Genomic DNA, 53,072 nt, shown 5'->3' with positions numbered 1-53,072 from the left:
GGAATGTGGGTCGGCTGATACCGGCAATCGAGCCGGCATCACCACGTGTCAAACGGCGCCTCAGGCGGCCTGCGCCAGTTCGGCAACCTTTGCTTCGGCTGCCGCAACGGCCTTTTCAACGGCTTCCGGTCCAAATGCCAGACCTTCGACATAGATCACTTCAACATCCGTCATGCCAATGAAGCCAAGAACAGTCTTGAGGTAAGGAACGGCGTGGTTCATCGACACAGCCGGGCCTTCGGAATAAACGCCGGCGGCGGCCAGCACGATGTAGACCTTCTTGCCGGTGGCAAGACCAACCGGGCCGGTTTCGGTGTACTTGAAGGTCTGGCCAGCGCGGGCGACGTTGTCGATCCACGACTTCAGGCCGGAATAGATATTGAAGTTGATGAGGCCGGTGCCGATGACGACAGTGTCGGCGGCCATAAGCTCTGCAACCAGCTTGTCGGAATAATCGGCTGCAACCGCTTCTTCAGCCGTGCGCTGGTCTGGAGCCTTGCGGATCGCAGCGGTCTTGACGGTGTCGAGATGCGGAATGGGGTCGGCAGCAAGATCGCGGTGGACAAGGGTGTTGGAAGCCGACTTGGCCTTCAGCTTGTTTGCGAGTTCGCCGGAAAACTTGTTGGAAACCGACTCGTCGCCACGCGGGCTGGAGGTGATGAGCAGAATGTTGGACATGGTCTTTCCTTGCATAAGCGATGAATTGACGGGCGCCTTGGGAGGGCGGGAGAGCACGATGCCCTTCCTTTGCCCCCTATATGACCAATTGATGCCATCAAGAAAACTGTGATAATGTGGAAGCGACCTATCGATGAAATGGATGGAACATGGACGCGAACCCGACGCTCGACCAATTGCAGGTGTTTTTGACGGTTGCCGAAACCGGAAGTTTCTCTGCCGCGTCACGGGCGCTCAATCGCGCCCAGTCCGTTGTCAGCTACACCATCGCCAATCTCGAGGCGCAGCTTGAAGTCAGCCTGTTCGAGCGCAATGGCGTACGCCAGCCTCGATTGACGGACGAGGGTCGCGCCATGCTGGAAGATGCAAGGCGCATCGTGGCCGGTCTGCAGGAAATGCGTGCGCGCGCCAAGGGTTTGAAGCAGGGGCTGGAGGCCGAGCTTTCTGTCGCCATCAGCACCATGGTGCCGGCGGAAGCCGTCGTTGCGGTGCTTCGCGATTTTCGCAAGGAATTCCCCACCGTTACCCTCAGCCTCAATGTGGGTGAGTTGGGCATGGTGATGGATATGGTGCTCTCCCGCAAGGCTGGCATTGGCATCGGCGGGGCGCTGTTGCGCCAGGATGACGAACTCGTCGTCGAAAAGGTCGGCCATTCCTTCATGCTGCCGGTCGTCGCCGCCGATCATCCACTGGCACAGATCCAGAGGCCGCTGGTTCTGGGCGATGTCCGCGAGGAGGTCCAACTCGTCGTCACCGATGCGTCGGGGCTGACCAAGGGGCGTGATTTCAACGTGCTGTCCTACAAGACATGGCGGGTCAGCGACATCGCCACGAAATACCAGCTCATCAAGGGCGGTCTCGGCTGGGGCGGTCTGCCCGCATCGATCGTGCGCAACGACCTGACCAATGGCAGCCTGAAGGCACTTGATCTTGAAGCTTATGAGCAGGGCGAATATCCAATCTTTGCGCTGCGCCGGGTGGATTCACCCGCCGGTCCCGCTGGCCAGTGGCTTGCCACGGCCTTTCAGCAGCGTCTGTCGGCATGCCCGAACCAGAAGGATTTCAACAGGATAATTGCCGGAGGCAAACAGCGGACTATTTCTGTCGCCGCCGAGTGATATGGGTTGACTGAGTGACCAATTGACGAAGGTGAATGGCCTGCCTTATACAGGAAACACGGTCAGCAGTTCACCGAGGCATCGCCGTCCCGCAAGGGAAGCTAAACCTGCATTTTGAAAGATTGACAGCACTTATCCCGTGCCTAGTCGGAAGCCGGCGATCAGCGACACCTCTTCGGAATGGCACTCGAGGGTAAGTCATGCCACGTTCGATCTTTTCCATTGATATCGCCGACCTCTCCACATTTGCCAAATCGCTACGCGAACAAATCGGCAGGCTGGACCGCCAGCCAAGCCATGTGGAGATGCTCAATCTCCTAAGCCGGGCTGCCGGGTTTCGCAACTTTCAGCATCTGCGCGCCGCGCGCACGCCACCCGTAGCAAGTGGCTCGCCGCCACCGCAGAGAGGACCGGAGACAATGCCTGTCAATGAGGGCAGGGTGCTGAAGACCGCGCGGACTTTCGATGCTGCCGGTAGATTGGTGCAGTGGCCGGCCCGCCGCTCCCAGCAGGAACTGTGCCTCTGGTATCTTTGGGCAAGAATACCAGCCGGTCGCAGTTTCTCAGAGCGCGAATTCAGCAGCTTTCTCGATGGTCTGCATCTGTTTGGAGATGCCGCGATGCTGCGGCGTGACATGGCGGGTCTCCGGCTCATCCGCCGTAACCGCGATGGCAGCGACTATCAACGCATCGAGCAGAAGCCACCGCCGGAACTGCCACTGCTGTTGCGTATCGTGAGTGACCGCAATTGAGTAAATGCCCTCCCGGCCGATGAAACGCCGGGAGGGCTGCAAGCTCTAGAGAACGAGGCGGAACTTTGCGAAACCTTCGGCGCCGTCGCCGGCATCCTCGATTTTTGCGCCCTTGATGTCAGCCGCGTAATTGCGACCCTTCGGGCCAGTCTCAAAGATGGCGGTCGTATTGGCAACTGGGGCGAAGGACCAGTTCGCATCCGCCGACGGGTTAATGGTGCCCTGATCGATGATATAGCGCACGATCACGTCACGGTTGGTGTCGGGCGCCACGAAGATCACCTTGTCGGCGGCGATATCGGGGAATTTTCCGCCGCCGCTTGCTCGGTAATTGTTGGTCGCCACCACAAATTTCTGCTCGGGGTCGATCGGCTTGCCGTCGAATTGCAGATTGACGATGCGGTTGCTGTCGGGATTGACGGCCTTGCCGTCCTTGTCGAACTTTGCCGGTTTGGAAATGTCGATCTGGTAGGTGACACCGTCGATGACGTCGAAATTATAGGACGGGAAATCCGCGTTTAGGAGCGGCGCATCCTTTGCGCCGGCCTCGACCGTGTTGAACATGCCGGCGGACATTTCCAGCCAGTTCTTCACCTGCGCACCGTTGATCAGCACCGCCTGCACCGTGTTGGGGTAGAGGTAGAGATCGGCGACGTTCTTGATGGCGATGTCACCGGCAGGGACATCGGTGTAATAATCCGCACCACCGCGACCGCCAGACTTGAAGGGCGCTGCTGCCGAAAGCACGGGCAGATCCTTATATTGCCCTTCCTTCAGCATGTCCTTGATGTACCACGTCTGGGCATTGGAGACGATCTGCACGGACGGGTCGTCGGCCACCAGCGCGAAGTAGGAATAGAGTGGCGCCGACGTCTTGCCGACCGGGCGACGCACATAGGCGAGCGCCGCTTCGTGATCTGCCTTGGCGGCTGCTATGACCTCCGGTTTGTCCGTGACATCTGCAACGACCTTGCGATTGTCGTCGCGGTGGTAGATCGGCCGGGCCTCGGAGGTGAAATCGACGATCTTCCAGCTTTTGCCGTCCTTTTCGAGCAGAAGGTCAATGAGGCCCATATGCGAGCCCCAGAAACCGGCCATCACGGCCGGCTTGCCCATCAGCGTACCCTTGACCGCATCCGCACCCTCGATGCCGTCCCATGTCTTCGGACCGGGGAAGACCAGATGCTGGTGACCAGTGAAGATGGCGTCAATGCCTTCCACGCCCGCCAGATAAAGCGAGGCGTTTTCCATGCGATCGGTCTGGCCCTTGCCATCGATGCCGGAATGGGAAAGCGCGATGACGATATCGGCACCTTCTTCCTTCATGACCGGAACCCAGGCTTTAGCCGCCTCGACGATATCGCGCGTCTGGGCCTTGCCCTCCAGATTCTTGGAATCCCACATCATGATCTGCGGCGGCACGAAACCGATGATACCGACCTTGACCGGGCTGGTTACGCCTGCACCATCGCGGATCTGTTTCTCAAGGATGACGTAAGGCTTGAAGAACAGCTCATCCTGCTTGGGATCGGAAGCCAGCTGACCCTTGGTGAGGTTGGCGCAGACATAAGGGAAACCGGCGCCCGCCAGCGTATTGGACATATAGTCGAGGCCGTAATTGAATTCGTGGTTGCCAAGCGTGCCACAATCATAGCCAAGGACATTCATGGCGTTGATGACGGGATGCTTGTCGCCGGCCTTCATGCCGCGCTCATAGGCGATGTAATCGCCGAGCGGATTGCCCTGCAGGAAGTCGCCATTATCCACCAGCATCGAGTTTCCGGCCTCGGCACGGATGGCGCCGATGATCGAAGCGGTGCGCGCCAGACCCATCGTGTCGTTCGGTTTGTCGGCGTAATAATCATAGGGAAAGACGTGAACGTGGATGTCAGTCGTTTCCATGATGCGCAGATGCGCCTGGTTGGCTGCGGCGCGCGCGGCGAAGGGATGCAACAGCACCAGAGCCGAAGAGGCGGCGATGCCACCCAGAAGCGAACGGCGAGTGATGGGGTGGAGAGCGAGAAGCGACGACATGGGAACTCCTTCGTATGAAGCTTGCTCTGTCAGGAAAACGACAAGGTAGAAGCAATCCCCGAGGAGTCCATCATCAAAATGACAAGCCCGTGACGGACGGGCCAGTTTTCAACCGTTTGATAAATTTTTTGTCACAAGGTGGCCGCGCGCGCATGGTGCGCTTCGGGAATGCGCTTTGTCCGGCCTGCGCATTCCCCTTGTCGGAAACGTCTGCTTAGCGGGCGAGAGTCGGTTTTACTTCTTCGTGGAAGAAGCGGAAATAAGACGACAGCTGTGCCAGCGTGTTGGTGGAAAGTTTGAGTTGCAGGCCGAGCCGGTTCATGTGCTGCCATTGCACGACACCCTCGATGAAACCCAGATCTTCACTCTGCACCTTCACCCGGCTTCCCTTGGCGGCAGCGAAAGGTCCGTCCAGTTCGAGCGCCATGCCGGTGGCGGACAGGTCCACCACGCGGCCTCGGGTCGACTGGCTGAAATAGTGCACGGTCGCGTAGATCCGGGTCTTGCTACGGGTCGCAGTGCGGGTCGCCATATTGAGGTTGTTTGTCATTTCGCTACTCAAATCAATTGTTTCCGATGCTTGCATCATGACGTAGAAAGTTTGAGAGCCGTTTAGCCGTTTGCTTAAAATTGCAAGTAATCGCGCGATTATGCTGTGTCGATACGGCACTGGTAGCAATTGTTGCGGGCGGAGCGCACATGCACATAAGCGACGTCTGCCCGCTCCAGAAGATGTGCTACGCGTGAAAGGATTTCGTCCGTCGCCGTCACCGCGCCGGTGCCGTAGACGATGCGGTCGTCAGTGCCATAACCGCGAACGATATAATCGGGGCTGTTGAGCATCGGGGGAAGGGCATCCGTCTGCGGATAGTGCTCACAGGCCTCAGCGTGAAGAAAGACTGGCCCCGTTTCCGCATAGGGCTGGAGCGAAGGGAAGGGCCGGTAGGCGAGGATCAGCATTCCTTCGCCTTCATTAATCTGGGAAAGGCAATGGCGGCACGGCATGCCGCCTGGAGAAACGGCCTTTTCCGGCGGGTTGCCATAGGCGTCGGCGGCTCCCGCCCGGAAAGCCTCAGCTTCCTTAGCCGGCATTGCTGTAAAGACGAGATCGGTCATGGCGAGGTCCTTCTGTTGGGATCGGCGTTGCTTCTTTGCAGCTATGATCCCGAAACAGACCTCTATCCACCCGATTCTTGACGGGTGATGCAACCAGCCCATTGCGTGACTCGTTAGCATCGGGAATCAGTGGCGCTCCTCGATCCCGGAAGGTCTGATTTTATGTTCCGTCGTTTTCTGGCCGCCGTTCCGCTGGCTTTCGTTTCTTTGACGGTTCCGATCGACACGCAGGCGCAGGTCGCCTCCGGTCTCGATGGCCTGTCCGACGATCAGCTCCAGCAGGCGGTCAATTTCGTCATCGGCAATGCGATCTTCTCGCTTTATCACGAGGGTGCACGCATGCTGATCTCGGATTTCGGCGCGCCGGAGACCGGCAGCGCGCAAGCACCTGCCGATCAGCTGGCGGGCACGCTCATCCTTCAGGCCAACGAGGAATGGCTTGATACCGCACTCGTCAATGCTACCGACAGCTGGTATCTGGCGCGCGAAACGGAGGCTTTGCCCCAGCACGACGCACCGGTGTTTTCGGCGCTTGTTCCCGACAGGAGCCGCGATCGCAACATGGCCTGCCTGATGGTCGGCCGCGACAAGGACGGCTATGGCGATCTCGCCACCATGATGGGGCTTGCCAATGATGAATTTGCCAAATGTGGCGCCGCCTATCCGCGTATCGCATCGGCATGGGAAGATTTTCTGACGCCCCACCGCGCGCAGACACCATCCAGATTTACCGTGAGCTACGTGCCGCCGCGCGATCCGGAGCTGGAACCTTACGCCATCATGGTCAAGGAATCGAAGGTTCTCGATCTTATCAGCCGCAGTTTCGGCGTTTACGGCTTGAAAGGCGAGGTCAAGTTGACGGCGAAGTCCTGCGGGCGTCCCGATGTCTACTGGTCGGCCGAAAAACGTGAGATCACCTATTGCTACGAGCTGGGTAAATTCCAGGCGGAGCTGATTGCCGATCATCTCCTCAACAGCGTTACCGAAGACAAAGGTTCCGCCGGCGGGCATACCCCGACGGCCGTTACTCTGGAAAGAGAAATCTGAGGCCAGTTACCGGATGCACGGCAACCTGTCCTCTTGAAACGGGAGGATATTGCCATGCCGAAGGTTGTCGTTCGAAATTTCGCCATTTCGATTGACGGATACGGTGCTGGGCCGGATCAAAGTCTTCAGAACCCGCTGGGTGTGAATGGCGAAATGCTGCATCAATGGGCGTTCAAGACCCGCACCTTTCACCGCATGTTCGGCAAGCAAGGCGGCTCGACCGGCACGGACGAGCAGTTTTCCGAGAAGAGTTTCGAAAATATCGGCGCCTGGATCTTGGGCCGCAACATGTTCGGCCCTATCCGCGGTGCTTGGCGGGATGAACACTGGAAGGGCTGGTGGGGGGAAGAGCCGCCTTATCACGTGCCGGTTTTCGTGCTGACGCACCATGCGCGCGCCTCCTTTGCGATGAAGGGCGGCACCGTGTTTCATTTCGTCAACACGGGCATCAAGGCCGCCCTTGACATGGCGTTGGAGGCGGCAAACGGCAGGGATGTCCGGATCGGCGGCGGCGTTTCGACCATTCGGCAATATATGGCCGGAAGCATGATCGACGAACTGCATCTGGCGCTGGCCCCGGTCTTTCTCGGCAAGGGCGAAAACCTCTTCCAGGGGCTGGATTTGCCTGCGCTTGGTTATCGCTGCACCGGGACCTCGGCGGGTGAGGGCGCGACCCATTTGATTATCGATAAAGCCTGAGTCGCAAACTACACAATGGTTTCATGTGCGGTTGCCTCCCACTCCCTCATTCCTGTGACAAGCAAAGGAATGAGGGAGGAGTAGTCGGATGTGCTCTACAGTCGGGGAATAGCGCGGGCCATCCCCGACGTGACGAACTCAGTTGCGCAACGAGATTTCCAGAAGCTCGGTATCGGACAGCGGCTCTACCCAGGCCTCATAGGTACCAACAGGCGAAAATCCCATCATCTGGTAGAGTTGCAGCGCGCGGGGATGGTCAAGCGTGTTGGTGGTCACCGTCACGCGCTTGGGATTGTCCTGCCAGGCGGCGTAGAGCGCCTGCAACAGGAACCACTTGCCGACGCCAGCACCGATTGCCTCTTCGAGAAGCCCGAAATAGGAAAGCTCGGTTACCTCGTCGCTTGCCTTGTTCAGCTCGAAGAAACCGGCGGGTGCACCGTTCATATAAAGGACGGTAACGCTGTTCTTCGGGTCCTTGAGGACGGCGGACAGTTCCGCATCGCTCATGCGCATGCGTTTCTGCCAGTGCCAACGTTTTCCCACCCGCCAGTACATGTAACGGTAGAAGTGCAGGGGAATATCGGTGACCCGCATCAGTGCCGTCTGGATGTTGACGGGGATAGCAAGGCTGACCTTCGGCGGCGCCGTCATTTCAAGCTGCGTCACATGCGCCTTCAACGGCCCATGTGACACCACGGGAAGAGGTTCGGCAGGGCCGGTGACAACAGGCGTGTCTTCCAGTCCACCCCATTCCGACCACGAACCGTCATAGAGCGAATTATCCTGGTGGCCGAGCGATTCCAGCGCCAGCGTAATGACGGCGGCGGTAACGCCCGAGCCGCAGCTCGTCACCACCGGCTTGCCAAGATCGATACCGGCATCCGCCACCATCTTGCGGATGGCGGTGAGGTCCTTGAAGTGGCCGTTCTCGGAAAATGCGGTGGCGGGCAGGCTGCGAGCACCAGGCATATGGCCTGAACGCATGCCGGCACGCGGCTCGGCCTCGTCGCCGGTGAAACGTCCCGCGCCGCGGGCATCGGCAATCTGCTTTTCGCCACTGTCAACGATGCCGCGCATGGTCGATAGCGAGGTCACGCGCTTTTCGTTGAAATCGGGTGTGAAGGTGGCAGGCTCGATTTCCGGCGTGCCGGTTTCTAGCGGCCGGCCTTCGCGCTTCCAGCCGTCAAGACCGCCATCCAGCACGTAGGCCTTGCGGACGCCCATCACCCGCAGCATCCACCACACGCGCGGTGCGGAAAAGAAACCGGGGCCGTCATAGACCACGATGGTATCGGTGTCGCTGAGGCCAAGCTCTCCCGCCTGTTCCGCAAAGAACTCTGGCGAGGGCAGGGAATGCGGCAATCCGGTTGCATGATCGGCGATCTTGTCCTGATCGAAGAACACGGCACCGGGCAGGTGACCCGCCGCAAATTCTTCCGCACCGTTGCGTTTATGCGCCGGCAGATACCACGAGGCATCAACGAGACGAAACCCGGCCGTGCCGAGCTGCTTTTCTACCCAGTCCGCCGAAACGACGAAACGGCTCTTATCCGTGCTCACGATGTCTCTCCTGATTTCAGGCAGCAGCTTCAGGCGTGCCGAAACGAATGCGGAACCGCCTGTTCTCCTTGCCCTTCTTTTCTATCTTGGCAATGTGAATATCGCCCACTTCCTGCGTTTCGGAAACATGGGTGCCGCCGCAGGGCTGGCTGTCGATGGTAGAATTTTCGCCGATGCAGACAAGGCTGACCCGGCCAAGGCCGATTGGCGGGCGCACATTCTTGGATTTGACGATGCCCGGATTGGCCTGAAGTTCTTCGTCGGTAATCCATTGCAGGAAAACGGGATGGTTGGCTTTCACCAGTTCCATCAGCTTTGCCGTCACTTCGTCTTTGTCGATGGTTTCCGACATGTCGAAATCGACGCGCGATTCGTCTTCGCCGACGGCAGCACCGGTGATTGGCCACTGGCAGACGACTGATAGCAGATGGCAGGCCGTGTGCATGCGCATCAGCTTGTAACGGCGCGGCCAGTCTACGTGCAGGGTCAGTTTTTCACCGACCTCGGGGGAAGGCTGACCTTCCAGCGGCACATGGATGATAACGCTCTTGTCGGCGCCATTTTTGGTAATGCCGAGTTCTATGCGCGAACCATCGGCCCGCTCGAGAAAGCCGCTGTCGCCCGGCTGGCCGCCGGACGTGGCGTAAAGGCAGGTCTGGTCGAGCTCGATGCCGCCATCCTCATGCACCGCCGTGACGATCGCTTCTGCGGTGGAAAGATAAAAATCGTCACGGAACAGGGCATTCACAGGCATTTCGGCATGTCCTCAAACGGTTTCGTACGGAACCGCAATCTCGCTTTTCGTTGCCAGCCACTGCGGAACCGGAAGCCCCTTGGAGCGCAGGAAATCCGGATTGAACAGCTTCGACTGATAACGATTACCGTAGTCGCAAAGTATCGTCACGATTGTATGCCCCGGACCAAGCTCGCGGGCAAGGCGGATTGCGCCGGCAATGTTGATGCCGGAGGAGCCACCGAGGCAAAGACCCTCTTTCGTGACCAGATCGAACAGCACCGGCAGGGCTTCCGCATCCGAAATACGATAGGAGAAATCCGGCGCGAAGCCTTCCAGATTGGCGGTGATGCGCCCCTGTCCGATGCCCTCGGTGATAGAGGAGCCTTCCGACTTCAGGACGCCATGCTTGTAAAATTCGTAGAGGGCGGCCCCCTCAGGGTCGGCAAGGCCGATCTTTATATCGGGATTGAAATCGCGCAGGCCGTCAGCTACGCCCGCAAGCGTTCCGCCGGAACCGACGGAGCAAATGAAACCATCGACCTTGCCGTCCGTCTGGTCCCATATTTCCGGTGCCGTTGTCTCAATATGGGCCTGACGGTTGGCGATATTGTCGAACTGGTTGGCCCAGATCGCGCCGTTTTCATCCGTCGCGGCCAGCTGTTTTGCCAGGCGGCCGGAAACCTTCACGTAATTGTTCGGGTTGGAATAGGGTGCCGCCGGAACCTCGACCAGCTTTGCGCCGAGAAGCTTCAGCGCATCCTTCTTTTCCTGGCTTTGCGTCTCGGGAATGACGATGACAGTCTTGTAGCCAAGCGCATTGGCCACCAGCGACAGGCCGATGCCGGTATTGCCTGCCGTGCCTTCCACGATGGTGCCGCCCGGCCGCAGCTGTCCGCGCCGTTCCGCATCGCGGATGATGTAAAGCGCGGCGCGATCCTTCACCGATTGGCCGGGATTGAGAAACTCCGCCTTGCCGAGGATTTCACACCCCGTCGCTTCAGAGGCAGCTTTCAGACGGATAAGCGGCGTGTTGCCGATAGCACTGAGCGCAGAGGGATGAATGGTCATGATTGAGCCTTCTTGTCTGAGCGGAAATTAGGTGCCGTTATGTCCCGTTACAACCGCCTCAAGGCAAGAAATTATCTTCCCGCCTCAGGCTTCGCCACGCAAAATTTTGCCGATACCCAATTTTATGCGTTGTTCTTCACTGCGGCATAGGCTGCAAGTGCTCTTTCCCGTGCCTTCCCATGGTCAACGATCGGCAGGGGATAGGTCTTGCCGAGCTCGATACCCGCCTTTTTAAGCACCTCTTTCGGTGCTTCAAACGGCTTGTGGATGTATTTTCGCTCAAGCTTTTCAAGCTCCGGCACGAAGCGGCGCACGTAGTCTCCCTCGGCATCGAATTTCTCCCCCTGCAATATGGGGTTGAAAATGCGGAAGAACGGCGAGGCGTCCGCGCCCGAACCCGCCACCCACTGCCAGTTGGCGGCGTTGGAGGCCGGATCGGCATCAACAAGCGTATCGCGAAACCACTTCTCTCCTTTGCGCCAGTCGATAAGTAGATGTTTGATGAGGAAGGATGCCACGATCATGCGCACCCGGTTGTGCATGGTGCCATGTTTCCACAATTGCCGCATGCCGGCATCCACGATCGGATAACCCGTCATGCCACGCGTCCAGGCGTTGAAGGATGTGTCATCGTCCCGCCAGCCGAAGGCGTCGAAACTGTCGTTCCAGTTTTTCTCGTCCAGCTCGGGAAAGTGGAACAGCAGATGGTAGCAGAATTCCCGCCAGACGAGTTCCTTGCGGAAACGGCTGATATCGTTGGACGCGATATGGCGTGATAGCCCCTTCGTCGCATGCCACACGGCGGCGGGCGATATTTCGCCGAGCGCCAGATGCGGCGCAAGAAGCGACGTGGCGTCCTTCGCCGGAAAATCGCGGCCTTCCTCATAACCCTTCAAGGCACCATCGATGAAATCATCGAGTTTTTCCCGCGCGGCATTTTCACCGGGTGTCCATATCTCGCTGAAACCCCTGGCCCAGTCCGGTTTGACCGGCAGAAGCTTCCAATCATCGAGTTTCTCCGATTTTGGCCATGTCTCAGGTGCCTTCAGGCTCTGCGGTGCATCCGCCGGCGTATGTGGCTCCTCGCCGCCCTCCAGAGCCCGCCAGAAGGGCGTATAGACCCGGTAGGGGCCGCCGGATTTGGTCTGCACCCGGGATGGTTCATGCAGGAGGTGTCCGGCAAAGCTGCGAACTGTCAGGCCGTCGTCCCCAAGCGCCTCTTTTAGTGTCTTGTCCGTTGCCATGCCGGTCGGCTCATAACGACGGTTCCAGAGGACTGCATCCGCGCCGGTCTCGGCTATAAGCCGGCGCAGCGTCTCCTCTGCGTTGCCGCTCCTGAGAAGTAGACGGCTGCCGCATTTTTCCAGCGCCGCGGAAAGAGAGGCAAGCGAATGGTGAACCCACCATTCCTGCGCGCCGCCCAGCGGGCCGCTGGATGTCTCACGGATATAGAGCGGTATGACGGGGCCGCCATGCTCCACCGCTGCGAGAAGGGCGAGATTGTCCGCAAGGCGCAAGTCCTTGCGGAACCAGACGATAACAGGAGAGGATTTTGTTGGCATGAAGGGATCCGGTTCACTTCCGCTTGAACGAGTGTTGAAACGCTTTGTTCCTCAAATCGCGTAGAATGGAAAGCTGGAGGCACATGGTTTTTCGAGGGCTATTTTTTCGACCTTGAAACCGAAAGTGAAGGGAACCAACTGGAGGAGCCAGCGTTTTTCGCTGGTTAATAGAGCATGGAAGTACAATCAATGTTGCTGAAAGACGTTAAGTGGGAAAAGCCTGTTACCATATCCTTGGAAAACGGTGCTCCCCGGATTTTCAACGGCGTTTACGAGGCCTTCGATTTTCTCCAGCACGAATGGCCACAACGCGGTGACAAGGCGCATGAGCAGGCCCTGCGTCTGTGCCGCGCCTCGCTGATGGGGGACGTGGCGGGAGAGATTGCGCGCGCCGCCTTCGTTACCGCGAGCCGCCAGGCGCAATGCCTCTTGGAGGCCGGAAACAAGGTGGAAGATCAGGGTAAACTTGCATCCTGACAGCGTTCCGGGATTAAGATGTGAAAGGCCACCCGTAAAGCCGGGTGGCCTTGTTTTATCCGCCGCCAGAAACGGGTTGTGTCGAACGCAGGATATGGCATCGTGCGCGTGCAAAGCGGATGAATACGGCAATGACCAACCACTACGGCTATATTGTTTTCCCGACAGCTCTCGGCCATTGCGGCCTCGCATGGGCAGAGCGCGGTATCGCCCGTCTGCAATTGCCCAGCGCAGATGCCGGTGAAACCGAAAAACTAATCCAGAAACGCCTGCCGTCATCTTCCGTTGCTGTACCCGACACACGCGCCCGTGAGGCGATTGCGATGGTTAGCCGCTATTTCGATGGTGAAGAGATTGATTTTACGCCCGTGGAACTCGATCTTTCCGGGCAGGAGCGGTTCTTTCTAGATGTCTATGAGGTGGCACGGCATATCGGCTGGGGCCGCACGACGACCTATGGCGGTATCGTAAAAACGCTGGGCCTCTCCATGGAAAAGGCCCGCGACGTCGGGCAGGCCATGGCGAAAAATCCCGTGCCGCTGATCATTCCCTGCCACCGTGTTCTGGCGGCTGGCGGCCGGCTGGGTGGCTTTTCCGCGCCGGGCGGAACGAACACCAAATTACGCATGCTGGATCTCGAAAATGCCGGCCGCAGCCGCGCTGACGATGCACAGGGCAGCCTGTTTTAAAGCAATGACAGATCAGTCCGCATGAATATCCGTCTGATTTCTGCCCTTTTCTCGTCAAATTGTCGCTAAATTGTCACAATACACGGACGCCCTCTAACATAAGGGCGAGACGTTTGAGAGTATCCGCGTTAATTCTATCCGCTGCCTTGGCTTTTACAGTCGTGGCACCCGCGTCGGCTGGCATGCTGAACCAAGCTGAAAAATACACCGGACTGCATGAATCCAAAAACAACAAGAGCCTGAAGAATATTCTTGGGGCAAATCCCCGCAGCACACCGTGGTGTGGCCTGTTCCTTCATGCCGTTGCCAGCAAGGCCGGGCGCGCATCGCCCAAATCCTACGGATTTGCAAAATCCTGGACGTCATTCGGTTATGCCGTTCCCGTCGCCGCCGCCAAACCGGGCGATGTTGTCGTCATTCGCAACGGCCGCGGTTATCACGCCGGAATATTGAAGAGCATGAGCGGCAAGACAGCGCAAATTCTCGGCGGCAATCAGTCCGGCCGGGTGCAGGTGTCGAACTTCAACCGCAAGGCCATCGTTTCCGTGCGTCGCTGAAGACCGGACCAACTTACTACGATCCTTATAAAGGCGGGCTGTGGCCCGCCTTATGCGTTTTAAGGCCCCTATGGCTGTTCCCTTGTGCCGGGTGCCGCATCGCGCTGGTCATCGTCCTCAAGGTCTGTGGCGACGATGAAGGCATCCTCGTGTTGCCGCGCTGCCTGCCGGCGTGCGCGCAGGCTTATCGATTCATCGGGGTAAATCTCACTTTCTTTCGATTTGAGTTCGCTGTCGGTTTCAAAACGCGGCAAATCTTCGTCTTCGATATCGAGAGGTTCGTTTTTCTTCTGTTTCGGATCGCTCATGGATGGTCCTCCTGCGGGTTCCTGCCGGACAAACGATCCTGCAGTGAGTAGGGTTCCCTTTTTTCAGGGAAATGCGCATGCGCAATCTCCGGACGCGGAACAATTTCCGGCCATTTCTGTTTTTCAATTGGCGCAGTCAAAGCCGATGCGACGCAAAGAGGAGGACGTTATGAACCATGATCGCGAAGCAGCAATCCGCGAAAAAGCCCGCGCAATATGGGAGAGGGAAGGCAGGCCGGAGGGACATCACGAACGCCACTGGATGGAGGCGGAACTGGAGGTCTCGGCAAGCACAGAAACCGGAAAGACCAATGGCAAAAATGGCGCGAAGAAACCCGCTGCCGCCAAGTCCTTGGTCCAGAAGAAGGTGACTGCGGATAAGGCTTCGGCAAAAAATGCCAAATCACCAGCGGTAAAATCTCTTCAGAAAGAGCAAAAAGCTGAGACCAGCCGAAAAGACGACGACCTGACCGAAAGCCTGGAGGAAAGTTTCCCGGCAAGCGATCCGCCGGCACTCACCAACGCATCCACTTCGACGAAGCGTGTGGCGAAGAAGACCTGAGGTCAATAGCGCCCAGCTACGCGCCTATGCCAAGATCGATATAGAGCGAATGCTGCGGCATCTCGCTCATCATGCCATATTTTGGAAAAAATGGCTCCCCGGGCCGGTGGCAAAAGCTGCGGTATATTGCATCTGAATCTGATCGCGCAGTGCAGAGGTATAGCCGTTTGAAGAAAACTTTGCCTGATCTAGGGCCGAGGGATTACTATAGATAGCGGCGTTGGCGTTTGTGGTTGCGGTATCGGTAGCGTTGGCACCGTCGATGAGCAGGCACAGTGCAGCAGAAGCCTCCCAGCGATCAAACCAATGGGACCGAGAGCGACAGCAAGGCCGCCAGTAACCAGAGTACCTGTGCGGACAGCAGCAATAAACGCGCTCTAGCCAGTAGAAGTATTCGGCATCGCGATCATATGATTGAAAATACATGTTGCTCTTTCTCGATTGAGGTCTCAAGCATTTATGCCCTGTTGAGGTGAGCAGGAGTAAGTAGTCTAATCGATAAAGAAACGTATTTTGTTTTTGTCTATAATTAAAATCTCCAATACTTTAGGAGAATTGATTATGGAAAGATAGAAACTGATCTATATCGAGGACCACTTGAAGGTTTCGCTGTTTTTGGCGGAGCAAGCGAATATTGGCCTTCTAATATAATTGTTGAATATGATCCTTATGGACGTACAAAACCGGTTAGCCGGCAGGATAAAAAAACTAGTCCGCACATTACCCCCAACCAATGGCCAAGGCATTCAACCCGCCTGCCGAGAGGTGGGCGGGTTTTTATTTGCTTGTGAGGATAGTGAGCAGAAAGCGCCAAGTCGATGGTTCGCCCTTCGATCTGCAGCACCTGGCGGCGTGCATTTAGTTGCCCTACTGGACGTCTTTCCCCGTCCTGTAAATGACCTGCCCGTTGACGACGGCTCGCTCGTACCCTCTGCCACCGCCTTGATCGATCCATTCTCTGCTGTTTCCGGAAGGATCTCTTTGCGGTTCCCTCTCTGGTCGAACATAATCATGGCGGTCACGGTCACGACGCACATAGTCGCGACGATTGTAATTGCGCCGGTCATAGTCGCGGTAGTATCGTTCACGCTCATTGGAACGATACTGAACGCTCGACGCGTAGTAACCGCCCGATTGATATCCGCTGTCATCCACGCATCCAGAGAGGATACCGACGGACAACATACCAATTGCTACGCTTAATAGTCTCATGATTTCGACTCCCGATGAGTGATTTAACGTCGACAAAGCGTCGCAGTTCCATGGACAATGACGCTTGCGATCTTAACCAGGGGTGAATGCTCAATTGTGGCTCGCGACGGTCGAGGACATTTCTAGTACGCACGACGATTGTAGGACGAGTTGCCTCGGTAGCGATGGTGGCAAGCGGCGCTCCAGCTCCACGATATCGATCTGGGAGACGTCGCCGGCCGGCGTGTAGGTGAAGCCGTGCGGCTCATCCACATCAAGACCGCGCGCCACATTCTCAAGCGCTATTACCAGAAGCATGGCAACGCGCGCGCCAGTGTTAGTTTCTTGCAGCAAGCCACCGGCCTAACAAGGGGCAGCGTCGCAAGCGCAACAGAGGATCTTGTAGCGTGGGGCTATTTCACCCGCGTGATGGGTTCTGGCAAACGGCCCTCCGAATACCACCCGAATTTTAGCGTCCTACAGTCGCCGGACACTACTAGTGTCCTACCGTCACAGGACGATACAAAATCAAGCGTCCTACAGCCACAGGACGAAATCGTCCTAGGGTCACAGGACGCTAAATCGGGTAGCGTCCTACAGCCGCAGGAGCAAACTCATTTACTTGTCTCGGCTAGCTGATTTGGCGACATTCCGGTCCGCCCGGCCTCTTTGTGATGTGTGTAGAGCTTCCACACGTCACTTATGTGTGGTCTAGGTTCGGGGGCGGTTCCAAGGACGCCGTCGGCAATGGTCCGCGATATGTCGAAATTCTGCTCGGCAATTTTGAAACGGCGCTCCAGTTCGGCAATGTCAATCTGGGAAACTTCGCCCACCGGCTTGTATGTGAAGCCCATTGACTGTGCAGCTCGCACAGCCGCATCATATTCCTCGACTGCACCAACGGCGCTTTTGCCCTCAAGTAGGGCACGCCAGAAAGCTTCCGAGGCCTTGTGAACAGACTCGGCTCGTTCAAGCGCGTCTTTATGATTTTTCGTCTTCAGGCTTTTCTTCACATGCGCGCGTTTGTCGAGGTGAGAAACCTCCGTAGGGACGCGCCGGTAATACCGATAGATGCCACTCGATGGATCTCTCAGCACATATTTTGAAACATCTTCTGACTTCATTCGTTTACCCGCCTGCAGACGGAAATGTAGCCAAAAAGTATCCGAAATAGCAAGAATGGGAGTAGGCGCTGGCGCCCATGAAAGCAGCGGTCAATTGTAAGCAATTGTTTTTGCATGGTTGTTTTGCGGTATGTTACTTTTCTCCTCTAGAGAAAAATGGCTCCCCGGGCCGGAGATTTTTGCATAGCTTTTCCGCCCATAGCGCAAACCTATGTGACGGAAAGCTGTTTATTTTCATGTGTATACTTGACCATAACGCCCACAACACGGAATATTAGCGCGTACCCCAATAGCGGGGAAATTGTGGGGAAAGATAATGGGGAGCCATACTCGCAACGTCCTGACAGTTAAGGCGATCACGGCAAGTAAGGCTGCGAAGCTACGTGATGGTGGTGGTCTGTATCTAATCTCAAAAGGAACTGGTCGCTATTGGATTTTCAATTACACATTTGCTGGCCTACGTCGCGAGATGGGTCTTGGACCATTGCACACTGTCGGGCTAGCCGACGCAAGAGGCAAGGCTGAGGCAGCCCGCAAGCTGGTTCGTTCAGGTGTAGATCCACTCGCAGCCAAACGAGAAGCCGAGGAACAATCACCTAAGGCGACGACGTTCGGAGCTTATGCTGACGCATTCATCGATTCAGCTGTGAAGGCAGGTCGCTGGCGAGGCGCCAAGACCGAGGCACGGTGGCGCAACCTTCTAACCAACCACGCGAAGCCTATCCGCGCTAAAACGCTTCCCAGCATCCGCGTTCGTGATGTCGTACAGGTGCTTGAACCGATATGGGGTGATAAGCAGGAGACAGCCGAAAAGCTTCGTGAGGCGATTGAGCGGGTACTGGACTCGGCGAAGGTTGAGGGTCACAGGTCTGGCGATAACCCCGCGGCATGGAAGGGCGCACTGGAGCACGTACTTCACAAGCCGAACGAGCTTTCAAATCGCAATCATCATGCCGCCATGCCGCATGCCGACGCGTCTGCATTCTGGAAGAAGCTGGCTCAGGTGAGGGGTGTCGGCGCCCGAGCTCTGGAGTTTACAATTCTTACGGCAGCGCGATCTGGGGAGACTCGCGGAGCGGTATGGGATGAGTTCGACCTCGCTGCGAAGATCTGGACTGTGCCCGCCGTGCGAATGAAGGGTGGCAAGCTGCATCGCGTGCCTCTTTCAGAAAAAGCCGTTACGCTTCTCAAGGCGATGAAAGCCCAAGCTGTGAACGATCTCGTCTTTCCTGGTGTTCGAGACAAGCGGCCGCTTTCAGACATGTCTCTCACCAAAGCTCTTAAGGCGGCGGGAGCAGGGGCGTTCACCGTTCACGGGTTTAGATCCTCATTCCGAGACTGGGCAACTGAGATCGCGCACGCGCCCCGAGAGATCGCGGAAGCGTGCCTTGCGCACGCAGTCGGTGATGCGGTGGAGCGGTCTTATGCGAGATCGGATGCTCTTGAGCGACGACGCGCATTGATGGGGCAGTGGGCAGATTATCTTTACAAATCTTCGGCTATCGCTTCCCCTACGAACCCGACCGTAATCTGACTGAATTCCACTGTCCGACGGAGATCTGTGGCACCAGGAGCTGTGGGGCCGAACTCAAACGTGTTGGCTCTACCTACCTTCACCAGAGTTATGGTCGCCCGAGGTTCTGGGCCAAACATTTTCACGCGCAGAGACAGGTGCCCCGGCGCATCCTCGTGCGAGCTAAATGATATTCGGTCCTTTGGGACCGATTCCAACATGTTGGCTAACGCTTCTCCGAATGTGGAGCCCAACGCATCTTTAGCTATATGCGCTGTTTCCGCGACGCGGTTAGGCGGAAGGCCGCGGTAAGCTTTAACTATGCTTACCGCGTCTTTTGGATTGGCATCCCACGCTGTAGCGATGATCATGTTCGCAGCGTCCTGATACGTCATGGGCGTGCTTCCTCGCCCTCGAAGAGCCCTGGTGCGAAACCCTGCCTCCGCGAGATAGCGGTCGATGACGGTCACCGTCTCAACCGGCGCACCCATAGTTTCAGCCACGAGTTCGATTAATTGTTTTTGCGATACCATCCGATGTCTCCTTCACATCGTACTGGCATATTTAATTAATGCGCACAATACCGTATTGACTTTTTTGTCAATAATGCGCATATTACATTAATAGATGTTTTTAACCGAGAAGGAGGAACCGTGAAGCACCAAAATGATAATACCCCCGCGCTCATTTCCCTAAATGATGCGTGCAAAATGACATCGATGTCGCGGACAATGCTCAATCGATATCGCTCCGAGGGACGCTTCCCTGTCGCCGTAGAACTTGGGGATCGCCGCGTGGCGTTCGTTCGCAGTGAAGTCACCGCGTGGGTACAGGACAAAATTGATTCCCGCGCGAGGGCTACGGCATGATCTACGACATCGCTGCGATTCCGACGCGCTACAACAGCGTTCAATTCCGCTCACGTCTTGAGGCTAGGTGGGCAGCTTTTTTCGACCTGGCTGGCTGGAAGTGGGACTACGAACCGTTCGACTTGGAAGGGTGGACGCCAGATTTTCTCATCAAGGGTAAGGTGCCTGCTCTGGTGGAAGTAAAGCCGCTCTATTTCGCTGGATTTGAAACGCTATCGATCAATCAGGCGAAGGTCGCAGCTGGAAAAGCATTCCGCACGGCCTCAAACCGCAGAATGTTTCCGCAATTCGAAGTAATGGTACTTGGTGCCGGACCATTCGTCAGCGAAGGAACCTGGGCTCTGGGCGTGATGGCGTTGGAACACCAGCTTTCTGGCGCTGACATCGCAGAGCTTCACAACGGCTATGGTCCGTATGTCATGGATTACGCAGCAAGATGCGGCAGCTTCCAGTATCGCATTGGAGGGCAGCACGACGGCGATCATCACATTCGACCGGTCGGTGGCGATGGCCCTAGCGATCTATGGAGAGAGGCGGGAAACAAAGTTCAATGGCATCCCCATCGATTGCGGGAGGTGGCTGCGTGACAAGCCTTTCCATTCAAGCCATCGAGCCGGTCGAAAGGCCAGTTTCGTTCCCTGGTGCACCGCGGACCATCGCAAAATTTACGGTCGATCTCGATGGCGTGCGCCTTTTTGGCCTTTTGCTTCGCGAGCGCGCCGACGGCTCTCGAGTGACTGTCGCGCCTAACATTGGCGGCAAGCACTCCATGACATTTCGCCGCGATATCGCTGAACAACTGACACACGCCGCTACGGCAGCGCTTAAGGGAGGCCGAATTGCCGAAACTTCCACAAATACAAATCGCTGATACTACGCCTTCATTCGATGAGGTCGCAGTTCGCGAGCACGTCATGGTGCTACATCAACTGGCGTCCGGTCTATCTGGAAAATTTGTCGTCTCCACGTTCTTCGCGAATCCGACCGGCGAAGACAAGGCTGGTGGCGTCATCAGTCACCACGTAGTCGGTGACGTCGAAGGCACGGTCGACGCTGTGATGGCGCACGCTGCAACGCCGAACGCGAACACCTACATTTGCCCGAACCTAATGCGACCGACACTTGAGCGAGGCAAGAAGGGCGGCGAAAGCGACGTAGTCGCAGTTCTGACACTTGTGGCAGACATGGACGATGACACGGGCAGATCCGGCACTATGCCGGTTGACCCGAACTATGTCGTCGAGAGCTCGCCGGGAAACTATCAATGTTTCCTACTTCTCGACGCGCCCTTGTCTGTTGCTGACGCAAAGCCTCTTGCTCGGTCGCTAAAGGTCGCCGCGAATGCCGATCACTGCACCGTCGACATGGCACATGTTTGGCGCGTGCCTGGCACTTTGAATTGGCCCAACGCAAAAAAGCTAGCACGTGGGCGGCCTTGCGAGCCGGCGCCAGTCATGATCGCGGAGTTGTGGGACGGCGAGGTGACAAACGTCGAAGCCCTTCGAATTGCGCTGCAAGCGTGGTCGATCACAGAAACTTTATCATCGACTGTAACCATTGGCGCGCTACCTGCCTTGGCGGATGTCAATGTCAGCGACACATCGATAGAAATGCTGGCCGCCAACGATGTCGGAGATCGTTCGGCTCACGCCGCAAAAGTAGTTGAGCAATTAGCGTTCGATAGTCTGACAGCGGAGCAGGCGTGTGCGGCATTTCTCACGGCCACAGGAGATTGGTTCGCTCGTTACGAAGGGAAAGATGCGACGGCGGATTTCGCCCGACTGTGGGGCAAGTATGGCGCCCATCATGCGGAGAAGCGTAGAGCGGGAGCCGTGGCGGTTGCGGGGTTGGTGGCCAAGCGGATGGGAAAAGATCTCATTGCCGCAAACGACAACGTCCCTAGTGGGCCGGTGTTCTCAATCTTCGACTGGACCGTCGACCGCTTCAAAGGCGAGCCGCCGAAGGTCGAGTATTTGGTAGAGGGCGTGATGCCCGCGGGCGTGCCTGGAATGGTATCTGCGATGGGTGACACCGGAAAATCGTACGCCATGCTCGAACTGCATCGACGCGTGTCCTTCGGCTCCGGCGTCTACGACGCGCCGATATTCGGCGGCAGGGTGTTGGCGCGGGGCACATCGGTGATGATCACAAGCGAAGACGACGCCAGTGAAGTTCATCGCCGCATCGCTGCTCTGGACCATAAGGAGCACAGGTTTTCCGAACTCGGTCGGAAGATGATCGTCGTCCCGCTTCCGTCTGCAGGTGGCGCCCAGGCCTTCTGGAAGGACGACAAAAAGAGGGGACTGCAAGAGACGGACAACTATCATCGCATCTGCGATCAGCTATCCGAAATCGATGATCTCCGGTTGGTGACATTTGATCCGTTGACCAGCTTCGCGCACCTTCCGCTCAATGAGGACCCAGCCGCAGGGCAGTTCGTTTGCACATCGCTCTCTCGACTGGCGACCGAGACAGGCGCTACCGTCTTGGTTGCCCACCACATGCGGAAGACACAGAAACCGATTGAAACGCTCAGCGATGCGCGCGACAGCATCCGCGGCAGCACGGCATTGGTCGATGGCCTGCGGCTAGCCTACGCCATGTGGCCGGCAGAAGAGGGAAGAGCGCGCAAGGTGTGCAAGACTGTCGGCGTCGATTTCACCCCAGGGAAAGTGGTGCTGGGCGGGGTCGTAAAGGCCAATGGAGCCGCTCGGCGCGTCATCTCTACTTACGTTAGAAACGAGCACGGACTACTTGTCGACAAGACTGCTCTGCTCGGTTCATCCACACCGCCGACAGGCGATCTCATTGGGTCTTTGGTGGTCACAATCGAAGCGGCAGCAAATGCCGGCTCGCCGTTCACAAAGAGTGGTGCAAGTGGCGTTTATGAGATGAGGGAGCGGCTTCCAGACGAGTTAAAGGCCCTTTCGAAATCACGGCTTCACGGTCTGGTGGACGACGCTCTCAGCAAGACCATGATTGTCAGGACCGCAGCGAAGGGCGAGAAGATTGCCAAATGGCTCGATGTGCCAGGCGGCTACTTCGCGACCGGGCTGGGGACGTTCACGACGGGTGCGGTGCGGATTTGAAGTAGGAGGGCGGTCGAGAGGCCGCCCTTTTTTATTGCGCGATCTTTACAAGCTTCCCGATCAGACAAGCCAACCTTGGAGCTAGATGAACTAATTGCAACTTGTTAAATAACTAGAAGTTATATACGCCTTACGATTGAGTTCATGTCTTGTTGATGGAAGAGAGCGCGTACCTTGGCACCAAAGATTGTCACAGTATTCAATAACAAAGGTGGCGTTGGTAAAACAACACTTACGTTCCATTTAGCACACGCACTTGGTGAAATGGGGAACAGGGTTCTTCTGGTGGATTTGGATCCCCAATGCAACCTGACCATCTATGCAATGGAGATGGAGGATATTCATGCGGTTTGGGAGGAGGAGGACAATTTTATTGAAGATTTCAATGCCGCTCGTGAGAATGCCGGGGAAGTCGAATTCGATCAGTTAACCGCGCACCCGAGGTCTGTTCATTTTCTACTAAAGCCTGCTGAGGACGGCACCCGCGAAATCGATGTGCTTCCACCCCCACTTGAAATTGGAGAAAATGTAGATCTTCTCCCTGGCAGGCTGACTCTTCATTTGTTTGAGGCAAAACTCGCAGAACGATGGAGCGGCATTTATCAAGGTGATCCGTTGGCAATAAGAACCGCAACTAGAGTTAGGGCTTTAGTCCATCAATATGCCGAAGAATACAATTATGACATAGTAATATTTGATACGTCACCTAGCTTGGGCGCGTTGAATCGCGATCTCCTTTCTCTTGCAGACGGCTTCCTAATTCCCTGCGCTCCGGATCTTTTTTCAGTTTATGGGATCAGGAATATTGGCGCGGCGCTGACGACTTGGAGAAAGCAGTTTGAGAGTATTTTTCATTTTCTGTCTGGTGCGAAACGAGATGCCTTTCCAAAGAAATTCGTGAGGTTTCTCGGCTACACAATATATAACGCAAGACCTCGATCTGACAGCAAGAGCATGCTCAAGATCGCGAGAGCGCACTCAAATTACGCGGAGCAAATTCCGCAGGTGATCGAAGAGTTTATCGATCCCGTAAATCGCATTCTGTTACCAAACAACGATGTTAGCTCTCAATCAATTGGGGATAACGCGGTTGTTCACACCCACAATACCTTCCCTAGTATGGCTCAGAAATATCATGTTCCGATGTGGCGTCTGCCTGAGCACCAAGATCTTGAAAAGAGCGATAGAGGTTCGATCCTTCCGAACAAGGAGAAATTTTACGATACGCAGCAAGCTTATTTACAGTTTGCCGACGATGTTGTTTACAGGTTGAGGTTCTTGGATGTCTGACCAGCTAGCATCTGTCGACAATCAGTCTATCGATCTCGCTAGCCTGTTCGACGCCGATAGGAAGCATGAATTCAGAATTTTCATGCAGGGCATAGTTCAGTACATCGGTGATCATCCTGCTTTGATCAGAGATAGCGAACGGGTCGTCCATTCGTTTAAGTCGCGGCTTAAAGATCAAGAGCATCTCAGGAAAAAAATAAAAAGAAAACTTGAGGATGGACGAAATATAACTCCCGAGAATTTTTTTGAGCAAGTTACCGACTTGGCAGGCGTTCGCATATTGCACTTAGTACAAGGTGACTTCGCGAAAATTGATGCTGTCGTGCGTCGTCGTGTTGCAGATGGAGATTGGTTTTTGAGTGAACGTCCTAAAGCTTATACTTGGGACCCAGAAGCCGCGACGTATTTTCGTGAATTTGATTTAGACGTACAAGAGAAGTCGACCGCCTACACCAGTGTACACTATCTCATCCGTCCGAAAGAAAAGTCTCCAATTTGCTGTGAACTGCAAGTGCGCACTCTTTTCGAAGAAATATGGGGAGAGGTGGATCACAAGATAAATTACCCAGTTCCATCGAGCAGTATCGCTTGTCGCGAGCAACTGCGTGTTCTTTCGAAGATTGTTGGAGCTGGCAGTCGTCTGTTAGATTCACTGCAGCGAGTTTATGATGCCGAAAAAGAGAATGCCGAGGGAGGGAAAGCGAAGGAGGCTTAGGCTTTGATTTTTCAGCCTATTGCGTTCAACCCGTTCCCGGAAATTTCAGAAATGGCCGTTCCCATGGAAACGGGAACGGTAAGTTATTGATATCATTAAAAAACACGTTGCCATTCCCGGCGTTCCCAGCGCTTCCGGAAATGGCGTAACTATATGAAATCATTGACGTTCCCGCGTTCCCGCTCTTTACCCCTACTACGTAGGGGGAAGGCGTCTGGGAACGCCATTCCCTGTAAGTAGGGTTGGCAATGGGCGGCTATGGCAGTTTGGCTCCAACCTACTGTCCACCAACTGGACCGTCACTTTCGGTGCCTTGCTCACGATCACCTGGCTGACCAACCGGCACAGGTGGCGCGCCTTCGTCGTTGATCGTGACAATGTCTTCATCCTTGGCCCTTGGTCGCCACGTTGATCCGCGCGTCGCTTTCGGATCGTCAGGTCTGCCGATGATATTCTTGTTGAGGTCTCGCATGTTTTTCTCCTTCCGCTAGGCGAACCGTGGAGGCAGCGAGATGTTCCCGCTTCCTGCGGAACTCGAATCAGTGCGGTCGCATTTTCGCAGATGAGGAGAACGCAAATGCGCGAGAACGAAATACAGCCATACACCGTCGAGCAGCTGCAGCAGCAGTATGCTGTGAGCCTGCATGTGGCAGTGGAGGTGCTGGAGCGGTTCGGTGGTGACCGGTCGAAGATCGACAAGTTCATGAAGCGATGTCCGCACCGGGATGGGGACGAACACAAATGACCGAGGCCGGTCTTTTTTTGCGGCTCCTGTCTTGAACCCGCCTTGGCTGCCACCAATATTTTTTGTGCTTCTTGATCTGTTTGGATTGGAGGTAAGAAATGAACAGCCAAGACGTTTTGTTTCGAGCGCCAGTTCGCGTCCGGCTACAATGCGGACTCGAGAGAACATTCCTCAGCGTTTATGACGCGCTCGATTTTTTGGAAGCAGAGTGGCCGCTCCGCCGCGGAGAACGATACAAGAGGGCAGTGAACCGATGCAGGGCTGCTCTCATCTGGTCGGCATCTTCTGAAGTCGCCCGAGAAGCTTTCGTTGCGGCGTGCCTTGAGGCGGGAATGCCGATGGTATCCACAAATCCGGCGCCAATGCGCGAGCACAGCCAAAACCTTCAGGCAACTGGCTAGCTACATAGCCCCGCGCGAAGCGGGGCTTTTTTCGTCGTGTCTCACCTTCCCAAAAAATATTTCACTTAGCCACTACCCGTTTTCGCTCCTCTTGGTGAAAGTAATGGGGAGGTTCACGCCGTGGTGCCTATATTTTGTAGGCGTGGATCGCAGAAGCTGCTGAAAAACACTATATATTATTGCTCTGTATGGAGCGCATCCGACCAAAAATGGAGGCTACATGCTTAGAACACGCATCCAGAATATAGGAGGCCCGTTCCCTGGCGTTGGATCGGCGCCGACAATGGTACGGGACAAGTGGCTACCAAAGGATGGCCGCGCAGCTTTCGAACGGCTGAACGATGAGGCCGCAATGCGCGGAACCGTTATCGACGCAGGCAGTCTTGTGGCAGCCAACGATAATCATCCCGACAAAAAGGAGCGCGCAGCTTGAAGGCGAAGAACTTTTCGGAATTAGCTGACCTGCTGACTGGATACACGACCGAGCCGGCCAAACAGAAGCCCGCTAAAATCCACAAGGCCGCGAACGACAACAAGCCTGCGTCAGATGTTCTTGCCTGGCCTGCGCTCGAGCGACTTGCGTATCGAGGCGACCTGACCCGCGTCCAAGGCTTGCAGAGATGGCGGGATTTTCGGCATCCGAAGGACATGGTCATCGCCGACGAGGAAGATCAGTATGAACCCGAATTAACGATCGAAACCAGGCCATCGGAAGCAGAATTGCTTGCTGCCGTCGGGCGCAAGGTCGTCGACCGCGAGCGGTGGGAACACACTGGCGAAATGGCAAACGTATACGATGACAGCCCGGAGCCGAAGACGGAATACACCGTGAAGGCTGTAGGCGGTCCTGCTGCGATACGCCCGTCGCTTGAAGCAAGGATAGGCAGTCTGACATTCGCTGATGGTGCGCTCAAGTTCTGGGGTGTAACCGCCAAAGGGAGAAAGCTTCAGCCTGATGAGCGGCGGCGCGGAGAGAAGGGGGGTGCCATCTCAAGCGGTCGATCTGAATCTGAAATCTGGTCATATATCCGCCTAAAGGGAGCGGTGTCACCGTTAGCCTCCGAGCATCTGCACCGGCCGTTCTTTGGCGAACAACGAGAGGCGTGTGCGCCGACACCTGAAGCAGAAGAGGCCCGCCGCGTGCTGCAAGAGTTCGGCGTCGACGGAAGTGTTCCGTTTGAAAAGCTGCGACACGCCGCGACCAGAGGGCCAGACGCTATTGTGACCGGACCGCAGTGGGTGGGTGGCGTAAAGAAACCAAAGCCGACGGCATCGCGGCCAGCGGGACGAGATCACAATGCGGGGGAGAGCATCGAGGCCGACAACTTCATCGACTATCTCGTGGAAAAACTCGGGCAGCATGCCAAGGTTCTTGATCTCGCAATAACGGACATGAACGCAAGAAATATAGGCGTGGCGATGGGTTTGGCTCCGTCATATGCAGAAAAGCGCGGCCCGATCTTGATTGAGGCGGCAATTGACGCGCTCAATGCTGAACTGAGAAGGTCAGATATCAACGATCATAAATTTGCGGCATGATGTCCGGTAAACGTCGCTCCCAAACCGTATCTGTATGAAAGGGCTAGAAACCCAGCGGCACCTTCGGGTGCCGTTTTAGTTTGAGGCGCTGAATTCGCGCGGACGTTTTAAACTCGCCGCGATGCCGGGTCAGCCTCATCTCAATCCCATGCGCGTTCTCCTCCGCTTGCATGGTGATCGTGCGGCTGGTTGTAGTGTGACCCTGTTAGCTAACGCTTAGCAGGTAGTGCACGCTCCCAGCCGCTTTTGTTTTTTCAATGGGACGTGCTCTGGGTAAGCGGGTAATCCTTGCAAGATTGCTGCCGGTCGGTTCGATTCCGACACGCTCCACCATTTACGCCGGCATAGCTCAGTAGGTAGAGCGCCTCCTTTGTAACGAGGATGTCGTGGGTTCGATTCCTGCTGCCGGCACCAGTTGTCGAGGATCCACCATGGACACCAAAGAGCACGATGCTGAGGTGCTGGCTGCAGAACGTCATGCCTTCACACTGATTGGCTGGGCCAAGCGATCCGCTGACAATGGCTACACCGAGAAGGCTCTCCACCAAGCGCAAGCGGCACTGGCGATAGCGCAGGCTGTTCTTCTGTTGAAGAAGTCCGCCACGGCCACCCCTGAGTAAGGGCGGTCAGTTACCAAGGCATGTATCGCAGAGTGGATTTGCTGGATCGGAAACCACGTAGGACTTAACCGGCGTACCGCAGCTTAAGCAGACGGTGTCGCATCCAATGCGTTCAGCCCTGCGCATGTTTTCAAGGTTCTCCGCGTCCCGGTTTTCAATCGCATTGCGGCGCCGATTCAGTTCGGCGGCAATCTCGTCCTCTGTGAAACTGCTCATCCAATCCCCCATCGGTTACCAATATCGGTGGGGCAAGAATGCACGCCATAAGGGTGTAGCGCAATGCCAAAACCCTACGGCCGCTCAGCGGAAGCTGCGCTCTACCGTCGAATGTACAAGACGGCACGATGGCAGCGCTTACGTTTGGCGCAGCTTGCTGCCGAGCCGCTATGCCGATTCTGCCTGGCGATCGAGGATGTTACCGAGGCAACGACGTGTGACCACGTCAAGCCGCACAAGGGCGACGAGGCTTTGTTCTACGACCCAAACAACCTGCAATCACTTTGCGCTCCATGCCACGACAAGCTGAAGGCTCGCCTCGAGCGAGGCCAGCAGGCAGTGGTCATTGGTGTTGATGGCTATCCGGTGGAGCTAACGTAACACTAGAAGAAACATCGAAAAACATTTGATTTTATTAGATAATATCGAAAATGAACGTTGACATTTACTCGAATATGCGATAAAATGGAGAGTTTGCCCGATCGGGGGGGGTGGTCGCAAAGTCGACGATCGCCCCAGCCAAGGACCGCCGGGGTAACGCAACGCATATGCAAACACAGATTTTTGCCTAGCGCGTGCGCAAGCGCGCGTGCGCGAGGGGATTCCGTATGTCTGATAAGAAAAGCCGCGTTGACAGCGTTGATGAGGCCGTGAGGATTGCCTCTGCGGCTTCTGAGGAGATCCAGTTTCCTGAAAACGTGCCGCTCGACGACGGCGACGTCCCATTTTTCAAGAATGTCATTGCCGAATATGCCCGCGCCGATTGGTCGGCGCACCAGCTTGAAATTGCCGCGATGCTTGCCCGCACGATGGCCGACCTAGTGAGGGAGCAAGACCTGCTTCGTACTGAGGGCTCGGTCGCAGTCACTGAAAAAGGGACGCCCGTAGCCAATCCACGGAAATCCGTAGTCCAGATGCACGCTTCTTCCATCCTTTCGTTTCGCCGATCACTGGCACTGCATGCGCGCGCCGTACAAGGCGAGGCGAGGGACGCGGCCAAGCGACGAGACCAAGCCAAGGAGATCGAGGCAGGCGCGAGCGTGGATGACGAACTCCTAGCCTAATCGAGGTTGTGAATGCTTTCTGAGGCCGTGGTCGGCGCCATCAAGTGCGGCCCGATCCCGGTTCTGCGCGACTGGCGCAGACTGCCGACGTCGGAGCTAACCCGCGGCGAGAAGATGTGCCGCTTCATCGAAGAATATTTGGTTGTGCCAGAAGGCGCGCTGGTCGGGCAGCCGATAAGGCTGCTGGACTTCCAAGTGGCCTTCATCCTGTCAGTCTATGACAACCCGAACGGCACGTCGCGAGCGTATTTGTCGATCGCACGTAAGAACTCCAAGACGGCCACCATCGCCTGCCTCTTGCTCGGTCACGTGATTGGCCCTGAGGCGTTTCCGAACAGCCGCATCATGTCGGGCGCTCGTTCTCGCGACCAGGCTGCGGAAGTCTTCAACTACGCCAGTAAGATGCTAATGATGTCGCCGCGCCTGAAAGGGCTGTATCGCATCGTCCCGTCCGGCAAGATGATTGTCGGCTTGCGCAAGAACGTCGTCTACCGCGCCAGTTCGGCGGAAGCCAAGAGCGCGCACGGCGGTTCGCCACTGGTCGCCATCCTCGACGAGGTTGGCCAGATCAAGGGCCCGCACGACGACTTTGTCGAAGCGATCGTGACGTCGCAAGGCGCCTACGGCGACAAGGCGATGATCTTCGCTATCTCGACGCAGGCAGCGACTGACGGCGACCTTTTCTCGCGATGGCTTGATGATGCCGAGACATCAAAAGCACCACGAACGGTTTCGCACCTCTACACGGCTCCGGCTGATTGCGACGTCCTCGACGAGGAAGCGTGGAAGGCCGCAAACCCGGCACTTGGCAAGTTCAAGTCCGTTTCATCAGTGCGCGACGACGCAGAGCGCGCGTCCCGTATGCCGACAGAAGAGGCCAGTTTTCGTTGGCTACATCTCAATCAGAGGATTGATGCGAATGCTCCGTTTGTGTCGCCGGCTATTTGGCGAGCGTGCAACGCTCGAGTTGTGGACTTTGATGGTCTCCCTGTCTTTGGTGGGCTCGACCTTTCTGAGGTGAGCGACCTGACTGCTCTGGTGCTCATGGCGCCGAATAAGCAGGAGGGTAAGACCGTCTGGCATGTGAAGCCGACGTTCTGGCTGCCGGGAGACGGCATCCGAGCCAAAGCCAAGGCCGACCGCGTTCCGTATGACATCTGGCACAAGGACGGCCATCTCGAAGCTGCTCCTGGTAGAACCGTCGACTACGAGTTTGTTGCGCATTACCTGCGCGAGCGGTTCGAAGAGATGGATATCCGCAAGATCGCGTTCGACCGCTGGAATTTCAGGCACCTGAAGCCATGGCTGCAAAAGGCTGGCTTTACTGACGATCAACTTGAAGGCGACGATGCTGTATTCCAGCCGTTTGGGCAGGGCTTCCAGTCGATGTCGCCGGCTCTCCGCGAGCTCGAAAGCATCATCCTCAACGGCAACCTTGCCCACGGCGACCATCCAGTGCTGACGATGTGCATGATGAATGCCACCATCAAAGCGGATCCTGCCGGCAATCGAAAGCTCGTCAAACACAACCGCGAACGCCGCATCGACGGCGCAGTCGCCTTGGCAATGGCAACGGCGATGGCAGGCACCTACGAGGGCAGCGATAGCGGTGACTTGGACGACTTTATCAACAATATGGTTATGGTGATCTAATGGGTCTCTTCGATAGATGGCGCGGAGTACCCATCAAGCTCACTGACGGTGAGTTCTGGCGCGGGTTCTTCGGGCTGGGCACTACCTCCGGTGAGCCGGTCACGATTGAAACGGCACTCCAGCTTGATACTGTGTGGGCGTGCGTCAACCTCATCCGTAACGCGGTGATTATGTTGCCGTGCAACGTCTACAAGGACGACGGCGTCACGATCGACAAGGCATCACCGCTTTACGATCTGCTCCACGACATGCCGAACATGGACGATACCGCCTCAGATTTCTGGGCGATGGTCGTCTTGTGCTTGTGCCTCGACGGCAACTTCTTTGCAGAGAAGAAGCTAAACGGCAGCAAGCTGGTGGCGCTCAACCCGCTGCCACCTCTCGCTGTGAACGTGTGCCGCGATAGTCGCAACGCGCGCTACTACGAGGTGACGGAGAACGGCAAGAAGCGCAGGGTCGCTGAAGACAAGATGTTCCACGTTCGCGGGGCTGTATTGCCTGGCTGTGATCGAGGGATGTCACCGATCGGCGTTGTCCGCAACACTGTGGGAAATGCACTGGCGGGTGAAAAGACCGCTGGCAAGATGTTTGCCAATGGCATGCAGGTCGCGGGCGTTCTGTCTTCCGACCAGATCCTCAAGAAAGAGCAGCGCGATCAGCTCGGCCAGATCCTTGGGCAGTTTGCCGGTTCTGATAAGGCGGGCAAGATTGCAGTTCTGGAAGCTGGCCTCAAATACCAGCAGCTGACGATCAATCCTAAAGACGCGCAGATGCTTGAGGTGCGTCAGTTCAATGTCGAGCAGATTTGCCGCATCTTCGGTGTTCCGCCGGTGATGATCGGCCATGCTTCGAACGGCACGACGACCTGGGGCAGCGGCATCGAGCAGTTGATCCTACAGTTCATCAAGACTTGCCTTGGACCTCTGGTCAAAAGCATTGAATCTGCCGTGTATCGAGACCTTCTCGACGAGAAAACGCGCAAGTCCACCATCGTGAAATTCAACATGGAAGGTCTGCTTCGCGGCGATAGCACGGCGAGGGCAGAATTCCTGTCGAAGATGGTCACCAACGGCATCTACACGCCAAACGAGGCCCGTTCTTACGAGAACAAGGCTCCAGTCGACGGCGGCGAGAAGGCAATCGTCAACGGCACCATGACCCCGCTCGATAAGGTTGGTCAGGCCAATGACAACGCGCCACCAACGCCAGCAGCACGCGCTGCATAAGGAAAAATCATGAAGTTTGAACACCTGATTTCGGCCTTTCTGGCCGAACCTTGGGCTATTCAGCGCGAAAAACTGGGCGTTTTGGCTGATGTTTTGGTCGCGCGAGCCGAAGGCGAGAAGCTGTTTTCGTCCGAGTTCGCAGCCTCTATCGATGAGGCGCGAGCCAAGGAAATCGCAGAATCCAGCGGCAGCGTGGCCATTATCCCGGTTTACGGGGTCTTGGCCGACAAAATGGACCTGTTTTCCGCGATGAGCGGCGGCACTTCCTATGCCGGCATCAAGAAAGCGCTGCACAAGGCGCTATCTAACGCCGACATCAAGGCTGTTGTGCTCGATATTGACAGCCCAGGCGGCACGGTTCCAGGCACCGACGAACTGGCGACCGAAATCCGCAAGCTTCGCGGCGGCGAGAAGCCGATCATTGCTCAGGTCAACAGCCTGGCTGCAAGCGCGGCTTACTGGATCGCGGCGTCGACCGACGAAATAGTCGTGACGCCATCTGGCCGCGCCGGTTCGATCGGCGTTTATACCGCCCACGATGACCTATCCGCCTCTCTTGAGCAGCGTGGCATCAAACGCACGTACATTTCAGCCGGCAAGCACAAGGTTGAGGGTAACGAGACCGAGCCGCTCGGCAAGGACACGCTGGCCCACGTGCAGGACGGTGTGAACCGCTCGTACAATCGGTTTGTTGCAGCCGTTGCTGAAGGGCGCGGTGTGACGGTCAGCAAGGTTGAGGACGGCTACGGTCAGGGGCGCGTGTTTTACGCAGAAGCCCTCATGGACCGCGGCATGGTCGACCGTGTTGCCACACTTGACGAGACCTTGGCCCGCTACGGCGCGGACACGGAACCTGCGCCGGTAAAGCGCATCAAGGCCGCAAACGCTGCGAAGGCTGAGGCAGCGCAGACGCTGGTCGCGAAGATGTCCGCCGGCGAGCAAATCACAAAACGCGAGTTCGAGAACGGCATCAGGGGACTGATGGGGTTGTCGGGCTCTGAGGCAGAGCGGGCCGCTCGGCTCTACCTCAAAGATGGTCAGGGGGCTCCTGACGTCGAGACGGATGCTGCTGCTTTGGCAGCCATTGAACGGCTTATCGCCGAAGCAAAATCACCACTCATTCGATAAGGAGCCAATAAATGGCCGAACTAGCAGAAAAAATTGGCGAACTTGGCGCCTCCCTCGCATCCATCAAAGAGCAGGTTGGCAATCTCGCCACCGACTTTACCTCCAAGCTTGTCGCAAACGGTGAAGTTTCCGCAGAGCTGAAGGAAAAGACCGACAAGGCACTTTCCGAACTCGGCGACGTAACGACCCGTCTTTCCGACATGGAAAAGCGCGCTGCACGCGAGCGGGTTGGCGGTGATCCTGACGAAAAATCGCTGGGCGATATCGTCGTCGAAGCCGCAGGCGCGCAGTCGTTCGATTCTTCCTACAGGGGAATGATCAAGGTAAAGGCCGACCGTGCTGCCATCACCTCTGCCAATACTACCGTTGGCGCCGGCCGCTCTCAGGGAACGTCTCTGGTGCCCGGCGCCCGCGTTCCCGGCATCTTCGGCCTGCCTGAGCGACAGCTGACGATCCGCGACTTGGTTATGCCGGGGCAGACTGCTTCGAGCACGATCGAGTACGTCAAGGAAACCGGCTTCACTAACAACGCTGCTCCGGTCGCCGAAACGACCGCCAAGCCGTATTCGGATCTGACGTTTGACATGACGTCCTCGCCGGTCCGCGTGCTGGCCCATCTCTTCAAGGCCTCCCGCCAGATCCTGGACGACGCGCCAGCGCTTCGCTCCTACATCGACGGACGTGCTCGTTACGGTCTCCGTTTCGTCGAGGAAAACCAGCTGCTGAATGGCTCTGGCACCGGTCAGAACCTTCACGGTCTGGTTCCGCAGGCGACCGCGTTCAACCCGGCGTTCGCTGCCGCAGACGAAACGGCGATCGACCGCCTTCGTCTGGCTGTTCTGCAGGTCGTTCTCGCTGAGTATCCGGCCACTGCGTTCGTTCTTAACCCGATCGACTGGGCAAAGATCGAGCTGACCAAGGACGCCGGCGGCAACTACATCATCGGCAACCCGCAGGGCTCGCTCACTCCGACGCTCTGGAACCTACCGGTTGTTTCGACGCAGGCGATGGCCGCAGGCGAGTTCCTCACCGGCGCGTTCAGCTTCGCAGCCCAGATCTTCGACCGCATGGATATTGAAGTTCTGCTCTCGAGCGAAAACGTCGACGACTTTGAGAAGAACCTTTTCACGATCCGCGCTGAAGAGCGTCTGGCGTTCGCAGTCTATCGCCCTGAGTCCTTCGTGACTGGCGATGTCGAAGGCGCCTGATTCATCTGAGGGGAGCTTCGGCTCCCCTTCCTTGAAAGGGAGTGAACATGACCGATTTTCTAGAAGTGAAGGCCAAGCGCACGTTCGCCGTTGGCAAAGAACTGAAGACCAAAAAGAGCGATACATTCAAGATCGAGGCGGGCGAGGCGAAGCAGCTCGATGAGCTGGGCCTGGTCGACATCATCGGCGAGGTTAAGGCTGACGCCTCTGTTGAAGACGACGCCGCGGATGAAGCCGCTGACAAGCCGGTGATCTCCTCTGCTCGCTCGACGAAGAAAAAGGAAAAACCCGATGCTGACAACGAAGGCTCGTAAAGAAAGGGTCTCGTCCTATATCGGCGCCGGCATCGTCAACGGTATCGGCTCACCGGTGAATTCTGTTGCACCTGCCATCACGGGCACCGCGCAGGTTGGCCAGACGCTTACGGCAACAACCGGCACGTGGTCTGGTTCCCCAACTTATGCGCGGCAGTGGTTTGCTGCTGGCGTCGCGATTTCTGGCGCTACTGCGGCCACCTATGTTCCCGTTGCGGGCGACGTTGGAAAGGCCATCACGGTCCGCGTCACGGCAACGAATGACAAGGGCAGTGTGCCCGTCACAAGCGCGCCTACGGCCGCAGTAGTGGCGGCCTGATATGGGCATCGTCGATCTTGAAACCGTAAAGAAGCATCTCCGTGTCTTTCATGAAGATGAAGATACGGAGATCGGACTTTACCGTGATGCAGCCGAAAGCATCATAGCCGAGCATCTTGATCGCGAAGTCGTAGCCGCAGGCGAAACGCCCACGGCCGCCGACGGCATCGCTGCGACGCCCGCAATCGTGTCGGCGATCCTTCTCGTGACCGGCGATCTCTACGAGGAGCGCGAGCCTGACCCGAAGGCAACGGGCGACGCGGTTCTTCCGCGAGCGGTACGGATGCTTCTGGCTCCATGGCGTGTCTGGCGAACAGTGGCGGACGACTATGTGGCTCCGATTCCATGAACCGTTCGACTGGCGCCAGCCAGGCTTCACCATCGCCTATAAGGCTGGCCTCTACAACGTCACACGCAAGTGCGCTGCGGCTGCAATAGCTGCTAAGGCTGCTGAACCCACCAAGGATCGACCAAATGCCAAAACGCAAGAGATCCGGAGCGGGGTCGCTCAGTGAGCGCATCGGCTTTGAGGCCGAGGTCGAGGGTGATGACGGGTATGGCGGCGTGGTGGTCGGCTTCGCGGAGCAATTCGTAAAGCCCGCACGTCTTGAGCCGCGCGTCGGCAGCGAGCCTGTCATTGCAAGCCGCCTACAGGGTTTGCAACCCTACACCATGACCGTGCGCAGCAACGAACGCACGCGCGCCATCACGCCAGCTTGGCGGGCGCGGAATAAGCGGTCTGGCGTGGTGTACGCAATCAAGGCTGCGGTCAACATCGACGAACGCAACCAGTGGATCGAGCTGCTTGTGGTGCAGGGGGAGGCTTCGTGATTAAAGCAAAGGTTCTGGGCCGCGAGGCGCTGACGAAAAAGCTCAATCAGGTAGCTCCGCTCGCCAACAAGTACGCCGCCGAAGCGAAACTTCAGATCGCTACCGAAGCCGCCGACAAAATCTCCGACCGGGCGCCGATAAGTAACAGCGCAACGGCTGGCGACTATGCTGCCTCGATACAGGGCGGCAAGATTTCTGACAGGCCGAGTGCGAAAGCGCTTGTGGGCGCATCGGCCAGCAAGGATCCGGATGCCACTGGAGTTTTCGCCGCATGGATTTGGCACTTTTTGGAATTTGGCACGCGGCCGCACAATGTCGCCAAAGGCGGCGGCACTGTTGCGGGCAGGAAGCAGCGCGACGGCGCAAGAATGCATCCCGGCACAAGGGCGCAGCCACACGTCTTTCCGACATGGCGATCGATGAAAGCCAAGGCAAAAAAGAAGATTAGCGATGCCATATCGCGCGGAGTGAGGGAGGCCATGAAGAACTAATGGCTAGTCCCGATCTTGAGCTACAGGGCGCCATCGTCGCAAGGCTGAAGGCACGTTCATCGCTAACGGCCATTGTCGCACAGCGCATTTACGACCGCCCGCCGACCAACGCGCCGTTTCCCTACGTCGAGTACGGCGAAAGCCAATCGATTAGAGATGATGTCGCCTGTCTGAAGTCGAACCTTATCTACGTCACGATCCACGTTTGGTCGCAATATTCCGGAGGCTTCAAGGAGCTGAAGGAAATCATTCACGAAGTCGTCGAGGCTCTGGATGAAGCACCCTTAGTGCTGCCCTCACATCGATTGATATCGATCACTCGGCAAGACACCCGTCATTTCAAAGACCCGGATGAAGTTACGACGCATGGTGTCGTCGAATTTGTCGCGCGCGTCGAGACACCGGCCTGATGGCCACCAACCCCTAGTTTTTGAGGTTCACAAATGGCCGACGGTCAACAGATTGGTCGTACGCTGCTCATCCAGATTGGTGACGGCGAAACTCCTGAAGTATTTTCGAATCTGTGCGGTTTGACGACCCGCAGCTTCAATATGTCCGCTAACGAAGTCGACACGACAATTCCGGATTGTGCCAATCCGGCGCTGACACCGCAGAAAACCGCTGACCCTGGCATCAAGAACCGCACCTTTTCCGGCTCCGGCAAGTTCGTGAAGAGCGCTTCCAATACCGCGTTCATGACGCACGTCAACGACGCCACGAAGTTCAACGCCAAGGTAATCGTTCCCGGTCTTGGTACTTACACCGGCCCTTGGTTCGTTTCTGAATTCGAGTTCAGCGGCGAAATGGAAGGCAATATGGAATTCACGGCCACGTTCGTTGCTGCTGGTGTTCTTGCATTCGTCGCGGAGGTGTAATTTTGGCTGATGCTGAAAAACCCTTTCCGTTGGAAGTAAACGGAGCTCGGGGGGAGGTCGGCCTGTGGGTCGGCAAGGAACCGCTGGTCATCGTCGCTGAGATGGGTGGCCTTGCTGCCGTGTCTTCGCGCCTGTCGTGCAAAAGTATGTCCGATTTGTTCCTTCGCCTGTCGGGCGTCGAGCCTGCCGCCACAGTGGCCGCGCTCGATCTGCTTACCGTCCGTGGCGACAAGATCTCGGCCATCGGCGCGCTGAAGCTGAAGCACTTCGGCGCCGTGGCCAAGGCGATTTCCGAGGCGCTGTCTCATCATTTTGATGAGGAAGACGAGGGAAACGGGGAAGCCGCTCAAAAGGCGGCATAGAAGAGCCATTCCCTTGGCGCGACTGGCAAAAGATCGCTTTCGGCGGCCTCGGCTGGACACCAGGAATATTCTGGGCGTCTAGCTTGACCGAGTTCACCCTTGCGGTGAAAGGCAAGGCAGAAGCCAACGGCGGCAAGAAAGCCGTGGCTCCTCCGTCAGACGCCGAGATGGACGAGTTGATGAAGAAGTATGGTGGCTGATCAACGTTCAGCAGCAAGCTGCTGTTTGTACGTAATGTATCCCTTCTCACGGCACCAATCGCGCAGGCGCTTTGCATCGCCCAGTTGCCACGCATAAATCTGGCTCAGGCTCTCCTTGCAACGCTCCTCCTTGACTATCTCAGTGTCCCCCGCAGCGGGGACGCTGGGTGGCGTCCGAACCTGGGCAACGACGCTGTTCTGTGATGCCAAGAGCAGTGCCGCCGCCGCAACTCCAGAATGCAAATATTTCACCATATCCATCCTTCTCGGCTCGCCATTGGCGGGCTTTTTCACGTTAGGACACCGACTTGGCCGGCAACAACAGTGATGATCTGATTATCTCAATCAGCACCGACCTTGCAACCGTGAAGCGTGCGCTAAATCGGCTGGTGTCGGACGTAGGCGCGGCATCCAACGGCATTGAGAAACGTTTTGCCGCTGCCGGTAAGTCGATCAACAACTCGCTCACCACATCGATGCAGGATCGCATCAACAGCATGGTGGGCATCGGTACGACGGCAGCAAAAGAATGGAACGGTGTTCTCGCTGATCAGCAGAAAGAGCTTGATCGCCTCCGCGCCAAATACAGCCCGTTGTTCGCAACAATCTCGAATTACAAGAACGCGGTAGCCGAGATCCGGCAGGCCCATGCCGCCGGCGCGATCTCTGCCAACGAAATGGCTGCGGCGATCCAGAGAGAGCGACAGGCGGCGCTTGCGTCGACCGCAGCTATTAAGGGGCGTAACGCCGCACTGAAGGCAACGGTCACGACGAGTAGCGGCAACAGCTTCAATACCGCGAACATCGCAGCGCAGTTTCAGGACATCGGCGTGACGGCAGCGATGGGCATGTCTCCCATCCAGATCGCCCTGCAACAAGGCACGCAGCTTTCGGCTGTCCTGCAGCAGATAAAGGACAGCGGCCAGGGTGTCGGACAAGGTCTTGCAGCCGCTTTCTCTTCCGTAATCTCTCCGCTGTCTCTGGTGACAATCGGTGTAATTGCCGCGGGTACGGCGGCATTTCAGTACTTCTCCACCATAATGAATGAAGGCGATAAGTCCGCCGAGGTTCTGAAAGAGCAAGCGGCGCTCATTTCGTCTGTCGCCGAGCGGTGGGGTGACGCGATCCCGGCGCTTCGCGAGTACGCTGACGAGCTAAAGCGAGCGCAAAACGTTTCCGACCTCACCAAGGGCGCGGACATCGTCAATGCGAAGACACTCGAGGGCGTCAGGGCAGAGGTCGACAAGGCAGTTGTTTCATTCGCGGATCTGCTCGACCTACTAAGACTGGCGGGTGAAAAGGCCGACACGATAACTAACCTTCAGGTGGCGTTCGACAAGTTTGCCGGTTCTGCTGAAGAAGGGAAGGTTCAGACCGAAGAAGTTAAGCGCGTACAGGATGCGCTGGTGGCCGCTATCAACGGTACGGGTCTGCAAGCTGCGTCTGACTTCGCTGACAAGTTCAATGATCTGGCTGCTGCTGCACTCGTGGCTGCCGGCAACGTTCAAAAGGTCAATGATGCCACGTCAAGAATGACTGACATCACAACCTGGCGCAGCTACAATCCCAATAGCGGGAAGCTGGAGACCAACGCCGACCCATGGGCTGATAACATTCAGAATCCTGGTTTTATGACGCCAGAGTTCGGCCCTACACCAGATCGACGCCCATCTGACCTGGATACGGACAAAAATAGAGGGTTCGGTACACCAAAGCGGGCGAGGGCGCCGACAAAGACTGCATCCGATCGCTTCGCGGAAGACCTTCAGGCAGTTCGCGATCGAACCGAAGCGCTTCGCCAGGAGATGAGCCTAATAGGCCTGTCTAACGAGGCTCAGACCAAGCGCCGCACTGCTCTTGACCTAGAGCAGAAGGCACTCGCCGACCTTCGAGAAGAGGCCCGCAAGAAGGGCGAGAAGGATCTGGAAAGCATCACGCTTTCGCCCGACAAGATTGCCGCAATCGAGCAGGAATCTGCGGCATATGCTCGGCAGTCTGAGGCGCTTAGGCAAGCGCAAGAGCAACAGCAGAAGCTGAATGAATGGAACAACGTCGCGAGAGATGCAACGCGCGGCTTTATCGACGACCTGATTCAAGGCGAGAGTGCCGCGGACGCATTTGCTGGCGCGCTAAGCCGCATTGGTGACGCGCTTATTGATGACGTCTTAGACAGCATCTTCAAGGTGAATGGCGCCGCTGGAAGTAGCGGAGGATTGCTGAGCAGCATCCTTGGCATCTTTGGTGGGGGAGGTGGGAAGGGAGCATTCCCTGCGGCACCGACTGGCAGTCTCTACGCAGATGGCGGCTACACTGGCCCCGGTGGTAAATATCAGCCTGCCGGTACCGTCCACAAAGGCGAGGTCGTGTGGTCACAGGCTGACGTGGCTCGCGCCGGGGGCGTTGGCGCTGTTGAGGCTCTTCGCAAGGGCTACGCAAACGGCGGTGCCGTGGGCGTTTCTGTCCCGACAATCCCGTCACTCCGTCCGGCAAACGACAATGCTGTGCAGGTCAACTACGCGCCCGTCATTGATGCGCGCGGAACTGATGCTGAGGCGGTGGCTCGACTTGAAAGGGTTGTCGCAAAGCAGGGAGCCGAAATGCAGGGCCGTGTTGAGGCGGCTGTGCGATCGGCTCAAAAACGAAACGTGAAGTTGGGGTAAGGCATGACAATCACATACCCGCTCCCAACTTCCTTCTTCGATGAGTTCCCAGGCTGGTCGACCGAGTTCAACCTGCTTTGGCGGCAAGAGCAGTCGCGTACAGCTGGCGGCCAGACGATTGTCAAGGATTTGGGGTCTCCGCTCTGGCAGATGACAGCGCAATCGCGATCGATGAAGCCAAATGAGTTGGACCACTGGCGCGCGCGGCTCACCAGCCTCGAGAATGGCCTAAAGACGTTCCGCGCATTCCCGAAATCGCGCTGCTTCCCGGTTGCATATCCGAACGGCAGCTGGCCGACCGGCGGCGCGTTCAGCGGCGTGGGGCAGGTGGCAACCATTGCATCTAACCGCAAGGCTATTTCACTCTCGGGCCTTCCTGCCGCATACAAGGTCTCGGTTGGCGATTACATCCAGATCGGCGACAAAGACCTGCACATGGTGATGGAGTCAATGACGGCCAGCGCTGGCGGCGTGACAACGCAGTTTGAGGTTCGCCCGCATCTGTGGCCCGGTGTGGTGGCGCCTGTCGCCGCTACGCTGGTGAAACCATCCTGCATCATGGCAATCGTGCCTGGTTCGATCTCAACGACGGCCGACATGGCTACTGGTCGCGGCACTGTCACGTTTCAGGCGATTGAGGCCCGGTAGTCATTGAATCTTCACCCCGAAATGCGCGGCGATCATCTTCGATTCACGCGTGCCCTTGGCAACTTCACGATCAAAGCATTTCGCGTAGAGATCGGAACCCTTCTTGTCGCGGCAGGCGCGCTCGGCATTCCTGTGGACCGCTTTTTTCCAATCGAACGGCTCTGACTTTACGATGGGGCCTTGTTGGCAGGCAGTCAGGCACGCGGCCAATAGCGCGACGATTAAGTACTTCATGAAATCTCCGGAGCAAAATCTCAACGCGGTTGCACGTGTGCGTAACGAGCCATGATGCCGTCATAGAATTTTTTACGGCCGCGAACTTCTCGCTCGTAACACGTAGCAAACTGCTCCTTCCCTTTCGTGGTGCGGCAGTAGCGATCGGCGCCGTCTTCAATGGCCCTCTGCGCTTTCCATTCCGTAGGCGTTTGGGTCTGGCATGCGGTGAGCGTCAAAGCCGCAATGGCTAGAAAAAAGTACTTCATGAAATCCCCCAGTGACGGCGGGATTAATGCTCAACTTTAAGTCTGTGTCTAGGCCACCTCAGGTGGCTTTTTCGTGTCAGATCCCAACGGGAAACCCAATGAGAAACATCTCAGCAGAAAACCTTGCTGCGCTTGAGGCGCGGCAACTGGTGGCGCGTGACTTCCTCTGGTTTGTTGCGCGCGATCGAGCAACCGGTGCGCCGGTCACCGATGGCATGTGGTCGGACGTCGGCAACGTGTCGGCGGCTGTGGTCCACCCGGACACAGGCCTGCCTGTCACGCGTGACTGGTATGGCTCCGGGACGCTGGTGCAGATCGATGACATTCCGCTCGTCGCCAACCTGTCGGTGCAGAACGTCAACATCCGCCTGTCTCAGGTTAGCGAGCACGTTCAGACGTTGGTCCGCCTGTACGACTGTAAACAGGCTCGCGTCGAGATCTACCGCGGCTTGTTCGATCCGGATAGCCGCCAGATGGTCGCGCCGGCAGAGTGCCGTTTCGTAGGCTTTGTCGACACAGTCACCATCACGACGCCAAGCGAAAACGAGGAGGGCAGCGTGACGATGGTTTGCGCCAGCCATACTCAGGAAATGACGCGCTCCAATCCGTCGACGCGCAGCCATGCTACGCAGGTTCTGCGGCAGGCCGGTGATGCATTCTACACCGATGCGGACACCTCGTCCGAGTGGGAGTTCTTCTGGGGTTCCGAAAAGGGCAAGGTCGCGACGCAGCCGAAGCGCAAGAAATTTCTTGGGATCTTCTGATGGACGTCCGCCCCGCCACAGCTAAGGACCGCGACCGCGTGGTCGCGTTGTTGCGCGAAAGCCATGAGGCCGCTGGCTTCACATTTCCGTTTCAGGCGGCACATGCCGATCGGCTTTTTCAGCAGCATCTGGCTTCGCCGATGGCGTGCGTCTTGCTTGCTGGTCAACCAGCGCAGGGCGTTCTGATGGCTTGTGCTTTTGATCACCCGTTCGGCGCTGGTCGCATCGCCAAGGAAACGGTCTGGTTTGTGACGCCAGAGGCCCGCGGACGTGGCGCGATCAAGATGCTCGATGCCTATGAGGTGTGGGCGCGATCGGTCGGCTGCGTCTCTGTCGGTATGGCGTCTCTCACCACAAATGACGTCTCCCGCCTCTACGAGCGGCGCGGCTACAGCGCTGTCGAAACACACTTCATGAAGCCGCTCTAGCGGCTACGCGCGCGGATAGCGCAGCGCATCCCAAGGAAAATCGATGGCTATTTTTTCTGGTATCGCGACCGCGATATCCGGCGCGATCTCGGCTGTCTCCACTTTTATTGGTGGCCTCGGCGTCGTTGGCTCTTTCCTGCTGAAAACGGCCGTAGGCGTTGGCGTAAGCCTGCTCGCCCAGTCGCTCGCCGGCAAGCCCAAAGATCCGACATTCTCCATCAACGGCACACTGCAAGGCGGCGGCGATATCTCGCGCTCCTTTATCCTCGGTCGTACTGCGACTGCTGGATCTCTCGTGTTCGTCAATACGTGGGGGCAGGATGGCGACACGCCCAACGCCTACCTGACGCAGGTTATTGCCCTGTCTGACATGCCGATACGTGGACTTGCCGAAGTCTGGGTAAATGGCGAACTGGTGACGCTTGGTGGACTGACTGACCGGGGACACGCGGTCAACGAATACCCCGACAGCCTTTGGGTCAAATTCTACGACGGCACACAAACGACAGCCGACAGCTTCCTGTTCACGTCGGTGTCTAATGGCAACAGGTGGTGGAACCCCGACCGCATTGGCAGGGGCGTTGCTTACGCGATTGTTACTGCGCGGGTCTCCAAGAACATGTTCTCCGGCGTGCCGTCCTTCAAGTTCGTGCTGGAAGGCATGCGCCTGTACGACCCGTCGCGCGACAGCACTGTTGGCGGTGTCGGCGGCCAGCGCTACGCCGATCCTGCAACGTGGGGCGGCGATGGCGACTTCCTGCCTGCTGTGCAAATCTACAATCTTCTTCGCGGCATCAGCTACAACGGCCAGTGGGTCTATGGCCTACAGAACCTTTCGTCGTCGCGCCTTCCTGCTCCGGCATGGATTGCTCAGATCGAGAAGCACCGCGCCGGCACTCTGGAATCCACAGGCTGGGTCAACACCTATCGAAGCGGCGGCGAGATACAGATCGAGGCGCCGCTGACCTCTGCGGTCGAGGCTCTGCTAACCGCTTGCCAAGGCAAAATCTCGGAAGTTGGCGGCGTCTATTACCTTCACTCAGGCGCTCCGGGCGCTCCGGTCATCGCGTTCACGGACGATGATATCCTGTCCACCGAAGAGCAGGAGTTCACGCCGTTCCTCGGGCTGGCTGACACCATCAATGGTGTGTCGGCCAATTACCCCTCGCCAGAGGATGGATGGGTCTCGAAGACCGCTCCGCCGCTTTACAGAGCCGACCTCGAAGCGCTCGATGGCAACCGTCGCCTGATGGCTGACGTCGATCTCAACTTCGTTCCATATGCGGAGCAGGTGCAGCGCCTGATGCGATCGGCCTTGGAAGAGGCTCGCCGCTTCCGCCGGCACACGATCGTTCTGCCTCCGCGCTTTTGGGCTTATGCCACGCCTGGCACTGTGTTTTCGTGGACGTCAGAGCGTAACGGTTACATCGCGAAACTGATGCGCCTCGACGGCGTTGCCGACCGCGCCAATCTCGATGTCATGGTCGACATCACTGAGGTTGATCCAGCCGACTACGATTGGAACACGAATGCCGACTTTAAGCCTCCTGTTGATGGGCAAATTGGCGTTATTCGTCCTACGCCACAGCCGATCGTGGACTGGTTTGCAGAACCGGCCACAATCAAAGACGCGGCGGGTGACGATAGGCGACCTGCCATCCGGCTGACGTGGGATAACAGCGATGGTCGCCTCGATGACGTTATCGGCATTGAGTACGAGGTGCGGCTGCAGGCGACGCTTGAAAAGATTTCGGAAGGTCGCACAGACCAACCGCAGGTCGGCTCAATGCTCATCTCGCAGGGGTTGCTGCCGAATGAGAGCTACGTCGTTCGTGGTCGATACATTCCCGGTGGCGACAGGCCGGTTTTGTGGTCGGGATTTATCCCGGTCATCACGCCGAACGTGCTGCTCTCCGACAAGGATGTGTTCGTTGACGTCGATCTGTCTGGTGTCGATCAGCAGCTATCGTGGCTCTACGACAACGCGAGGTCTGCTAAGGACCGGATACAGGCTCTCATTGCCTCGCAGCTTGAATTGCCTGTCGTTGCAATGGAGCATAGCGAATCCATCCGCCGCAGTTTGTCTGTGGCGCTTGGCAACGCTCGGGCGGATTACAACGAAAAGATTGAGGTTGCGGTCAGTGAAACGGCAGCCGTAGGAACCAAACTCGAAGAGCTGACCGTCAGCGTCAACCAGAACGTTGCATCACTCACCAGTCAGATCCAGGTCGCAGTCGACGGGACACAAGCCGTGGCAACGCGGGTGGATACCATTGAGGTATCTTTCAACGGCTCCATTGCCAGCCTTACCGGCCAAGTCATCGCTGTTGCCAACGCCAATGAGGCGCTTGTCGGCAGGGTGGACGAGATTGAGGTCGAGTTTGGCGCGGCGACGGCTGGGCTGTCTACTGACATTCTTGCGGTAGCGAACGCGACGTCGGCTTTGGCAACGAGGACGGACACGCTCACGGCGGCATTGGGCGGTAATAACGCTCAGGTCAATGTGAAGTGGGAAGCGAGCGCAGGGCCGTCTGGCTATGCTGCTCGTTACGCAATTGTTGCCGCTGTGAACGATGCATCGTTCCGGTCAGCAGCTCTAATGCTGGACGTGCCCTCAAGCACTTCGAGCCCGACCCGCATAATCATGCAGGCGGCGCAAATCCTGATGTACGGAACAGACCCTTCTTCGCTGAAGCGTCCTTTCGTCTTTCAGGATGGCGTGCTCTATCTCGATGATGTCCGAGTTAATAGCCTTTCGGCGCTGTCTGGTGAGTTGGGCAACGTCAATATCGAAAATGCGATTGTTGGCAATCTCCAGGTCGGCACGTCTAACATCCAACCCGGCGCAATCACGAGGGTGGATAGCAACTCTCGAACGGACACAGGGACGTTCGATGTCACCGTCAGTCACGGCGTCGGCTCCCCAACGGTGCGCCTTGATATCGTTAGCAAGCTGATATCTGGCGGAACGGTCAACGGGAAGTCCCAGATCGTTACGCAAAACATCACCAACGGTGGCGAAGTGAGCAACTTCTGCATCTTCAACTCGACGGATGATGCCAGCGGGTTCCGCTACGTTGGGAGCGATATCGTTCTCTATACGCCTGCGTCCGCTCAATCTTCCACTACGTTCAGAGTCACCGTTTCTGGCGGACCGTTCATCGGTTCGGTGGATCGGACGATTTTGATAGCATCCACCTTCAAGCGCTAAGGAAACCCCATGACAACCGGCAACACAATGCAGATCGACCCTTTGGTCGCTCTGCAAGAAGCAAACGCGCGCGAAGAGTTCTTCAAACAGCGCAATCTGTTTCTCGCCCAGCACCTCGCCATGCAGAAGGCTGAGAACCAGACCCTTCTCGACAAAATCAACGGTCTTGAAGCCGATCTGCGTCTTGCGCGTGGTGACGGCGATACCATCGACGGAGAAACCGAATAATGGCGGGCGTTGCTTACTACAACACCGGTACGGCCACGGTTGCGGTCAACTCCAAGACTGTGACCGGTACCGGCACGAACTGGCTTTCTGTCGTTGGTGGGCTGACGGCCATCAAGGCTGGTGACAAGTTTGGCATTCATGTCGGTCGCCCGATCATTATCGCATCGGTCGACAGCAACACGCAGTTGACCCTTGAGGATAATTGGCCAGGTCCGGCGCAGACTAATGCGGCTTACCGCATCGAGCTGACAAATCCGGATGTCATAGCCGTTGAGGCGATGCGCCGGATACTGGGCTCGCTTAGTTCTGGCGTTCTTTATGGTCTGTCTCAACTGCCGTCCACGCCAAGCAGGTTTCTTGGCATTGATGAGAACGGGGCGGCTGCGTTGCTCAATGGAGCATCAGCGTATGGTCTGCTTGGCGCAATCCCGAACGCGCAGTTGCCGACGCGATTGCAAGCTGCGGCATCATTTGTCACCGCGGCTAATGCTCTCGACAACATCACCGAGAGCGGATGGGTGAAGGTTGCGAGCGCGAATCTGGCTACGGTTAATGGTCCTTCCGGGGGTGGTTCAGGCAACGTTTTCACGCTAATTCATGACGCATCGGCAGCAACGCAAGAATTCATCAGCGTATCGGTGCAGGGAAGACGATGGAATAGGCGCAAGCTGTCAAATGTATGGACGGCGTGGCAAGCCAGTCAGGTTGGCGACGTAACGGACATATCTAGTGTCTCGTCCGGTGCGTTTCGCGGCTGGAGCTTCGGACCTGGTGCGGCAAGCGCGACTATTGATGCAAACGCGTTAGTTGGTAACGGGCTGTTCTTCGCCGCTGCTGGAAGCACGAATACGGCTTCCAATGGCTGGGGTTATATCCTCCAGTTCCAACGGGACACCGATCGTAAGACTCAAGCCTTTTTCGATTCTTTCTCGTCTAACCCCAGAATGTATATCAGGACGCAGCTTGCGGAAGGATGGTCTACATGGCGGCAAGTTCCCTTTGCGCAAACAGGATCATTGGACACCACGGCAACCGCCGCTATGCTTGTCGGCGCATTTGGTCTTGGCGGCGCTCCAGCTGCTCTCACCGCTAGCGATGACTTGAACACCCTTCCGGCTGTCACGGCTTGGCATCGTTACGGAAGCGGGGCGAGCTTGCCGGCAAATGCTCCTGAGAACGCAACGTCTGTAATGCACCAAATACAATTTGGCGTGGGCGGTGCATCTCAGACTGTATTTAGCCTATCTGCTGCCGGTGTCGTCATATGGTCAAGAAAGCAGGCTAGTAGCGCCTGGACATCATGGACGCGCATCGACGGTGATGTGTCCGGTCCCGCTGTCGCAATAAACAACGCTCCGGTTGGCTTTAGCGGAACCGATGGAAAAACCATCAAGGAGCTTACCGGTCCTGTTGCGGCGCTTCATGCCTTGTCGCCAGCGGCAAACAAGTTGCCTTACTTCACCGGTGCGGCGGCTGCGGCCCTGACAGACCTTTCAGCTTTCGCCCGGACCGTGCTCGATGACGCAGATGGCGCTGCAATGCTTCAGACCATGGGCATTAGCGCCAGGGTGGCTTCCGCTCTCTTGCAAGACCAAAAGGCTAGTGGGGTGTCTGGTGGCACATCTGTGGTTGGGTGGCAGACAAGGACTCTGAACACAGAGGTGTTCGATCCGAACAACCTTGTAACGCTCGCATCAAACCAGTTCACCGTCGCGTTCGATTGCGATTGTGAGTACATCACCAACGCCTACCATCCGACTGGCACAGGTCTGAAAGGTCGCATCTACAATGTCACCGATAGCGCTGTAGTTGCTTACTCTGGCGTCGGTTACGTTCAGGCCAATTCCTACAATGTTGTCGGTTACGCTCGGCTTGTCGCTGGAAAAACTTACCGGTTGGACATGTATGCCGCCGTCGCTGCGGCCACCAATGGTCTTGGGGGGTACGTTGGTGACGGCTCCACCGAAATCTATTCCTCTGTCTACCTCAGGAGGGTGTAATGCCATTCGCTTTGGTTATTGATGGTGTGGTTGACACCATCTCGTTTGAAGACCGTTCGGACGATCCTGAATGGGTTCAGGTTGCCACCGGTGTATTCGGCGGCTTTATTCGGCAGGAGGACGGGTCGTTCTTGCCGCCGGACCTGCCGCCGCCGTCGCCAGTCGTCACCGACTATGAGAACGCGATCCAAGACCTCGTTGACAGCACCGCTCGTGAGCGTCAATTCCGCGATGGTGTAACGCTGGCTTCCTATACTGCGTCCACAAAACCCAAATGGGCGGCGGAAGCTCAGGCCTTTGTCGCATGGCGCGATAACGTCTGGTTCTATGCTTACGGTGAGCTTGCCAAGGTGCAGGCTGGCCAGCGGCCTCAGCCGACCGTCGAGCAGTTCCTTGGCGAGATAGCGCCCATCGCTTGGCCGGTAGCGTAACCCGGCACCCATAAGGATTCCCAAATGCCAATCACCAAAATCTCCACACAGGGGAGGGCTTTCGTGCGCCTGCACGAGGGCAATCCACTTACCTGCTACCTCGACCCTGTCGGTATTCCGACGATCGGTACGGGCTTCACGATGCGCAGCGATTCAGTTCGCCGCGAACTGGCCAAGATCGGCATCACGAAGCTTGTGCCAGGTAAGACCAAGATCACCGCAGCGCAGAGCGATTCCATCCTCGACGCTGTTCTTGCTGCCGAGTACGTGCCAGCGGTAGTTGCCGGCTCGCCCAGCGACCGCAAACAGCATGAGCTGGACGCTGCGGCATCCGTGACGTTCAATCTCGGCGTCGGCGCGATGAATTGGACGTGGGCTGACCTCTGGCGCAAGGGCCAGATCCAGAAGGCCGCCGCTCATCTCGCAAGCAACTACAACACTGCGAAAGGCAAGAAACTGCTTGGCCTCGTGCGCCGTCGCAAGGAAGAGGCGCTTCTATTCGAGAAGGGCATCTATACCGGGGTTGGCGTGACGAAAGAAGTGACGGCGGAAGCGCCGGTGCTACCGGATCCAGTTGTGAAGGAAGCGCAGGAGCTGCTCACGACTGCTGGCCTCAATCCAGGCGCTATCGACGGCTGGATGGGCGAGAAGACCAAGGCTGCCGTAATCGCCTATCAGAAGGCACACCCGCACCTTATCGCTGACGGCATCATCGGCCCTGCCACCATCGCACAGCTTCGTCGCGACGCAGGCGCGGCCAAGGACGTGGTTGCAAAGGGCGCAAGCTCTGCGGTCGGTTCTGGATTGCTTGCCTTCACTGCTGGCCTTCCATGGGGCTGGATCGCCGCAGGTGTGCTTGTGGCGGTTGTCGGCTACGTGGCCTATCGCAACCGCGATGTGATCGCACGCCGGTGGAATAGCTGGCGCGGCAAGGAGGTGAAGGTTTGATGATCATCGCCAAGCTTAAAGGCTACCTAGCCGCAATCGGTACGGCGCTCGCGATCCTCGCGGGCGTCTTTTTGTATGGCCAGCGGGCAGGGCGCACCGCGGCAAAGGACGAGCAGGCTGCGGCGAATGCCAAGGCTATCAAGAAGGCCGGGGACGTCGAACATGAAATCAAAAATCTTGGCGACGATGATGTTGATCGTCGTCTTGCTCAGTGGATGCGCGACAAGCGGTAACTACTGCGACATCGCGCGACCGGTGCGACCATCCTTTGAGGATAGCCTGACGCCGGAGACAAAGCGGCAAATCCTCATCGAGAATGAGAAGCTGATGAAGCTTTGTGGGGTGAAGCCATGACCGGCGCGGAGATCATGGGCGCCGTCGGTTTCTTCGTGCTGGTATTCGGCTTTATCTTCGGTCTCTGGAAGTACGTCGACGCGAAGATTAGCGCCGCAAAGATGGAGGCGTCTGGCGCCGCCTCTGCGGCTTCGGCAATGGCGTCCCTTGCGAGGGAAGAGCTCGCGGCTCACCGTCTGCATGTGGCGGAAACCTACGTCTCAAAGTCCGGCCTTCGCGAACAGACTGAGCAAATTATGGGCGCTATCGGCGCCGTGAAGGATGCCGTCGACAAGATGACGTTACGCGTGGACCGCATCGTCGAAAATCAATCAAAGCCGCGCGCGACGCGGGCAGGATAAAGCATGGCTAGACAAGGAAATTCATCGGCCGCACGTGCCGCGCGCATGAGGGCAACGGCAAGCTATTTCGGGGCGGGTGTGATTGGGGGCGCAAAGCTTCCCGTCAGCATGTCCGTCGCCCCGCTTCTTTTCGCCAGCACTGCTCGTTTGGCAGGATGGGCCGGCAGCGCGGCCAAGGTCGCCCGAAGCGCGAACCCTACGACACCGCAGACGTTTGGCTTCGATGCGAACGGCCGGCTCGATCTCACGGCTATTGAAACCTATGTCGGTGGCGTGAACGTCGCTGCCAGAGTGGACACGCTTCTAGACCAGTCTGGAAACGGCTTTGACCTGGTCCAGACGACGCAGGGTGCCCGCGCATATGTGCAGCGCTCACAGCTTGCCGGCTCCGCTCTACCGATCACCTGCGGCCCGAACATTCAGTATCCGATCCCTTCCGGCTTGTCCGTCGATCGCGCCAACCACTCGGTGTTTCTGGTTCTTCGCCCACACCTCGCCCGCGCTTCTTATGCGTGGATCAAGCTGGGCACGACGCTGACATACGGCACCACAACGCCAGATACGGCGACGGCTGGAGGTGGCGCACGCATCCTTGATGCAGCCAACGGCAACGTTTCGAAGGTCCAAAGCCGCGCTCCAAAGACATCGGGCGTTGCGATCATGGGCTATTCCAGCGGCGCCTCTGACGTGAAGTTCTACAACAACCGCGTGATCGAGACTGTTGCCGGTGCTTTGACCGCAGGAACGCTCACGGGCGGCACGATTGAGAACGGTAACGGCTACAGCGAGATCATGGCCGTTGCCATCTTCCCGCGCGCTCTGACCGCTTCGGAAATGGCATCGGTCGGCAGATCGCTTGAGGCGGTCGCACCTATTCAGATTGGTCAGACTAAACTTGTGATAGGGATCGGTGACAGCCTCACGGCAGGTCAGGGTAGCGTTGCTATATATGTTCCCACCCTTGGCATGACAGCCACTGAACTCGATCAACTATATACAGCGCTTGGAGGCCCGCCGGACGTTTCGATACTCAATTGTGGTCAGCCGTCTATCCCCATGACGGCAATCAACGGCACGAACGGCCGCAACCGCATCAAGGAGTTGATGGATGCTTACCCCGAGGCAACAAGGAAAGTTGTCCGCCTTCACGCGGGTATTAACGACCTTCGGGCGGGATCGTCCGACACGACGATCTACAACGCCATTGTGGCTTACTGCACATGGCTGCGTGGTCTTGGTGTCAAGGTGATCGTCTCGACCATCAATACCCAAGTTGTTGACGCGACCTATACGGCGCAGGCTGAAACTTATCGCCTGTCGATCAATTCGCAGATCCGCGCCAACTGGGCAACGTTTGCTGATGACATGGTGGATTATGCCAACATCCCCGAATTGGCCGATCCGAACAACACGACGTATTTCGCTTCGGACAAGCTGCACCAGACGGCAAATGCGTATCAGCTCAAGTCCGCTATACTGGCGCCGAAGATTGCAGCGTTGCTCACTTAATGAATCTCGATAAAATAACTAAGTAGTTTTCGTCTATAACTATAATCTCCATTACTTTAGGAGATTCATAATGGACAAACCGGCATTGATTGCTCTCGAAGATCATTTGAAGGCAATGCTAATAATGGCAGAGCGAGCCAATTTAAGTCTTGTTTCATACTTGCTGACGATTGCGTTGATTGAAGTCCAAGAGAGATTGTTGGGCGTTATCAAAGACTGACAAGCTTGATTTAGCCCGCTTGCCGAGAGGTAGGCGGGTTTTTCATTTCTTTATGCGGATAATGCGCCCAGCAATGCCAGGTGGATTTCTCGGCCTTCGATCGAGAATATCCGAAGCCGCCCCATTTCTTGCAGCCAGGATGCTCGCAATAGTGATCCTCGTGAATGCCGTCGCTGTTTTTGGATTGGTCGCTCATATGGTGGTGTTTCCAGTGATGTCTATGGGCCCGTTAGATGTTTCAATCAACGGCCAGCGAACTTTCTTTTTCCATTTGTCCAACGCGTCCTCAGCGGAGGAACAAAAGACCCATTCGATGAATGCGTCTGAAATGTTCGGATGGTCGTATAGGATGGCAGCAATCCCCTTGCGCTGACTGAACAAAATCTCCGTTCTTGCGCCTGTCGGTATGTCGTCATCGTCAGCGAGTAGTTCTGTGGCAAAGTAACCGGTGAAGGCTGTGAGGTCAGAGTCACGGTCGACTTCATCGAGGATGCGCGTATCAAGGTCGTCGTGGCTGGCTTTCGTTGCGCCCACGAAGTCGCCTTCATTCAGCGGGAATTTTGCGTATACGCCATGTTTTTCAAGCAAGTATGGACGAATGCGCATGTTTGCCTCCTATCCAAATAGATCCTGTTGCGGCCTTTCTTCCTCCACTGGCAGCAGCACAAGACTGTTGTCAGGCAATGGCCGCTGAAGTACTTTCGCTTCCTCCCACGGCGCCGTAAGCCATGTCTCAATTTCATCTTTATTTGTCAGGATTACCGGCATGGCCTTCGGGTGGATGGGCTTGACGACGCTGTTCGGGTCGGTCGTCAGGAACGCAAAAAGCTGGTGTTCTCCACCGCGCGGGTTCTTCATTGAACCGCGAACACCGTTCCACTCGGTCCATATGCCGGCGAAGA

General features: G+C 57.0%; 69 protein-coding genes and 2 tRNA genes (2 of these 71 only partly in view). 50 read left to right on the top strand and 21 right to left on the bottom strand.

Going from position 1 to position 53,072, the window contains the following annotated elements:
- Positions 1-18 carry the end of a GGDEF domain-containing protein gene (locus ACQZ45_RS03430; RefSeq protein WP_035251754.1) on the top strand. Its footprint begins 1,248 nt before the window's first position, so only the last 18 of its 1,266 coding nucleotides appear in the window; its start codon lies beyond the left edge, outside the window; the stop codon is at positions 16-18.
- 42 nt (positions 19-60) lie between these two features.
- On the opposite strand, the gene ACQZ45_RS03425 is transcribed toward ACQZ45_RS03430, so the two are convergent.
- Positions 61-678 (bottom strand): FMN-dependent NADH-azoreductase, encoded by a 618-nt coding sequence (locus tag ACQZ45_RS03425; protein WP_113291471.1) that lies wholly within the window; start codon positions 676-678, stop codon positions 61-63.
- A gap of 149 nt (positions 679-827) precedes the next feature.
- On the opposite strand from ACQZ45_RS03425, the gene ACQZ45_RS03420 reads away from it, so the two are divergent.
- Together ACQZ45_RS03420 and ACQZ45_RS03415 are read left to right on the top strand one after the other, a co-directional pair.
- A complete protein-coding gene (locus ACQZ45_RS03420; protein WP_003512546.1) occupies positions 828-1,796 on the top strand; it encodes a LysR family transcriptional regulator in 969 nt (322 codons plus the stop codon).
- 200 nt (positions 1,797-1,996) lie between these two features.
- A complete protein-coding gene (locus ACQZ45_RS03415) occupies positions 1,997-2,548 on the top strand; it encodes a DUF2087 domain-containing protein (RefSeq protein WP_003512547.1) in 552 nt (183 codons plus the stop codon).
- A gap of 45 nt (positions 2,549-2,593) precedes the next feature.
- On the opposite strand, the gene ACQZ45_RS03410 is transcribed toward ACQZ45_RS03415, so the two are convergent.
- The 3 genes from ACQZ45_RS03410 to ACQZ45_RS03400 all read right to left on the bottom strand — a co-directional run bounded on the left by ACQZ45_RS03410 (position 2,594) and on the right by ACQZ45_RS03400 (position 5,698).
- Positions 2,594-4,582, bottom strand: coding sequence for a bifunctional 2',3'-cyclic-nucleotide 2'-phosphodiesterase/3'-nucleotidase (locus ACQZ45_RS03410; RefSeq protein ID WP_003512549.1), 1,989 nt, complete (start codon positions 4,580-4,582; stop codon positions 2,594-2,596).
- 214 nt (positions 4,583-4,796) lie between these two features.
- Positions 4,797-5,132 carry a PilZ domain-containing protein gene (locus tag ACQZ45_RS03405; RefSeq protein WP_003512551.1) on the bottom strand — a complete coding sequence of 112 codons (336 nt, stop codon included), beginning with the start codon at positions 5,130-5,132 and terminating at the stop codon, positions 4,797-4,799.
- 98 nt (positions 5,133-5,230) lie between these two features.
- A complete protein-coding gene (locus tag ACQZ45_RS03400; RefSeq protein WP_003512553.1) occupies positions 5,231-5,698 on the bottom strand; it encodes a DUF1203 domain-containing protein in 468 nt (155 codons plus the stop codon).
- Positions 5,699-5,860: 162 nt separating this feature from the next.
- Here ACQZ45_RS03400 and ACQZ45_RS03395 point away from each other — a divergent pair, with 162 nt between their 5' ends.
- Positions 5,861-6,745, top strand: coding sequence for a DUF4344 domain-containing metallopeptidase (locus tag ACQZ45_RS03395; protein WP_003512554.1), 885 nt, complete (start codon positions 5,861-5,863; stop codon positions 6,743-6,745).
- A 54-nt stretch (positions 6,746-6,799) separates the two neighbouring features.
- Positions 6,800-7,444 (top strand): dihydrofolate reductase family protein, encoded by a 645-nt coding sequence (locus ACQZ45_RS03390; protein ID WP_003512555.1) that lies wholly within the window; start codon positions 6,800-6,802, stop codon positions 7,442-7,444.
- A 138-nt stretch (positions 7,445-7,582) separates the two neighbouring features.
- Here ACQZ45_RS03390 and sseA read toward each other — a convergent pair whose 3' ends face one another.
- The 4 genes from sseA to ACQZ45_RS03370 form a co-directional block, all read right to left on the bottom strand.
- Entirely contained in the window at positions 7,583-9,004 is a 1,422-nt protein-coding gene (gene sseA / locus ACQZ45_RS03385) for a 3-mercaptopyruvate sulfurtransferase (protein ID WP_025593211.1), read from the bottom strand.
- 16 nt (positions 9,005-9,020) lie between these two features.
- Positions 9,021-9,758 (bottom strand): alanyl-tRNA editing protein, encoded by a 738-nt coding sequence (locus ACQZ45_RS03380; RefSeq protein ID WP_113291472.1) that lies wholly within the window; start codon positions 9,756-9,758, stop codon positions 9,021-9,023.
- A gap of 12 nt (positions 9,759-9,770) precedes the next feature.
- The gene (locus ACQZ45_RS03375; protein WP_003512558.1) at positions 9,771-10,808 is read right to left on the bottom strand and encodes a cysteine synthase A; all 1,038 of its coding nucleotides are present in this window, start codon (positions 10,806-10,808) and stop codon (positions 9,771-9,773) included.
- Positions 10,809-10,930: 122 nt separating this feature from the next.
- A complete protein-coding gene (locus ACQZ45_RS03370; protein WP_003512560.1) occupies positions 10,931-12,370 on the bottom strand; it encodes a cryptochrome/photolyase family protein in 1,440 nt (479 codons plus the stop codon).
- A gap of 189 nt (positions 12,371-12,559) precedes the next feature.
- Between ACQZ45_RS03370 and ACQZ45_RS03365 the strand changes: the two genes are divergently transcribed.
- The 3 genes from ACQZ45_RS03365 (at position 12,560) to ACQZ45_RS03355 (ending at position 14,093) form a co-directional block, all read left to right on the top strand.
- Positions 12,560-12,847, top strand: a complete 288-nt coding sequence (locus tag ACQZ45_RS03365; RefSeq protein WP_003512562.1) for a DUF982 domain-containing protein — start codon at positions 12,560-12,562, stop codon at positions 12,845-12,847.
- Positions 12,848-12,978: 131 nt separating this feature from the next.
- Positions 12,979-13,536, top strand: a complete 558-nt coding sequence (locus ACQZ45_RS03360; protein WP_113291534.1) for a methylated-DNA--[protein]-cysteine S-methyltransferase — start codon at positions 12,979-12,981, stop codon at positions 13,534-13,536.
- Positions 13,537-13,649: 113 nt separating this feature from the next.
- The gene (locus tag ACQZ45_RS03355; RefSeq protein ID WP_025593218.1) at positions 13,650-14,093 is read left to right on the top strand and encodes a TIGR02594 family protein; all 444 of its coding nucleotides are present in this window, start codon (positions 13,650-13,652) and stop codon (positions 14,091-14,093) included.
- A 68-nt stretch (positions 14,094-14,161) separates the two neighbouring features.
- Here the strand turns inward: ACQZ45_RS03355 and ACQZ45_RS03350 are convergent, their stop codons facing one another.
- Positions 14,162-14,401 carry a hypothetical protein gene (locus ACQZ45_RS03350; RefSeq protein WP_003512568.1) on the bottom strand — a complete coding sequence of 80 codons (240 nt, stop codon included), beginning with the start codon at positions 14,399-14,401 and terminating at the stop codon, positions 14,162-14,164.
- 169 nt (positions 14,402-14,570) lie between these two features.
- Between ACQZ45_RS03350 and ACQZ45_RS03345 the strand changes: the two genes are divergently transcribed.
- Positions 14,571-14,963 (top strand): DUF2934 domain-containing protein, encoded by a 393-nt coding sequence (locus tag ACQZ45_RS03345; RefSeq protein ID WP_003512570.1) that lies wholly within the window; start codon positions 14,571-14,573, stop codon positions 14,961-14,963.
- Positions 14,964-15,032: 69 nt separating this feature from the next.
- Here ACQZ45_RS03345 and ACQZ45_RS03340 read toward each other — a convergent pair whose 3' ends face one another.
- The 3 genes from ACQZ45_RS03340 to ACQZ45_RS03330 form a co-directional block, all read right to left on the bottom strand.
- Complete coding sequence (locus tag ACQZ45_RS03340) at positions 15,033-15,389, bottom strand: hypothetical protein (protein WP_162736168.1); 357 nt, start codon at positions 15,387-15,389, stop codon at positions 15,033-15,035.
- Positions 15,390-16,265: 876 nt separating this feature from the next.
- Complete coding sequence (locus ACQZ45_RS03335) at positions 16,266-16,508, bottom strand: hypothetical protein (RefSeq protein WP_162736169.1); 243 nt, start codon at positions 16,506-16,508, stop codon at positions 16,266-16,268.
- A 260-nt stretch (positions 16,509-16,768) separates the two neighbouring features.
- Complete coding sequence (locus ACQZ45_RS03330; protein ID WP_003512587.1) at positions 16,769-17,278, bottom strand: DUF6538 domain-containing protein; 510 nt, start codon at positions 17,276-17,278, stop codon at positions 16,769-16,771.
- A 316-nt stretch (positions 17,279-17,594) separates the two neighbouring features.
- On the opposite strand from ACQZ45_RS03330, the gene ACQZ45_RS03325 reads away from it, so the two are divergent.
- Entirely contained in the window at positions 17,595-18,812 is a 1,218-nt protein-coding gene (locus ACQZ45_RS03325; RefSeq protein ID WP_448742179.1) for a tyrosine-type recombinase/integrase, read from the top strand.
- Here the strand turns inward: ACQZ45_RS03325 and ACQZ45_RS03320 are convergent.
- Positions 18,764-19,324 carry a hypothetical protein gene (locus ACQZ45_RS03320; RefSeq protein ID WP_448742178.1) on the bottom strand — a complete coding sequence of 187 codons (561 nt, stop codon included), beginning with the start codon at positions 19,322-19,324 and terminating at the stop codon, positions 18,764-18,766. The two genes, ACQZ45_RS03325 and ACQZ45_RS03320, sit on opposite strands and share 49 nt — an antisense overlap.
- A 120-nt stretch (positions 19,325-19,444) precedes the next feature.
- Between ACQZ45_RS03320 and ACQZ45_RS03315 the strand changes: the two genes are divergently transcribed.
- The 5 genes from ACQZ45_RS03315 (at position 19,445) to ACQZ45_RS03295 (ending at position 24,754) form a co-directional block, all read left to right on the top strand.
- Positions 19,445-19,660 (top strand): helix-turn-helix transcriptional regulator, encoded by a 216-nt coding sequence (locus ACQZ45_RS03315; protein WP_448742177.1) that lies wholly within the window; start codon positions 19,445-19,447, stop codon positions 19,658-19,660.
- A complete protein-coding gene (locus ACQZ45_RS03310) occupies positions 19,657-20,247 on the top strand; it encodes a hypothetical protein (RefSeq protein ID WP_448742176.1) in 591 nt (196 codons plus the stop codon). Before ACQZ45_RS03315 ends, ACQZ45_RS03310 begins: the two co-directional genes overlap by 4 nt.
- Before the next feature lie 252 nt (positions 20,248-20,499).
- Complete coding sequence (locus ACQZ45_RS03305) at positions 20,500-22,749, top strand: AAA family ATPase (RefSeq protein ID WP_448742175.1); 2,250 nt, start codon at positions 20,500-20,502, stop codon at positions 22,747-22,749.
- Between the two features lie 174 nt (positions 22,750-22,923).
- Positions 22,924-24,039, top strand: coding sequence for an AAA family ATPase (locus ACQZ45_RS03300; RefSeq protein WP_113138453.1), 1,116 nt, complete (start codon positions 22,924-22,926; stop codon positions 24,037-24,039).
- Entirely contained in the window at positions 24,032-24,754 is a 723-nt protein-coding gene (locus ACQZ45_RS03295) for a RelA/SpoT domain-containing protein (protein ID WP_448742174.1), read from the top strand. The genes ACQZ45_RS03300 and ACQZ45_RS03295 overlap by 8 nt, the downstream gene beginning before the upstream one ends.
- A 277-nt stretch (positions 24,755-25,031) precedes the next feature.
- On the opposite strand, the gene ACQZ45_RS03290 is transcribed toward ACQZ45_RS03295, so the two are convergent.
- Complete coding sequence (locus ACQZ45_RS03290; protein WP_013636152.1) at positions 25,032-25,226, bottom strand: hypothetical protein; 195 nt, start codon at positions 25,224-25,226, stop codon at positions 25,032-25,034.
- 105 nt (positions 25,227-25,331) lie between these two features.
- Between ACQZ45_RS03290 and ACQZ45_RS03285 the strand changes: the two genes are divergently transcribed.
- The 7 genes from ACQZ45_RS03285 to ACQZ45_RS03255 all read left to right on the top strand — a co-directional run bounded on the left by ACQZ45_RS03285 (position 25,332) and on the right by ACQZ45_RS03255 (position 28,059).
- Positions 25,332-25,499: a hypothetical protein gene (locus ACQZ45_RS03285; RefSeq protein ID WP_448742173.1), complete on the top strand. Its 168-nt coding sequence runs from the start codon at positions 25,332-25,334 to the stop codon at positions 25,497-25,499.
- Positions 25,500-25,597: 98 nt separating this feature from the next.
- Complete coding sequence (locus ACQZ45_RS03280; protein WP_448742172.1) at positions 25,598-25,900, top strand: DUF982 domain-containing protein; 303 nt, start codon at positions 25,598-25,600, stop codon at positions 25,898-25,900.
- A 220-nt stretch (positions 25,901-26,120) separates the two neighbouring features.
- On the top strand, positions 26,121-26,333 hold the full coding sequence (locus ACQZ45_RS03275; protein ID WP_425963897.1) for a hypothetical protein: 213 nt from the start codon (positions 26,121-26,123) through the stop codon (positions 26,331-26,333).
- Positions 26,330-27,439, top strand: coding sequence for a hypothetical protein (locus ACQZ45_RS03270; protein WP_448742171.1), 1,110 nt, complete (start codon positions 26,330-26,332; stop codon positions 27,437-27,439). Before ACQZ45_RS03275 ends, ACQZ45_RS03270 begins: the two co-directional genes overlap by 4 nt.
- Before the next feature lie 259 nt (positions 27,440-27,698).
- A tRNA-Ala gene (locus ACQZ45_RS03265) sits at positions 27,699-27,772 on the top strand.
- Between the two features lie 5 nt (positions 27,773-27,777).
- Positions 27,778-27,853: transfer RNA gene (locus ACQZ45_RS03260), tRNA-Thr, on the top strand.
- A 17-nt stretch (positions 27,854-27,870) separates the two neighbouring features.
- Positions 27,871-28,059 (top strand): hypothetical protein, encoded by a 189-nt coding sequence (locus tag ACQZ45_RS03255; RefSeq protein ID WP_448742170.1) that lies wholly within the window; start codon positions 27,871-27,873, stop codon positions 28,057-28,059.
- Positions 28,060-28,065: 6 nt separating this feature from the next.
- Here ACQZ45_RS03255 and ACQZ45_RS03250 read toward each other — a convergent pair whose 3' ends face one another.
- Complete coding sequence (locus ACQZ45_RS03250) at positions 28,066-28,275, bottom strand: hypothetical protein (protein WP_448742169.1); 210 nt, start codon at positions 28,273-28,275, stop codon at positions 28,066-28,068.
- Between the two features lie 63 nt (positions 28,276-28,338).
- On the opposite strand from ACQZ45_RS03250, the gene ACQZ45_RS03245 reads away from it, so the two are divergent.
- The 15 genes from ACQZ45_RS03245 (at position 28,339) to ACQZ45_RS03175 (ending at position 37,946) form a co-directional block, all read left to right on the top strand.
- Positions 28,339-28,656 carry an HNH endonuclease signature motif containing protein gene (locus ACQZ45_RS03245; RefSeq protein WP_448742168.1) on the top strand — a complete coding sequence of 106 codons (318 nt, stop codon included), beginning with the start codon at positions 28,339-28,341 and terminating at the stop codon, positions 28,654-28,656.
- A 227-nt stretch (positions 28,657-28,883) separates the two neighbouring features.
- Positions 28,884-29,339, top strand: a complete 456-nt coding sequence (locus tag ACQZ45_RS03240; RefSeq protein WP_112391676.1) for a terminase small subunit — start codon at positions 28,884-28,886, stop codon at positions 29,337-29,339.
- 12 nt (positions 29,340-29,351) lie between these two features.
- On the top strand, positions 29,352-30,992 hold the full coding sequence (locus tag ACQZ45_RS03235; RefSeq protein WP_448742167.1) for a terminase large subunit: 1,641 nt from the start codon (positions 29,352-29,354) through the stop codon (positions 30,990-30,992).
- Positions 30,992-32,218, top strand: coding sequence for a phage portal protein (locus ACQZ45_RS03230; protein ID WP_448742166.1), 1,227 nt, complete (start codon positions 30,992-30,994; stop codon positions 32,216-32,218). Before ACQZ45_RS03235 ends, ACQZ45_RS03230 begins: the two co-directional genes overlap by 1 nt.
- A gap of 9 nt (positions 32,219-32,227) precedes the next feature.
- Entirely contained in the window at positions 32,228-33,346 is a 1,119-nt protein-coding gene (locus ACQZ45_RS03225; RefSeq protein ID WP_448742165.1) for a S49 family peptidase, read from the top strand.
- A gap of 11 nt (positions 33,347-33,357) precedes the next feature.
- Complete coding sequence (locus ACQZ45_RS03220) at positions 33,358-34,554, top strand: phage major capsid protein (RefSeq protein ID WP_448742164.1); 1,197 nt, start codon at positions 33,358-33,360, stop codon at positions 34,552-34,554.
- Between the two features lie 47 nt (positions 34,555-34,601).
- A complete protein-coding gene (locus ACQZ45_RS03215; protein WP_448742163.1) occupies positions 34,602-34,868 on the top strand; it encodes a hypothetical protein in 267 nt (88 codons plus the stop codon).
- Positions 34,846-35,187, top strand: a complete 342-nt coding sequence (locus tag ACQZ45_RS03210; RefSeq protein WP_448742162.1) for a hypothetical protein — start codon at positions 34,846-34,848, stop codon at positions 35,185-35,187. Before ACQZ45_RS03215 ends, ACQZ45_RS03210 begins: the two co-directional genes overlap by 23 nt.
- 1 nt (position 35,188) lies before the next feature.
- Entirely contained in the window at positions 35,189-35,536 is a 348-nt protein-coding gene (locus ACQZ45_RS03205) for a head-tail connector protein (protein WP_448742161.1), read from the top strand.
- Between the two features lie 125 nt (positions 35,537-35,661).
- Positions 35,662-36,018 carry a head-tail adaptor protein gene (locus ACQZ45_RS03200; RefSeq protein ID WP_448742160.1) on the top strand — a complete coding sequence of 119 codons (357 nt, stop codon included), beginning with the start codon at positions 35,662-35,664 and terminating at the stop codon, positions 36,016-36,018.
- Complete coding sequence (locus ACQZ45_RS03195; RefSeq protein WP_060641807.1) at positions 36,015-36,509, top strand: HK97-gp10 family putative phage morphogenesis protein; 495 nt, start codon at positions 36,015-36,017, stop codon at positions 36,507-36,509. Before ACQZ45_RS03200 ends, ACQZ45_RS03195 begins: the two co-directional genes overlap by 4 nt.
- On the top strand, positions 36,509-36,919 hold the full coding sequence (locus ACQZ45_RS03190) for a DUF3168 domain-containing protein (RefSeq protein WP_448742159.1): 411 nt from the start codon (positions 36,509-36,511) through the stop codon (positions 36,917-36,919). Before ACQZ45_RS03195 ends, ACQZ45_RS03190 begins: the two co-directional genes overlap by 1 nt.
- 33 nt (positions 36,920-36,952) lie before the next feature.
- Positions 36,953-37,384 carry a phage tail tube protein gene (locus tag ACQZ45_RS03185; RefSeq protein ID WP_448742158.1) on the top strand — a complete coding sequence of 144 codons (432 nt, stop codon included), beginning with the start codon at positions 36,953-36,955 and terminating at the stop codon, positions 37,382-37,384.
- Positions 37,385-37,386: 2 nt separating this feature from the next.
- Positions 37,387-37,746 carry a hypothetical protein gene (locus tag ACQZ45_RS03180; protein WP_013636134.1) on the top strand — a complete coding sequence of 120 codons (360 nt, stop codon included), beginning with the start codon at positions 37,387-37,389 and terminating at the stop codon, positions 37,744-37,746.
- On the top strand, positions 37,743-37,946 hold the full coding sequence (locus tag ACQZ45_RS03175) for a phage tail assembly chaperone (protein ID WP_448742230.1): 204 nt from the start codon (positions 37,743-37,745) through the stop codon (positions 37,944-37,946). Before ACQZ45_RS03180 ends, ACQZ45_RS03175 begins: the two co-directional genes overlap by 4 nt.
- Here the strand turns inward: ACQZ45_RS03175 and ACQZ45_RS03170 are convergent, their stop codons facing one another.
- The gene (locus ACQZ45_RS03170) at positions 37,947-38,240 is read right to left on the bottom strand and encodes a hypothetical protein (RefSeq protein WP_448742157.1); all 294 of its coding nucleotides are present in this window, start codon (positions 38,238-38,240) and stop codon (positions 37,947-37,949) included.
- 14 nt (positions 38,241-38,254) lie between these two features.
- Here ACQZ45_RS03170 and ACQZ45_RS03165 point away from each other — a divergent pair, with 14 nt between their 5' ends.
- Positions 38,255-40,606 (top strand): phage tail length tape measure family protein, encoded by a 2,352-nt coding sequence (locus ACQZ45_RS03165; protein WP_448742156.1) that lies wholly within the window; start codon positions 38,255-38,257, stop codon positions 40,604-40,606.
- A 3-nt stretch (positions 40,607-40,609) separates the two neighbouring features.
- Complete coding sequence (locus ACQZ45_RS03160) at positions 40,610-41,254, top strand: hypothetical protein (protein WP_448742155.1); 645 nt, start codon at positions 40,610-40,612, stop codon at positions 41,252-41,254.
- Here ACQZ45_RS03160 and ACQZ45_RS03155 read toward each other — a convergent pair whose 3' ends face one another.
- Entirely contained in the window at positions 41,255-41,488 is a 234-nt protein-coding gene (locus ACQZ45_RS03155; protein WP_019567279.1) for a hypothetical protein, read from the bottom strand. It abuts the gene before it with no gap.
- A gap of 20 nt (positions 41,489-41,508) precedes the next feature.
- On the bottom strand, positions 41,509-41,736 hold the full coding sequence (locus ACQZ45_RS03150; RefSeq protein WP_019567280.1) for a hypothetical protein: 228 nt from the start codon (positions 41,734-41,736) through the stop codon (positions 41,509-41,511).
- Positions 41,737-41,834: 98 nt separating this feature from the next.
- Here ACQZ45_RS03150 and ACQZ45_RS03145 point away from each other — a divergent pair, with 98 nt between their 5' ends.
- From ACQZ45_RS03145 to ACQZ45_RS03095, 11 genes are all read left to right on the top strand, one after another.
- Positions 41,835-42,500, top strand: a complete 666-nt coding sequence (locus ACQZ45_RS03145; protein WP_060641798.1) for a hypothetical protein — start codon at positions 41,835-41,837, stop codon at positions 42,498-42,500.
- Positions 42,500-42,928: an N-acetyltransferase family protein gene (locus tag ACQZ45_RS03140; protein ID WP_448742154.1), complete on the top strand. Its 429-nt coding sequence runs from the start codon at positions 42,500-42,502 to the stop codon at positions 42,926-42,928. Before ACQZ45_RS03145 ends, ACQZ45_RS03140 begins: the two co-directional genes overlap by 1 nt.
- A gap of 43 nt (positions 42,929-42,971) precedes the next feature.
- Complete coding sequence (locus ACQZ45_RS03135) at positions 42,972-46,139, top strand: phage tail protein (protein ID WP_448742153.1); 3,168 nt, start codon at positions 42,972-42,974, stop codon at positions 46,137-46,139.
- Between the two features lie 9 nt (positions 46,140-46,148).
- Positions 46,149-46,367: a hypothetical protein gene (locus tag ACQZ45_RS03130; RefSeq protein WP_448742152.1), complete on the top strand. Its 219-nt coding sequence runs from the start codon at positions 46,149-46,151 to the stop codon at positions 46,365-46,367.
- Positions 46,367-48,367, top strand: a complete 2,001-nt coding sequence (locus tag ACQZ45_RS03125; RefSeq protein WP_448742151.1) for a pyocin knob domain-containing protein — start codon at positions 46,367-46,369, stop codon at positions 48,365-48,367. The genes ACQZ45_RS03130 and ACQZ45_RS03125 overlap by 1 nt, the downstream gene beginning before the upstream one ends.
- Complete coding sequence (locus tag ACQZ45_RS03120; RefSeq protein ID WP_448742150.1) at positions 48,367-48,798, top strand: hypothetical protein; 432 nt, start codon at positions 48,367-48,369, stop codon at positions 48,796-48,798. The genes ACQZ45_RS03125 and ACQZ45_RS03120 overlap by 1 nt, the downstream gene beginning before the upstream one ends.
- Before the next feature lie 24 nt (positions 48,799-48,822).
- Positions 48,823-49,746 (top strand): glycoside hydrolase family protein, encoded by a 924-nt coding sequence (locus ACQZ45_RS03115; RefSeq protein ID WP_448742149.1) that lies wholly within the window; start codon positions 48,823-48,825, stop codon positions 49,744-49,746.
- Positions 49,746-49,979 carry a hypothetical protein gene (locus ACQZ45_RS03110; RefSeq protein WP_112524700.1) on the top strand — a complete coding sequence of 78 codons (234 nt, stop codon included), beginning with the start codon at positions 49,746-49,748 and terminating at the stop codon, positions 49,977-49,979. Before ACQZ45_RS03115 ends, ACQZ45_RS03110 begins: the two co-directional genes overlap by 1 nt.
- Before the next feature lie 117 nt (positions 49,980-50,096).
- Positions 50,097-50,441 (top strand): hypothetical protein, encoded by a 345-nt coding sequence (locus ACQZ45_RS03105; protein ID WP_112402214.1) that lies wholly within the window; start codon positions 50,097-50,099, stop codon positions 50,439-50,441.
- Between the two features lie 108 nt (positions 50,442-50,549).
- On the top strand, positions 50,550-51,950 hold the full coding sequence (locus ACQZ45_RS03100; protein ID WP_448742148.1) for an SGNH/GDSL hydrolase family protein: 1,401 nt from the start codon (positions 50,550-50,552) through the stop codon (positions 51,948-51,950).
- A gap of 70 nt (positions 51,951-52,020) precedes the next feature.
- Positions 52,021-52,170 (top strand): hypothetical protein, encoded by a 150-nt coding sequence (locus ACQZ45_RS03095; RefSeq protein WP_448742147.1) that lies wholly within the window; start codon positions 52,021-52,023, stop codon positions 52,168-52,170.
- A 10-nt stretch (positions 52,171-52,180) separates the two neighbouring features.
- On the opposite strand, the gene ACQZ45_RS03090 is transcribed toward ACQZ45_RS03095, so the two are convergent.
- The 3 genes in view from ACQZ45_RS03090 to ACQZ45_RS03080 are tightly spaced (at most 9 nt apart) and all read right to left on the bottom strand, a layout consistent with a single transcriptional unit that may run on beyond the window.
- On the bottom strand, positions 52,181-52,366 hold the full coding sequence (locus ACQZ45_RS03090) for a hypothetical protein (RefSeq protein ID WP_448742146.1): 186 nt from the start codon (positions 52,364-52,366) through the stop codon (positions 52,181-52,183).
- Positions 52,363-52,776 carry a hypothetical protein gene (locus tag ACQZ45_RS03085; RefSeq protein WP_448742145.1) on the bottom strand — a complete coding sequence of 138 codons (414 nt, stop codon included), beginning with the start codon at positions 52,774-52,776 and terminating at the stop codon, positions 52,363-52,365. Before ACQZ45_RS03085 ends, ACQZ45_RS03090 begins: the two co-directional genes overlap by 4 nt.
- A 9-nt stretch (positions 52,777-52,785) precedes the next feature.
- Positions 52,786-53,072 carry the final stretch of an SOS response-associated peptidase gene (locus tag ACQZ45_RS03080; protein ID WP_448742229.1) on the bottom strand. Its footprint extends 376 nt past the window's final position, so 287 of the gene's 663 nt are visible here — the last part of the coding sequence; its start codon lies off the right edge, out of view — the gene reads right to left on this strand; the stop codon is at positions 52,786-52,788.

It is taken from the genome of Agrobacterium sp. 16-2014-1-2a (assembly GCF_053522705.1).
This window is presented reverse-complemented; position numbering and strand designations above follow the sequence as displayed.

Bases quoted from the DNA above. Each gene is read 5' to 3' on its own strand.
- ACQZ45_RS03425 (WP_113291471.1), bottom strand. From the start codon at position 678: ATGTCCAACATTCTGCTCATCACCTCCAGCCCGCGTGGCGACGAGTCG.
- ACQZ45_RS03375 (WP_003512558.1), bottom strand. From the start codon at position 10,808: ATGACCATTCATCCCTCTGCGCTCAGTGCTATCGGCAACACGCCGCTT.
- ACQZ45_RS03215 (WP_448742163.1), top strand. From the start codon at position 34,602: ATGACCGATTTTCTAGAAGTGAAGGCCAAGCGCACGTTCGCCGTTGGC.
- ACQZ45_RS03330 (WP_003512587.1), bottom strand. From the start codon at position 17,278: ATGAAGTCAGAAGATGTTTCAAAATATGTGCTGAGAGATCCATCGAGT.
- ACQZ45_RS03115 (WP_448742149.1), top strand. From the start codon at position 48,823: ATGCCAATCACCAAAATCTCCACACAGGGGAGGGCTTTCGTGCGCCTG.
- ACQZ45_RS03285 (WP_448742173.1), top strand. From the start codon at position 25,332: ATGCGCGAGAACGAAATACAGCCATACACCGTCGAGCAGCTGCAGCAG.
- ACQZ45_RS03280 (WP_448742172.1), top strand. From the start codon at position 25,598: ATGAACAGCCAAGACGTTTTGTTTCGAGCGCCAGTTCGCGTCCGGCTA.
- ACQZ45_RS03370 (WP_003512560.1), bottom strand. From the start codon at position 12,370: ATGCCAACAAAATCCTCTCCTGTTATCGTCTGGTTCCGCAAGGACTTG.
- ACQZ45_RS03120 (WP_448742150.1), top strand. From the start codon at position 48,367: ATGCCATTCGCTTTGGTTATTGATGGTGTGGTTGACACCATCTCGTTT.
- ACQZ45_RS03200 (WP_448742160.1), top strand. From the start codon at position 35,662: ATGCCAAAACGCAAGAGATCCGGAGCGGGGTCGCTCAGTGAGCGCATC.
- ACQZ45_RS03365 (WP_003512562.1), top strand. From the start codon at position 12,560: ATGTTGCTGAAAGACGTTAAGTGGGAAAAGCCTGTTACCATATCCTTG.
- ACQZ45_RS03105 (WP_112402214.1), top strand. From the start codon at position 50,097: ATGACCGGCGCGGAGATCATGGGCGCCGTCGGTTTCTTCGTGCTGGTA.
- ACQZ45_RS03415 (WP_003512547.1), top strand. From the start codon at position 1,997: ATGCCACGTTCGATCTTTTCCATTGATATCGCCGACCTCTCCACATTT.
- ACQZ45_RS03290 (WP_013636152.1), bottom strand. From the start codon at position 25,226: ATGCGAGACCTCAACAAGAATATCATCGGCAGACCTGACGATCCGAAA.
- ACQZ45_RS03390 (WP_003512555.1), top strand. From the start codon at position 6,800: ATGCCGAAGGTTGTCGTTCGAAATTTCGCCATTTCGATTGACGGATAC.
- ACQZ45_RS03100 (WP_448742148.1), top strand. From the start codon at position 50,550: ATGTCCGTCGCCCCGCTTCTTTTCGCCAGCACTGCTCGTTTGGCAGGA.
- ACQZ45_RS03150 (WP_019567280.1), bottom strand. From the start codon at position 41,736: ATGAAGTACTTTTTTCTAGCCATTGCGGCTTTGACGCTCACCGCATGC.
- ACQZ45_RS03155 (WP_019567279.1), bottom strand. From the start codon at position 41,488: ATGAAGTACTTAATCGTCGCGCTATTGGCCGCGTGCCTGACTGCCTGC.
- ACQZ45_RS03210 (WP_448742162.1), top strand. From the start codon at position 34,846: ATGCTGACAACGAAGGCTCGTAAAGAAAGGGTCTCGTCCTATATCGGC.
- ACQZ45_RS03325 (WP_448742179.1), top strand. From the start codon at position 17,595: ATGGGGAGCCATACTCGCAACGTCCTGACAGTTAAGGCGATCACGGCA.
- ACQZ45_RS03225 (WP_448742165.1), top strand. From the start codon at position 32,228: ATGAAGTTTGAACACCTGATTTCGGCCTTTCTGGCCGAACCTTGGGCT.
- ACQZ45_RS03085 (WP_448742145.1), bottom strand. From the start codon at position 52,776: ATGCGCATTCGTCCATACTTGCTTGAAAAACATGGCGTATACGCAAAA.
- ACQZ45_RS03360 (WP_113291534.1), top strand. From the start codon at position 12,979: ATGACCAACCACTACGGCTATATTGTTTTCCCGACAGCTCTCGGCCAT.
- ACQZ45_RS03160 (WP_448742155.1), top strand. From the start codon at position 40,610: ATGACAATCACATACCCGCTCCCAACTTCCTTCTTCGATGAGTTCCCA.
- ACQZ45_RS03235 (WP_448742167.1), top strand. From the start codon at position 29,352: ATGCTTTCTGAGGCCGTGGTCGGCGCCATCAAGTGCGGCCCGATCCCG.
- ACQZ45_RS03230 (WP_448742166.1), top strand. From the start codon at position 30,992: ATGGGTCTCTTCGATAGATGGCGCGGAGTACCCATCAAGCTCACTGAC.
- ACQZ45_RS03095 (WP_448742147.1), top strand. From the start codon at position 52,021: ATGGACAAACCGGCATTGATTGCTCTCGAAGATCATTTGAAGGCAATG.
- ACQZ45_RS03275 (WP_425963897.1), top strand. From the start codon at position 26,121: ATGCTTAGAACACGCATCCAGAATATAGGAGGCCCGTTCCCTGGCGTT.
- ACQZ45_RS03190 (WP_448742159.1), top strand. From the start codon at position 36,509: ATGGCTAGTCCCGATCTTGAGCTACAGGGCGCCATCGTCGCAAGGCTG.
- ACQZ45_RS03130 (WP_448742152.1), top strand. From the start codon at position 46,149: ATGACAACCGGCAACACAATGCAGATCGACCCTTTGGTCGCTCTGCAA.
- ACQZ45_RS03345 (WP_003512570.1), top strand. From the start codon at position 14,571: ATGAACCATGATCGCGAAGCAGCAATCCGCGAAAAAGCCCGCGCAATA.
- ACQZ45_RS03135 (WP_448742153.1), top strand. From the start codon at position 42,972: ATGGCTATTTTTTCTGGTATCGCGACCGCGATATCCGGCGCGATCTCG.
- ACQZ45_RS03395 (WP_003512554.1), top strand. From the start codon at position 5,861: ATGTTCCGTCGTTTTCTGGCCGCCGTTCCGCTGGCTTTCGTTTCTTTG.
- ACQZ45_RS03145 (WP_060641798.1), top strand. From the start codon at position 41,835: ATGAGAAACATCTCAGCAGAAAACCTTGCTGCGCTTGAGGCGCGGCAA.
- ACQZ45_RS03420 (WP_003512546.1), top strand. From the start codon at position 828: ATGGACGCGAACCCGACGCTCGACCAATTGCAGGTGTTTTTGACGGTT.
- ACQZ45_RS03205 (WP_448742161.1), top strand. From the start codon at position 35,189: ATGGGCATCGTCGATCTTGAAACCGTAAAGAAGCATCTCCGTGTCTTT.
- ACQZ45_RS03405 (WP_003512551.1), bottom strand. From the start codon at position 5,132: ATGACAAACAACCTCAATATGGCGACCCGCACTGCGACCCGTAGCAAG.
- ACQZ45_RS03090 (WP_448742146.1), bottom strand. From the start codon at position 52,366: ATGAGCGACCAATCCAAAAACAGCGACGGCATTCACGAGGATCACTAT.
- ACQZ45_RS03295 (WP_448742174.1), top strand. From the start codon at position 24,032: ATGTCTGACCAGCTAGCATCTGTCGACAATCAGTCTATCGATCTCGCT.
- ACQZ45_RS03350 (WP_003512568.1), bottom strand. From the start codon at position 14,401: ATGAGCGATCCGAAACAGAAGAAAAACGAACCTCTCGATATCGAAGAC.
- ACQZ45_RS03400 (WP_003512553.1), bottom strand. From the start codon at position 5,698: ATGACCGATCTCGTCTTTACAGCAATGCCGGCTAAGGAAGCTGAGGCT.
- ACQZ45_RS03340 (WP_162736168.1), bottom strand. From the start codon at position 15,389: ATGTATTTTCAATCATATGATCGCGATGCCGAATACTTCTACTGGCTA.
- ACQZ45_RS03250 (WP_448742169.1), bottom strand. From the start codon at position 28,275: ATGAGCAGTTTCACAGAGGACGAGATTGCCGCCGAACTGAATCGGCGC.
- ACQZ45_RS03255 (WP_448742170.1), top strand. From the start codon at position 27,871: ATGGACACCAAAGAGCACGATGCTGAGGTGCTGGCTGCAGAACGTCAT.
- ACQZ45_RS03125 (WP_448742151.1), top strand. From the start codon at position 46,367: ATGGCGGGCGTTGCTTACTACAACACCGGTACGGCCACGGTTGCGGTC.
- ACQZ45_RS03110 (WP_112524700.1), top strand. From the start codon at position 49,746: ATGATCATCGCCAAGCTTAAAGGCTACCTAGCCGCAATCGGTACGGCG.
- ACQZ45_RS03240 (WP_112391676.1), top strand. From the start codon at position 28,884: ATGTCTGATAAGAAAAGCCGCGTTGACAGCGTTGATGAGGCCGTGAGG.
- ACQZ45_RS03410 (WP_003512549.1), bottom strand. From the start codon at position 4,582: ATGTCGTCGCTTCTCGCTCTCCACCCCATCACTCGCCGTTCGCTTCTG.
- ACQZ45_RS03185 (WP_448742158.1), top strand. From the start codon at position 36,953: ATGGCCGACGGTCAACAGATTGGTCGTACGCTGCTCATCCAGATTGGT.
- ACQZ45_RS03140 (WP_448742154.1), top strand. From the start codon at position 42,500: ATGGACGTCCGCCCCGCCACAGCTAAGGACCGCGACCGCGTGGTCGCG.
- ACQZ45_RS03245 (WP_448742168.1), top strand. From the start codon at position 28,339: ATGCCAAAACCCTACGGCCGCTCAGCGGAAGCTGCGCTCTACCGTCGA.
- ACQZ45_RS03380 (WP_113291472.1), bottom strand. From the start codon at position 9,758: ATGCCTGTGAATGCCCTGTTCCGTGACGATTTTTATCTTTCCACCGCA.
- ACQZ45_RS03320 (WP_448742178.1), bottom strand. From the start codon at position 19,324: ATGGTATCGCAAAAACAATTAATCGAACTCGTGGCTGAAACTATGGGT.
- ACQZ45_RS03310 (WP_448742176.1), top strand. From the start codon at position 19,657: ATGATCTACGACATCGCTGCGATTCCGACGCGCTACAACAGCGTTCAA.
- ACQZ45_RS03220 (WP_448742164.1), top strand. From the start codon at position 33,358: ATGGCCGAACTAGCAGAAAAAATTGGCGAACTTGGCGCCTCCCTCGCA.